The organism is Amycolatopsis sp. NPDC051128 (genome assembly GCF_040682715.1).
Lineage (GTDB): Bacteria > Actinomycetota > Actinomycetes > Mycobacteriales > Pseudonocardiaceae > Amycolatopsis.
This window is the reverse complement of record NZ_JBFBBN010000003.1, coordinates 310,437-368,107: the sequence shown is the minus strand read 5'-3', so window position 1 is coordinate 368,107 and position 57,671 is coordinate 310,437. Positions and strand designations below refer to the sequence as shown.

General features: G+C 73.0%; 49 protein-coding genes and 3 pseudogenes (1 of these 52 only partly in view). 32 read left to right on the top strand and 20 right to left on the bottom strand.

The annotated features are described in order from the left end of the window. On the top strand, positions 1-285 hold the final stretch of the coding sequence (gene glpK / locus AB0M82_RS05695; RefSeq protein WP_364718010.1) for a glycerol kinase GlpK. It extends 1,230 nt beyond the left edge of the window; only the last 285 of its 1,515 coding nucleotides appear in the window; its start codon lies off the left edge, out of view; the stop codon is at positions 283-285. A gap of 8 nt (positions 286-293) precedes the next feature. Beyond that, on the top strand, positions 294-2,009 hold the full coding sequence (gene glpD / locus AB0M82_RS05690; RefSeq protein ID WP_364718008.1) for a glycerol-3-phosphate dehydrogenase: 1,716 nt from the start codon (positions 294-296) through the stop codon (positions 2,007-2,009). A gap of 48 nt (positions 2,010-2,057) precedes the next feature. Here glpD and AB0M82_RS05685 read toward each other — a convergent pair whose 3' ends face one another. Continuing rightward, the gene (locus AB0M82_RS05685; RefSeq protein ID WP_364718006.1) at positions 2,058-2,945 is read right to left on the bottom strand and encodes an aminoglycoside phosphotransferase family protein; all 888 of its coding nucleotides are present in this window, start codon (positions 2,943-2,945) and stop codon (positions 2,058-2,060) included. A 91-nt stretch (positions 2,946-3,036) separates the two neighbouring features. Here AB0M82_RS05685 and argG point away from each other — a divergent pair, with 91 nt between their 5' ends. Then, the gene (gene argG, locus AB0M82_RS05680; RefSeq protein ID WP_364718003.1) at positions 3,037-4,482 is read left to right on the top strand and encodes an argininosuccinate synthase; all 1,446 of its coding nucleotides are present in this window, start codon (positions 3,037-3,039) and stop codon (positions 4,480-4,482) included. Positions 4,483-4,570: 88 nt separating this feature from the next. Further along, positions 4,571-5,815, top strand: a complete 1,245-nt coding sequence (locus tag AB0M82_RS05675; protein WP_364718001.1) for an FAD-binding protein — start codon at positions 4,571-4,573, stop codon at positions 5,813-5,815. On the opposite strand, the gene AB0M82_RS05670 is transcribed toward AB0M82_RS05675, so the two are convergent. Beyond that, positions 5,812-6,795 (bottom strand): LacI family DNA-binding transcriptional regulator, encoded by a 984-nt coding sequence (locus AB0M82_RS05670; RefSeq protein WP_364717999.1) that lies wholly within the window; start codon positions 6,793-6,795, stop codon positions 5,812-5,814. The genes AB0M82_RS05675 and AB0M82_RS05670 overlap by 4 nt on opposite strands. Positions 6,796-7,283: 488 nt before the next feature. Here AB0M82_RS05670 and AB0M82_RS05665 point away from each other — a divergent pair, with 488 nt between their 5' ends. From AB0M82_RS05665 to AB0M82_RS05595, 15 genes are all read left to right on the top strand, one after another. Next, a complete protein-coding gene (locus AB0M82_RS05665; protein WP_364717997.1) occupies positions 7,284-8,495 on the top strand; it encodes a Gfo/Idh/MocA family oxidoreductase in 1,212 nt (403 codons plus the stop codon). Between the two features lie 237 nt (positions 8,496-8,732). Beyond that, on the top strand, positions 8,733-10,055 hold the full coding sequence (locus tag AB0M82_RS05660; protein ID WP_364717995.1) for an extracellular solute-binding protein: 1,323 nt from the start codon (positions 8,733-8,735) through the stop codon (positions 10,053-10,055). 3 nt (positions 10,056-10,058) lie between these two features. Then, positions 10,059-11,042 carry a sugar ABC transporter permease gene (locus AB0M82_RS05655; protein ID WP_364717993.1) on the top strand — a complete coding sequence of 328 codons (984 nt, stop codon included), beginning with the start codon at positions 10,059-10,061 and terminating at the stop codon, positions 11,040-11,042. Next, positions 11,039-11,890 (top strand): carbohydrate ABC transporter permease, encoded by an 852-nt coding sequence (locus AB0M82_RS05650; protein ID WP_364717991.1) that lies wholly within the window; start codon positions 11,039-11,041, stop codon positions 11,888-11,890. Before AB0M82_RS05655 ends, AB0M82_RS05650 begins: the two co-directional genes overlap by 4 nt. Before the next feature lie 4 nt (positions 11,891-11,894). Next, the gene (locus AB0M82_RS05645; protein ID WP_364717989.1) at positions 11,895-12,473 is read left to right on the top strand and encodes a hypothetical protein; all 579 of its coding nucleotides are present in this window, start codon (positions 11,895-11,897) and stop codon (positions 12,471-12,473) included. Continuing rightward, positions 12,470-13,618 carry a Gfo/Idh/MocA family oxidoreductase gene (locus AB0M82_RS05640; RefSeq protein ID WP_364717987.1) on the top strand — a complete coding sequence of 383 codons (1,149 nt, stop codon included), beginning with the start codon at positions 12,470-12,472 and terminating at the stop codon, positions 13,616-13,618. The genes AB0M82_RS05645 and AB0M82_RS05640 overlap by 4 nt, the downstream gene beginning before the upstream one ends. Further along, complete coding sequence (locus AB0M82_RS05635; RefSeq protein ID WP_364717985.1) at positions 13,618-14,850, top strand: Gfo/Idh/MocA family oxidoreductase; 1,233 nt, start codon at positions 13,618-13,620, stop codon at positions 14,848-14,850. The genes AB0M82_RS05640 and AB0M82_RS05635 overlap by 1 nt, the downstream gene beginning before the upstream one ends. Further along, positions 14,847-15,788, top strand: a complete 942-nt coding sequence (locus AB0M82_RS05630) for a PmoA family protein (protein WP_364717983.1) — start codon at positions 14,847-14,849, stop codon at positions 15,786-15,788. The genes AB0M82_RS05635 and AB0M82_RS05630 overlap by 4 nt, the downstream gene beginning before the upstream one ends. Before the next feature lie 10 nt (positions 15,789-15,798). Beyond that, on the top strand, positions 15,799-17,097 hold the full coding sequence (locus AB0M82_RS05625) for a pectate lyase (RefSeq protein WP_364717981.1): 1,299 nt from the start codon (positions 15,799-15,801) through the stop codon (positions 17,095-17,097). A 213-nt stretch (positions 17,098-17,310) separates the two neighbouring features. After that, a complete protein-coding gene (locus AB0M82_RS05620) occupies positions 17,311-18,123 on the top strand; it encodes a pectate lyase (protein ID WP_364717979.1) in 813 nt (270 codons plus the stop codon). 57 nt (positions 18,124-18,180) lie between these two features. Next, complete coding sequence (locus tag AB0M82_RS05615; RefSeq protein ID WP_364717977.1) at positions 18,181-19,203, top strand: pectinesterase family protein; 1,023 nt, start codon at positions 18,181-18,183, stop codon at positions 19,201-19,203. A gap of 185 nt (positions 19,204-19,388) precedes the next feature. Further along, positions 19,389-20,375, top strand: a complete 987-nt coding sequence (locus AB0M82_RS05610; RefSeq protein WP_364717975.1) for an arabinan endo-1,5-alpha-L-arabinosidase — start codon at positions 19,389-19,391, stop codon at positions 20,373-20,375. 15 nt (positions 20,376-20,390) lie between these two features. After that, entirely contained in the window at positions 20,391-22,316 is a 1,926-nt protein-coding gene (locus AB0M82_RS05605; protein WP_364717973.1) for a GDSL-type esterase/lipase family protein, read from the top strand. Between the two features lie 107 nt (positions 22,317-22,423). Continuing rightward, positions 22,424-25,351, top strand: coding sequence for a beta-galactosidase (locus tag AB0M82_RS05600; protein WP_364717971.1), 2,928 nt, complete (start codon positions 22,424-22,426; stop codon positions 25,349-25,351). Positions 25,352-25,501: 150 nt separating this feature from the next. Continuing rightward, complete coding sequence (locus tag AB0M82_RS05595) at positions 25,502-25,870, top strand: STAS domain-containing protein (protein WP_364717969.1); 369 nt, start codon at positions 25,502-25,504, stop codon at positions 25,868-25,870. On the opposite strand, the gene AB0M82_RS05590 is transcribed toward AB0M82_RS05595, so the two are convergent. After that, positions 25,863-26,273: a hypothetical protein gene (locus AB0M82_RS05590; protein ID WP_364717967.1), complete on the bottom strand. Its 411-nt coding sequence runs from the start codon at positions 26,271-26,273 to the stop codon at positions 25,863-25,865. The genes AB0M82_RS05595 and AB0M82_RS05590 overlap by 8 nt on opposite strands. 98 nt (positions 26,274-26,371) lie before the next feature. Between AB0M82_RS05590 and AB0M82_RS05585 the strand changes: the two are divergent. After that, positions 26,372-26,467 (top strand): annotated as a pseudogene (locus tag AB0M82_RS05585) (LuxR C-terminal-related transcriptional regulator); the annotation flags it as partial. Here the strand turns inward: AB0M82_RS05585 and AB0M82_RS05580 are convergent. Continuing rightward, entirely contained in the window at positions 26,460-27,596 is a 1,137-nt protein-coding gene (locus tag AB0M82_RS05580; protein ID WP_364717965.1) for a helix-turn-helix domain-containing protein, read from the bottom strand. The pseudogene AB0M82_RS05585 and the gene AB0M82_RS05580 sit on opposite strands and share 8 nt — an antisense overlap. Before the next feature lie 104 nt (positions 27,597-27,700). Here AB0M82_RS05580 and AB0M82_RS05575 point away from each other — a divergent pair, with 104 nt between their 5' ends. Then, a complete protein-coding gene (locus AB0M82_RS05575) occupies positions 27,701-28,660 on the top strand; it encodes an alpha/beta hydrolase (RefSeq protein ID WP_364717963.1) in 960 nt (319 codons plus the stop codon). 1 nt (position 28,661) lies between these two features. On the opposite strand, the gene AB0M82_RS05570 is transcribed toward AB0M82_RS05575, so the two are convergent. The 4 genes from AB0M82_RS05570 to AB0M82_RS05555 form a co-directional block, all read right to left on the bottom strand. Beyond that, complete coding sequence (locus tag AB0M82_RS05570; RefSeq protein ID WP_364717961.1) at positions 28,662-30,455, bottom strand: serine/threonine-protein kinase; 1,794 nt, start codon at positions 30,453-30,455, stop codon at positions 28,662-28,664. Next, complete coding sequence (locus tag AB0M82_RS05565; RefSeq protein WP_364717959.1) at positions 30,452-32,326, bottom strand: serine/threonine-protein kinase; 1,875 nt, start codon at positions 32,324-32,326, stop codon at positions 30,452-30,454. The genes AB0M82_RS05570 and AB0M82_RS05565 overlap by 4 nt, the downstream gene beginning before the upstream one ends. A 107-nt stretch (positions 32,327-32,433) precedes the next feature. Further along, entirely contained in the window at positions 32,434-33,375 is a 942-nt protein-coding gene (locus AB0M82_RS05560) for a zinc-binding dehydrogenase (protein WP_364717957.1), read from the bottom strand. 41 nt (positions 33,376-33,416) lie between these two features. Further along, positions 33,417-33,899, bottom strand: coding sequence for a hypothetical protein (locus AB0M82_RS05555; RefSeq protein ID WP_364717955.1), 483 nt, complete (start codon positions 33,897-33,899; stop codon positions 33,417-33,419). Positions 33,900-34,015: 116 nt separating this feature from the next. Between AB0M82_RS05555 and AB0M82_RS05550 the strand changes: the two genes are divergently transcribed. Continuing rightward, entirely contained in the window at positions 34,016-36,766 is a 2,751-nt protein-coding gene (locus tag AB0M82_RS05550; protein WP_364717953.1) for a BTAD domain-containing putative transcriptional regulator, read from the top strand. Between the two features lie 14 nt (positions 36,767-36,780). On the opposite strand, the gene AB0M82_RS05545 is transcribed toward AB0M82_RS05550, so the two are convergent. After that, positions 36,781-37,818, bottom strand: a complete 1,038-nt coding sequence (locus tag AB0M82_RS05545; protein ID WP_364717951.1) for an NADPH:quinone reductase — start codon at positions 37,816-37,818, stop codon at positions 36,781-36,783. A gap of 189 nt (positions 37,819-38,007) precedes the next feature. Between AB0M82_RS05545 and AB0M82_RS05540 the strand changes: the two genes are divergently transcribed. After that, positions 38,008-38,163, top strand: coding sequence for a hypothetical protein (locus tag AB0M82_RS05540; RefSeq protein WP_364717949.1), 156 nt, complete (start codon positions 38,008-38,010; stop codon positions 38,161-38,163). Between the two features lie 110 nt (positions 38,164-38,273). After that, positions 38,274-38,405, top strand: a complete 132-nt coding sequence (locus AB0M82_RS05535) for a hypothetical protein (protein ID WP_364717947.1) — start codon at positions 38,274-38,276, stop codon at positions 38,403-38,405. An 11-nt stretch (positions 38,406-38,416) separates the two neighbouring features. Here the strand turns inward: AB0M82_RS05535 and glgC are convergent, their stop codons facing one another. Both glgC and glgA read right to left on the bottom strand, forming a co-directional pair. Next, a complete protein-coding gene (gene glgC / locus AB0M82_RS05530; protein WP_364717945.1) occupies positions 38,417-39,634 on the bottom strand; it encodes a glucose-1-phosphate adenylyltransferase in 1,218 nt (405 codons plus the stop codon). Further along, entirely contained in the window at positions 39,631-40,785 is a 1,155-nt protein-coding gene (gene glgA, locus AB0M82_RS05525) for a glycogen synthase (RefSeq protein ID WP_364717943.1), read from the bottom strand. Before glgA ends, glgC begins: the two co-directional genes overlap by 4 nt. Before the next feature lie 317 nt (positions 40,786-41,102). On the opposite strand from glgA, the gene AB0M82_RS05520 reads away from it, so the two are divergent. The 5 genes and pseudogenes from AB0M82_RS05520 to fusA all read left to right on the top strand — a co-directional run bounded on the left by AB0M82_RS05520 (position 41,103) and on the right by fusA (position 46,605). Then, positions 41,103-42,260: a histidine kinase gene (locus tag AB0M82_RS05520; protein WP_364717941.1), complete on the top strand. Its 1,158-nt coding sequence runs from the start codon at positions 41,103-41,105 to the stop codon at positions 42,258-42,260. Continuing rightward, positions 42,257-42,916: pseudogene (locus AB0M82_RS05515) on the top strand (response regulator transcription factor); the annotation flags it as partial. The gene AB0M82_RS05520 and the pseudogene AB0M82_RS05515, both read left to right, overlap by 4 nt. Before the next feature lie 45 nt (positions 42,917-42,961). Beyond that, positions 42,962-43,738, top strand: coding sequence for a BTAD domain-containing putative transcriptional regulator (locus AB0M82_RS05510; protein ID WP_364718034.1), 777 nt, complete (start codon positions 42,962-42,964; stop codon positions 43,736-43,738). 88 nt (positions 43,739-43,826) lie between these two features. Next, positions 43,827-44,258, top strand: a complete 432-nt coding sequence (locus AB0M82_RS05505) for a hypothetical protein (protein ID WP_364717939.1) — start codon at positions 43,827-43,829, stop codon at positions 44,256-44,258. Positions 44,259-44,612: 354 nt separating this feature from the next. Then, positions 44,613-46,605, top strand: a pseudogene (fusA, locus tag AB0M82_RS05500) (elongation factor G). Positions 46,606-46,790: 185 nt separating this feature from the next. On the opposite strand, the gene AB0M82_RS05495 reads toward fusA, so the two are convergent. Genes AB0M82_RS05495 through AB0M82_RS05485 form a run of 3 tightly spaced genes read right to left on the bottom strand, consistent with a single transcriptional unit; the run spans position 46,791 to position 49,453 of the window. Beyond that, a complete protein-coding gene (locus tag AB0M82_RS05495) occupies positions 46,791-47,996 on the bottom strand; it encodes a cysteine desulfurase-like protein (RefSeq protein WP_364717937.1) in 1,206 nt (401 codons plus the stop codon). A 41-nt stretch (positions 47,997-48,037) separates the two neighbouring features. Then, a complete protein-coding gene (locus AB0M82_RS05490) occupies positions 48,038-49,165 on the bottom strand; it encodes an acyltransferase (protein WP_364717935.1) in 1,128 nt (375 codons plus the stop codon). A gap of 60 nt (positions 49,166-49,225) precedes the next feature. Beyond that, positions 49,226-49,453 (bottom strand): hypothetical protein, encoded by a 228-nt coding sequence (locus tag AB0M82_RS05485; protein ID WP_364717933.1) that lies wholly within the window; start codon positions 49,451-49,453, stop codon positions 49,226-49,228. A 118-nt stretch (positions 49,454-49,571) separates the two neighbouring features. Between AB0M82_RS05485 and AB0M82_RS05480 the strand changes: the two genes are divergently transcribed. Next, a complete protein-coding gene (locus tag AB0M82_RS05480) occupies positions 49,572-50,798 on the top strand; it encodes a glycosyltransferase 87 family protein (RefSeq protein ID WP_364717931.1) in 1,227 nt (408 codons plus the stop codon). On the opposite strand, the gene AB0M82_RS05475 is transcribed toward AB0M82_RS05480, so the two are convergent. Then, complete coding sequence (locus AB0M82_RS05475) at positions 50,749-51,183, bottom strand: DUF4383 domain-containing protein (RefSeq protein ID WP_364717929.1); 435 nt, start codon at positions 51,181-51,183, stop codon at positions 50,749-50,751. The genes AB0M82_RS05480 and AB0M82_RS05475 overlap by 50 nt on opposite strands. 124 nt (positions 51,184-51,307) lie before the next feature. Further along, positions 51,308-52,315, bottom strand: a complete 1,008-nt coding sequence (locus AB0M82_RS05470) for a YdcF family protein (protein ID WP_364717927.1) — start codon at positions 52,313-52,315, stop codon at positions 51,308-51,310. A 70-nt stretch (positions 52,316-52,385) separates the two neighbouring features. Here AB0M82_RS05470 and AB0M82_RS05465 point away from each other — a divergent pair, with 70 nt between their 5' ends. After that, a complete protein-coding gene (locus AB0M82_RS05465; RefSeq protein ID WP_364717925.1) occupies positions 52,386-52,754 on the top strand; it encodes a DNA polymerase ligase N-terminal domain-containing protein in 369 nt (122 codons plus the stop codon). Here the strand turns inward: AB0M82_RS05465 and AB0M82_RS05460 are convergent. The 4 genes from AB0M82_RS05460 to AB0M82_RS05445 form a co-directional block, all read right to left on the bottom strand. Beyond that, positions 52,739-53,422, bottom strand: coding sequence for a DUF998 domain-containing protein (locus AB0M82_RS05460; RefSeq protein ID WP_364717923.1), 684 nt, complete (start codon positions 53,420-53,422; stop codon positions 52,739-52,741). The genes AB0M82_RS05465 and AB0M82_RS05460 overlap by 16 nt on opposite strands. A gap of 110 nt (positions 53,423-53,532) precedes the next feature. Beyond that, entirely contained in the window at positions 53,533-54,399 is an 867-nt protein-coding gene (locus tag AB0M82_RS05455; RefSeq protein ID WP_364717921.1) for an NAD(+)/NADH kinase, read from the bottom strand. A gap of 33 nt (positions 54,400-54,432) precedes the next feature. Continuing rightward, positions 54,433-55,908, bottom strand: coding sequence for an NAD(P)/FAD-dependent oxidoreductase (locus tag AB0M82_RS05450; protein ID WP_364717919.1), 1,476 nt, complete (start codon positions 55,906-55,908; stop codon positions 54,433-54,435). Between the two features lie 33 nt (positions 55,909-55,941). Continuing rightward, positions 55,942-56,832 carry an alpha/beta hydrolase gene (locus AB0M82_RS05445; RefSeq protein WP_364717917.1) on the bottom strand — a complete coding sequence of 297 codons (891 nt, stop codon included), beginning with the start codon at positions 56,830-56,832 and terminating at the stop codon, positions 55,942-55,944. Between the two features lie 121 nt (positions 56,833-56,953). Between AB0M82_RS05445 and AB0M82_RS05440 the strand changes: the two genes are divergently transcribed. Beyond that, positions 56,954-57,541 (top strand): TetR/AcrR family transcriptional regulator, encoded by a 588-nt coding sequence (locus tag AB0M82_RS05440; RefSeq protein WP_364717915.1) that lies wholly within the window; start codon positions 56,954-56,956, stop codon positions 57,539-57,541. Positions 57,542-57,671 lie beyond the last annotated feature (130 nt).

Sequence of the window (57,671 nt, the reverse complement as noted above, 5' to 3'; positions counted from 1 at the left end):
CGGGTCGACGGTGGCGTCACCGCCAACGAGCTGTGCATGCAGCTGCAGGCGGACATTCTCGGCGTGCCGGTGTCGAAGCCGGTCGTCGCCGAGACCACCGCGCTCGGCGCCGCCTACGCGGCCGGGCTGGCCGTCGGCTTCTGGAAGTCGACCGACGAGCTCGAACAGAACTGGAACGAAGACAAGCGCTGGACGCCGACGTGGACCGACGAGCAGCGCGCCGAGGGCTACGCGGGCTGGCAGAAGGCCGTCGGCCGCACGCTCGACTGGGTCGACGTGAACTGAGGCAGGCCATGACTGCGAGGAGGAACACCGTGACACCCGTCCCGCTTTCGCCGCTCTACCGCGCGGAGACGCTGCGCAAGCTCGTCCGTGAAGAGGTCGACGTGCTGGTCGTCGGCGGGGGAGTGACCGGCGCCGGCGTCGCGCTCGACGCCGCGTCGCGCGGGCTGTCCGTCGCGCTGGTCGAGGCCCGCGACTTCGCCGCCGGCACGTCCAGCCGGTCGTCCAAGCTGATCCACGGCGGGCTGCGCTACCTGGAGCAGCTGGACTTCAAGCTGGTGCGCGAAGCGCTCAAGGAGCGCGGGCTGCTGCTGCAGAAACTGGCCCCGCACCTGGTGCGGCCGGTGAAGTTCCTGGTGCCGCTGAAGCACCGGGTGTGGGAGCGCGGCTACATCGGCGCCGGCGTCACGCTGTACGACACGCTCGGCGGCGCCCGCGCGCTGCCGCGGCACCGGCACCTGTCCAAGCGCGGCGCCTTCAAGGCGGCGCCCGCCCTCGCGGACGACGCGCTGATCGGGGCGATCCAGTACTACGACGCCCAGGTCGACGACGCCCGGCACACGATGACGATCGCGCGGACCGCCGCGGAGCAGGGCGCTTCGGTGCTGACGCGGGCCCGCGTGACGTCGCTGCTTCGCGACGGCGAGCGCGTCGTCGGGGCGAAGGTCGTGGACCGCGAGAGCGGGGTCGAGTTCGAGGTGCGGGCGCGCACCGTCGTCGCGGCGACGGGCGTGTGGAGCGACGACATGGCGGCGGCGGCCGGGATTCCCGCGCCGTTCACCGTGCGCGCGTCGAAGGGCATCCACCTGGTGGTGCCGCGGGAGAAGATCGACCTCGACACCGGGCTGATCCTGCGCACCGAGAAGAGCGTGCTCTTCGTGATCCCGTGGGGCAGGCACTGGATCGTCGGCACCACCGACACCGAGTGGGACCTCGACCGCGAGCATCCGGCGGCGAGCCGCGCGGACGTCGACTACGTGCTGGAGCACCTCAACGCCGTCCTGCGCACCCCCGTGACGCACGACGACATCGAGGGCGTTTACGCGGGCCTCCGGCCGTTGCTGGCGGCGAAGGCGGCGGCGACCACGAAGCTGTCGCGGGAGCACGCGGTGGCGCACCCGGTGCCGGGCCTGGTGATCGTGGCCGGCGGCAAGTACACGACGTACCGGGTGATGGCTTCGGACACGGTCGACGTCGTCGTCGAGGAACTCGGCCGGCCCGCCCCGCCGTCGTGGACCGACCGGCTGCCGATCGTCGGCGCCGACGGCTACCACGAGCTGTGGGAGGACCGGGCCGGGGTCGCCGCGCGAGCGGGGCTCACGCTGCCACGCGTCGAGCACCTCCTGCAGCGGTACGGCACGCGGATCTGGAACCTCCTGGACCTGGTCAAGGACCAGCCCGAGCTGGGTTCCCCGATCACGGACACCTCCGAGTACCTGAAGGTCGAGGCCGTGTACGCGGTTTCGCACGAAGGCGCGCTGCACCTGGAGGACGTGCTCACCCGGCGGACGCGGATCTCCATCGAGGAACGTGACCGCGGCGTGGCGGCGGCCCCGGTGGTCGCCGGGCTCGTCGCCCCGCTGCTGGGCTGGGACGAGCACAAGCGGGAGCGCGAGGTGGCGAACTACCTCGCGCGGGTGGAGGCGGAGCGCTCGGCGCAGGAGGCCCCGGACGACGAGGCCGCCAACGCGACCCGCCTCGCGGCCCCGGCCCTCCTGCCGGGCTGAGGTCCGTGAATGTCGCATTGAGAGACGTAGAGTCCCTCAATGCGACATTCACGGCTTTGGGCGGCAGCCGAGCGCGGTGAGCACGTAGCGGGCGTTGGCTGAGATGACCGGGTTGGTCGTGCGGTAGTACGGCAGCTGGATCACCGCCATCGACAACGCCCACCCGCGGCCGCGTGCCCAGGTCGCGTCGTCGGCGCCGACGACGTCGCGGAAGACCTGGCGCGCGGGCGCGGGCAGCAGGTTCCACGCGGGGATCAGGTCGCACGCCGGGTCGCCCAGCCCGGCGGTGGCCCAGTCGAGCACCCCGGCCAGGCGGCCGTCGCGCAGGAGCAGGTTGCTCGGCATGAGGTCGGCGTGGACCCAGCACGGCGGCCCTGTCCACTGTGGAGCGTCGAGCGCTCCGGCCCAGACCGTGCGGGCCGCCGCCGCGTCGAAGGGCTCGTCGGTGTGGCTCAGCTCGTCGACGGCCCGGCGGGTGGCCTCGTCGACGGTGGCCAGGGGCTTCCCCCGGTAGGCCGGGGGGCCGTCCGCCCGGGTCGCGCGCAGCGCCGTCACGAACTCCGCCAGGTCACGGGCCAGCGAGTCCGGTGCAGGGCCGCCTTCGACCGCCGGTTCGCCGTCGAGCCAGCCGTGCACCGTCCACGGCCACGGGTAGCCCTCGGCGGGTTCGCCGACGGCGGCGACCACGGGTGTCGCGACCGGCAGTCCGTCGAGCGCCGCCAGTATCTGTCGTTCTTTCGCCACGTCCGCGGCGCCGCCGGCGGTGAGCGGGAGCCGGACGGTCAGGGTGTCGCCGAGCCGGTACACGGCGTTGACCGTGCCGCCGGATGCGAGCGGGACGAGTGAGAGGCCGGCCCAGTGGGGGAACTGACCCCGGAGCAGCCGCCGGACGAGCGCGGTGTCGATGGCGTGCTCGTCGGCGTGCATCCGGCCCATGTGCTCACCGAACCAGCCGCGTCAACGCCTTTATGGTGAGCCGGGGCACCCCCGATTGCACGACGATGCATAGCCGTGCATAATCATTCGCATGTCCAAGGTGCTCACTTCCCTGCCTGTCGGCGAGCGTGTCGGTATCGCCTTCTCCGGTGGCCTCGACACTTCCGTAGCGGTCGCGTGGATGCGCGACAAAGGCGCGGTCCCCTGCACCTACACCGCCGACATCGGGCAGTACGACGAGCCCGACATCGCGTCGGTGCCCGGGCGCGCCCACGCCTACGGCGCGGAGATCGCGCGGCTGGTCGACTGCCGGGAAGCGCTGGTCGAGGAGGGGCTCGCCGCGCTGACGTGCGGCGCCTTCCACATCCGCTCCGGCGGCCGCAGCTACTTCAACACCACCCCGCTCGGCCGGGCGGTCACCGGCACCCTGCTGGTGCGCGCCATGCTCGAGGACGACGTCCAGATCTGGGGCGACGGCTCCACCTTCAAGGGCAACGACATCGAGCGGTTCTACCGCTACGGCCTGCTGGCCAACCCCTCCCTGCGGATCTACAAGCCGTGGCTCGACGCCGCCTTCGTCACCGAGCTCGGCGGCCGCAAGGAGATGTCGGAGTGGCTGCAGGCGCACGACCTGCCCTACCGGGACAGCACCGAGAAGGCCTACTCCACCGACGCGAACATCTGGGGCGCGACCCACGAGGCCAAGTCGCTGGAGCACCTCGACACCGGCCTCGAGATCGTCAAGCCGATCATGGGCGTGCCCTTCTGGGACCCCGAGGTCGAGATCGCCCCGGAGGACGTCACGATCGGCTTCGAGCAGGGCCGGCCGGTGACGATCAACGGCAAGGAGTTCGCCACCGCCGTCGACCTGGTCCTGGAGGCCAACGCCGTCGGCGGCCGGCACGGCCTCGGCATGTCCGACCAGATCGAGAACCGCATCATCGAGGCCAAGAGCCGCGGCATCTACGAGGCGCCGGGCATGGCGCTGCTGCACGCCGCCTACGAGCGGCTGGTCAACGCGATCCACAACGAGGACACCCTCGCCAGCTACCACAACCACGGGCGGCAGCTCGGCAGGCTGATGTACGAAGGCCGCTGGCTGGACCCGCAGGCGATGATGCTGCGCGAGTCGCTGCAGCGCTGGGTCGGCACCGCCGTCACCGGCGAGGTCACCCTGCGGCTGCGCCGCGGCGAGGACTACTCCATCCTGGACACCACCGGCCCGGCGTTCAGCTACCACCCGGACAAGCTGTCGATGGAGCGGACCGAGGACTCGGCGTTCGGCCCGGTCGACCGGATCGGCCAGCTGACCATGCGCAACCTCGACATCGCGGACTCGCGCGCGAAGCTCGAGCAGTACGCGAGCCTAGGCATGGTGGGCGGCTCCCACCCGAAGCTGATCGGCGCCGCCCAAGCGGCGTCGACCGGCCTGATCGGCGCGATGGCCGAGGGCGGCGCCGAGGCGATCGCCTCGCGCGGCAAGGCGGGCAACGACGCGCTGCTCGACAGCGCCGCGATGGAGTTCGGCACCGACTGACCACCGCTTCACGGCCCTTCGCGGTTCGGGCGCACCGGCCGCGTAGGGTCGGTGGCGGGGGATCCGGCACGGTGGAAGGACATTGCGGGTGGGCGAGTCGAACTGGGCCGGGAACCACACCTACGGCGCGGACGCGGTGCTGACCCCGCGCACGACCGACGAGGTGCGGGAAGCCGTCGCTTCCGCGAACCACGTCAAGGCGCTGGGCAGCCGGCACTGCTTCAACGACATCGCGGACGCGCCCGGCGGAGTCCTGCTGGACCTGAGCGCGCTCGACATCCCGGTGGAGATCCACGACGGGACCGTCACCGTCGGCGGGTCCGCGCGGTACGGCGATTTCGCGGCCCGGCTGCACGCCGCCGGGTTCGCCCTGCCCAACCTGGCGTCCCTGCCGCACATCACGGTGGCCGGGAGCGTCGCGACCGGCACCCACGGCTCCGGGCGGCGGCAGCCCGGGCTCGCCTCCGCCGTCTCGGCGGTCGAGCTGGTGACGGCGGACGGCGAGTTGCGGACGTTCACCCGCGACGACGACAGCTTTCCCGGCCTGGTCGTCGGCCTCGGCGCGTTCGGCGTCGTCACCAGGCTGACCCTCGACCTGGTGCCCGCGTTCGACGTGCGTCAGGACGTGTTCGACGACCTGCCGTGGGAAGCCGCGTACCGGCACTTCGACGAAATCGAAGACGCCGGCTACAGCGTCAGCATGTTCACGAACTGGGCGAACGACGTCATCGACCAGGTGTGGGTCAAGAGCCGCGTCGACGACTTCACCGAGCGGGCCGGGCTGCACGGCGCGGTCCCGGCCGACGGGCCACGGCACCCGGCGCACGCCGCCGGGATCCCGGCGGGCAACTGCACGCCGCAGCAAGGCGTTCCGGGCCCGTGGCACGAGCGGCTCCCGCACTTCGCGCTGGCGTTCACCCCCAGCGTCGGTGACGAGCTGCAGTCGGAGTATTTCGTGCCCTACCCCGACGCGGTGGCCGCGATCCAGGCGGTCCGCGAGATCGGCGACCTCGTCGCGCCGCTGCTGCTGGTGTCCGAAATCCGCGCGGTCGCGGGTGACGACGGCTGGCTGAGCCCGTGCCACGGCGGCGACCGGGTCGCGCTGCACTTCACCTGGCAGCCGCGGCAACCGGAGGTCGAAGCGGTGCTGCCGGTGCTGGAAGAGCGCCTGGCGCCGTTCGGCGCGCGGCCGCACTGGGGCAAGCTCTTCCACGGCGGCGGTCTCGAGGCGCGCTACCCGCGGCTGGCCGAGTTCCGGGCACTGGCCGAGGAACTCGACCCGGCCGGGAAGTTCCGGAACCCGTTCCTGCGCCGGCACGTCTTCGGCGGCTAACCGCCCGGTGGGGCCGTCGTCGCGCGGACGATCAGGTAGGTGTCCAGCACCTGTGTCGTGTGCTCGTCCGCTTCGCCGTCCAGCAGGCCGAGCAGGATCGTGACGGCCGCGCGGCCCGCCGCCTCCGTCGGCATCGCGATCGTCGTCAGCGGGGGAGCCGAGATCGCCGCGAAGACGAGGTCGTCGAAGCCCACGAGGCTGATCTCGTCCGGCACCGGCACGCCGCGGGCGTTCAGCCGCGCCAGCGCGCCGAAGGCGACCAGGTCGTTGTAGGCGACGATCGCCGTCACGTCCGCCGCGAGCGCGAGGTCCGCGCCCTGCAGCCCACCCTCGAACACCGGCGGGAACGGGCCGAACTCGACGATGTCCGTGCCGTGCTGCCCGGCCGCCTCCGCGAGACCCTGCTTGCGGGCCCGGTTCGCCCACGACGTCCGCGGCCCGCCGAGGTAGGCGCAGCGGCGGTGCCCCAGCGCGGCCAGGTGCTGGATCACCTGCCGCATCCCGTCCGCGGCGTCCATCACGATCGACGGGATCCCGGGCACTTCGCGGTTCAGCAGCACCAGGGTGGTCTGCCCGGCCAGTGTCCGCAGCTGGTCGTCGGTCATGCTCGGGCTGCACAGCACGACGCCGTCGACCTGCTTGGCCATCCGGCGGACGAGGTTCTGCTCGGTCGCCGGGTCTTCGTCGCTGTTGGCGAACAGCACGGCGATGTCGTCCTGCCGGGCGCGCGCCTGGACGCCGTTGAGCACCCCGGTGAAGAACGGGTTGCCCAGGTCCGAGACCACGATGCCGATGTGCCCGGTGCGGGCCGCCGGCACCGGCTGGGGTGCGCCGGTGGCGTGGTAGCCGAGCTCGTTCGCCGCGGCCAGCACCCGGATCCGGGTCTGCTGCCGGACCAGGTCCGGCGACGTGAACGCCCGCGACACGGTCGAGATCGACACGTTGGCCCGGCGGGCGACGTCGTGAATGGTCACGCTCACGGCAACTCCTCGGCAGGCTCCTGCAACATCATGGAAACGCCCCGGTGGCGTTGTCAACAACGGCACTACGTTGGGGTGACCCGGATCCGGCCGCCTCGGGGCCCTGAGCAGGGCCGTTCGGCTGGGGTTCCGATGAAAACCCTGCAAATCGTTGACCGGATTTCCTGCAAATCGTACAACAGTGTCTTCGGAAGACCCCGCCGTGTCTCCCTGTCCAGGCGGGCGTGGGGCCCCCAGCCACGCCGTCGCCGCGAACCGGATCACCCGCGCCGGCAGCATGACCAAGGCGCCGGCCGGTTCGGGGAAGCGCTCTCTCGAACCGGCCGACGCCGTTCGGAGCAACGGGTTTCGCCGGGTTCGACCCCGTTGTCCCGCGTATTGACACCCTCGTCGGCCACGCCCTACGGTGACGACCGGAAGATTCTCCCGAACTGTCACCCATTCGTCAGTTCCGCGCGGCCCGGGCGGGTCGCGCCGATCGGAGACCCATGTCGGGGAGCAGGCGCCGCACTGTCGCGGACCCGCCGAAGCTGGCCGTCGTAGGCACGTCCGGCTACGCGTTCAGCTACCTGCACCGTGCGCGCATCCTGCACGACGAGGGCCTGGTCCGGTTCGCGGGCATGGCCGACGTCCGGCCGCCGTCGGCCGCCGCGACCGCGCTGCTGCCCGAGGGAGCCACGGCGCACGTCGGGGTGGACGACCTGCTCCGCCGGTGCCGTCCCGACATCACCGTGGTCGCGACCCCGCCGCACGCGCACGTCCAGGTCGGCGGCGCGGTGCTGCGGGCGGGCAGCGACCTGCTGCTGGAAACCCCGCCGGTGCTCGACCTCGAGGGGTTCACCACGCTCTCCCGGCTGGCGGCCGAGAGCGGGGCGGTCTGCCAGACCGGGTTCCAGAGCTTCGGTTCCCCGGCCCTGCCCGTCCTCCAGGCGGCGATCGCCACCGGCAAGCTCGGGGAAGTGGCCGGCGTCGGCGCGGCCGGGGCCTGGATCCGCACGGACGCCTACTACCGCCGCAACCCGTGGGCGGGGCGCCGGTGGCTCGACGGCGAGGCCGTCGTCGACGGCGCGCTGACCAACCCGTTCTCCCACGCGGTGGCCACCGCCCTGCTCGTCGGCGGGGTGGCCGGCCGTGACCCGGCGGAGATCGCCCTCGAGCTCTACGGCACGCGGGACATCGAAGCCGACGACACGGCCTGCCTGCGCATCCGGTTCGACGACGGGCCCGAGATCGTCGTCGCCGCGTCGCTGTGCGCCGAACAGGACCACGAGCCCTACGTCGTGGTGCACGGCGTGCGGGGGCGCGCGAAGTTCTGGTACAAGAGCCACCGCTTGGAAATCGACGACGAGCGGGTCCACCTCGGCGAGCCGGCCGACCTGCTGCGCAACCTGGTCGCCCACCACCTCGACCCGGCCGGGGTGGAGCTGCTCGCGCCGCTGTCGGACACCCGGGCGTTCGCCTCGGTGGTCGAGGCGGTGCGGGACGCGCCGTCCCCGGCGCGGATCCCGGCGGGCTGGATCCGCACGGTCGGCGAAGGGGCGAGCCGGCACCCGGTGGTGCGGGGGATCGGCGAAGAGGTCGCCGTCGCCGCGGACCGGCTGGCGTTGTTCTCCGAGATCGGCGTCCCGTGGGCGAGCGCCGAGCGGCGCCGGCGCGCCGGCGACCCACCCAAGGCGGGCACCGCCGGGCGCCCTGGCTGACGGGCGCCCACCCCTCGCGTTTGCAGCCCGTCATCCGGCGGGGATCCTGTAAGCGCTTTCTCAACCTGCCCGTTTGGCGCAGGAAATGTTGCTGCACAAGGGGCATTGCTCCGCTTCGACCGTTGACAGCGGTGCGGCGGACTGCTTACCGTGAGCGCGCTGACAGCGTTTTCAGAAAAGTGCTGACCGACCTGACGTGATCGTCGGCGGTGGCTGGGGCCGAGGACGGAGAGCTCGATGCGTCGCACAAGTGAGGGCCGGATCAGAGGAGAGGCCGCCGGGAGACCGGTCCGGCGCGGGTTCGTGGCGCTGGCCGCGGTGGTCCCGTTGCTGCTGACCGGGGTAGCCGCGTGCGGCTCGGACTCCGGGGACGGCGGTGACGTGACCATCAACTTCGTCTGGTGGGGCAACGACGGCCGGGCGAACCTGACCAAGAAGGCCGTCGAGCTGTTCCAGCAGAAGAATCCGAAGATCAAGGTGCAGACGTCGTTCTCGGCGTACCAGGCCTACTGGGAGAAGCTGGCGACGCAGACGGCCGGTGGCAAGCCGCCGGACGTGCTCAACGTCGACAGCCGCTACCTGGCCGAGTACGGCGGGCGGAACGTGCTGGCCGACCTCAACCAGGGGGCGGGCAAGGCGATCTCGCTGGCCGACATCAATCCCGAGCTGGCCGCCACCGGCGTGTACCAGGGCAAGCGGTACGCCGTGCCGTGGGCGCAGAACACCCCGGCGATGATCTACGACCCCGCCGCGTTCACCGCGGCCGGCGCGGACCCGGCGAAGGGTCTGACCTGGGACCAGTTCGCCGAGGCGACCCAGAAGGTCAGCGCCGCCAGTGGCTTCTCGGCGCGCGGGGCGACCGACTTCGGCATCTTCGACACCACCCTGGAGATCTGGCTGCGCCAGCAGGGCAAGCAGTTCTACACGCCGGAGGGCAAGCTCGGCTTCACCGCCGACGACCTGCGCCGCTACTGGCAGTTCGCGGGCAAGTTCCGCGACGCCAAGGGCGCGTCGCCCGCCGACGTCACGGCTTCCTACAACACCTCGCCGGAGCAGTCCCCGCTCGGCAAGAAGCTGACCAGCTCCGAGTTCGCGTACGACAATCTCCTGCCCGCCTACAAGAAGGCGAACGGCAAGAACCTGAACGTGGCGCCGTACCCGGCGGCCGCGAACGGGGAGACCGGGCAGTACCGGCGGCCGTCGATGTTCCTTTCGGTCTCGGCGCGCAGCCAGCAGCAGGAGGCGGCGGCCAAGCTCGTCGACTTCCTGATCAACGACCCCGAGGTCGGCAAGATCGTCGGCACCGACCGGGGCCTCGCCCCGAACCTCAAGGTCCGTGCGCAGCTCGCGTCCGCCGCGACCGGCAACGACAAGACGCTCTACGACTTCGAAGCCGCCCTCGAACCGAAGCTCGGGGCCGCGCCGCCGGTGCCGCCGAAGGGCGCCGGCGCGATCCAGAAGCTCCTCCAGCGCACCTACGAAGAGGTCGCGTTCGGGCGGATGAGCATCGACGACGCGGTGAGCCGGTTCATGTCCGAAGCCCAGAAGGGACTTTCGTAGCCGATGACGACGCTGCGCACCCCGGACCCGCCGGCCGCGCCACCGCGGCCGGCCGGGTCCGCCCGGCGGCGGGACCGGCCGGCCGGGCGCCGCCGCAAGAGCCAGCCGGAGGCCTTCGCGTTCCTCACCCCGTGGCTGCTCGGCGCGGTGGCGCTGACCGTCGGCCCGATGGTCGTCTCGCTCTACCTGTCCTTTACCGACTACGACATGTTCACGTCGCCGAAGTGGATCGGCTTCGGCAACTTCACGCACATGGTCACCGACGACGACCGCTACCTGCAGTCGGTGAAGGTGACGCTGATCTACGTCCTGATCTCGGTGCCGCTGAAGCTCACGGTGTCGCTGCTGGTGGCGATGCTGCTCAACACGCGACGCGGCGGAGGTGGCTTCTACCGGGCCGCGTTCTACGCGCCGTCGCTGCTCGGCGCGAGCGTCGCGGCGGCGCTGGTGTGGCGGGCGCTGTTCATGGGCGGCGGCCCGGTGAACGAGGTCCTCGCCTCCGTGGGCTGGCACACGCCGAGCTGGGTGGACGACCCGCAGTTCAGCCTCGCCTCGATCATCCTGCTCACGGTGTGGCAGTTCGGCGCGCCGATGGTGATCTTCCTGGCCGGGCTCAAGCAGATCCCGGCGGAGCTGCACGAGGCGGCCGCGATCGACGGCGCGGGCGCGTTCCGCCGGTTCCGGCACATCACGCTGCCCATGCTGTCGCCGGTGATCTTCTTCAACCTGGTGATGGAGGCGATCCACGCGTTCCAGTCGTTCACCCCGGCGTTCGTCATCGGCGGCGGCCGCGGTGGGCCGGCCGACGCGGACCTGTTCTACACGCTCTACCTGTTCGAGGTCGGCTTCCAGGACTTCCGCATGGGCTACGCGTCCGCGATGGCCTGGGTGCTGCTGGCGGTGATCGCGATCGTGACGGCGATCGTGTTCCGCACCGCGAAGCTGTGGGTGTTCTACGACGACGCCGACACCGGGGGGCGGAAATGACCGTGGTGCGCGTACCCCGTACCGCCCGCTCGGTCGGCTGGCACGTGCTGTGCCTGGCCATCGTCGCCGTGGTGCTGTACCCGTTGGTGTGGCTGGCCTTCGCGTCGGTCAAGCCACCGGACGAGATCCTCTCGCGGCTGGCGCTGCTGCCCACCCGGTTCGTCTTCGACGGCTACACGAAGGGCTGGGAAGGCGCCGCCGACGTCGGGTTCGGCCGGTTCTTCCTCAACTCGTTCCTGGTGGCCGGGCTGTCGGTGGCGGCCAACGTGCTGTCCTGCTCGCTGGCCGCGTTCGCCTTCGCCCGGCTGAAGTTCCGGTTCCGCGGCGCGATGTTCGCGTTCATGATCACGACGCTGATGCTGCCCTACCACGTCACGCTGATCCCGCAGTACGTGATCTTCCAGCAGGCCGGGCTGGTCAACACGTTCGTCCCGCTGATCCTGCCGAAGCTGCTGGCGACCGAGGCGTTCTTCGTGTTCCTCATCGTCCAGTTCATGCGCGGGATCCCGCGGGAGCTCGACGAAGCCGCGATCATCGACGGCTGCTCGGTCTACCGGACGTTCTGGCACGTCGTGCTGCCGCTGTCGAAACCGGCGCTGGTCACGACGTCGATCTTCACGTTCATCTGGACCTGGAACGACTTCTTCACGCAGATGGTGTACCTGAACGACACGGAGAAGTTCACCGTGCCGCTCGGCCTGCGGCTGTTCGTGGACACCAGCAGCCAGTCGAACTTCGGCGCGATGTTCGCGATGTCCGCGCTCGCGCTCGTCCCGATCGTGCTGTTCTTCCTCGCCTTCCAGCGCCTGCTGGTCGAAGGCGTCAGCACCAGCGGCCTGAAGGGGTGAGGCGATGCGCGGCGCGACCGTGAGACGGCGGACGGACTGGCGGGCCGGCTTGGGGGAGTTTTCGGACTGCCTGCTGGCCGGGCTGCTGGTCGCCCTCGCGTCGGTGCCCGTGGTGACCGCGGCGCCGGCGTTCGTGGCGGGCTGCCGGGCGCTGGACCGGGCGCGGCACGGCATCGTGCGTCCACTGTGGACGACGTTCTGGGCGGACTTCCGGCAGGCGGCCCGTGGCGGGGTGCCGTTCGGGCTCGGGTGCCTCGTGGCGGTGGTGCTGTTCGCGGTGGATTTGGAGGTCGTGGCCTCGATGCCCGGTGCCGGCGCCCTGCGGCCGGCACTGTGGCTGCTGGCCGTGGCCGGTGTGGTGATCGCCGTGCGGACCTGCGAGGTGGTGGCCACCGGCGATCCGGCCTGGCGCCGGGCGATCGTGGCCGCGGCGCGGGAATCCGCCGCGGTGCCGGGGAAAGGGCTGCTCCTGGCCGCCGCGATCGGGCTGGCGATCCTGCTCGTGTGGATGCTGCCGATCCTGGCGCTGGTCGTGGCCGGCCCGCTGGCACTGGCCGCGGTGGCGACCGGCGGCCGGCGATGATCCCTTCGGTGGTCGTCTTCGGCACGGCCGGCTACGCGGCCAACCACCTGCGCCGCGCTCGCGCGCTGCACGACCGGGGCGAGATCGTGCTCGCCGGCGCGTGCGACGTCCGGGAGCCGCCCGACGAAGCCCGGGCGCTCCTGCCGGCCGAGGCGGTCGTCACCCGGGACGCGGCGGAGCTGCTGGCCCGCACGACCCCGGAGATCGCCGTCGTGGCCACCCCGCCGCACACCCACCTGCCGCTGGGCAGGCTCGCCCTCGCGGCGGGCTGCCACCTGCTCGTCGAGAAACCGCCGGTGCTCGACCTGGCGGCGTTCGGCGAACTCGAACAGCTCGCGCGCGACCGCGGCAGGGTCTGCCAGACCGGGTTCCAGAGCTTCGGGTCGGCCGCGGTGCCCGTGGTCCGCGCGGCCCTCGCCCGCGGCGAAATCGGCACGGTCACCGGGATCTCCGCCGCCGGGGCGTGGATCCGCCGGGACCGGTACTTCGCCAGGGCCGAGTGGGCGGGCCGCCGCCGCGTCGGCGGGCAGCCGGTGGTGGACGGGTCGCTGACGAACCCGTTCGCCCACGCCGTGGCGACGGCGTTGCTGGTCAACGGCACCGCCGGGGACCTGCCGGAGCGGATCGACGTCGAGCTGTACCGGGCCCGTGACATCGAGTCGGACGACACGGCGTGCGCGCGTCTGTGCTTCGCGGGGGCGCCCGACGTCGTCGTCGCGGCCACGCTCGACGCCGAGGCCGACCACGAGCCGTACGTGCTGGTCCACGGCACGGAAGGCCGGATCCGCTGGCACTACAAGACCGACCTCGTCACGGTGGGCGACGAGCCGGTGGCGGTCGGCCCGCCGCGTGACCTCCTGGTCGACCTCGTCGAGCACCTCCGCGAAGGGGTCCCTCTGCTGGCCCCGCTGGCCGCGACCCGCGCCTTCACCGCGCTGGTGGAGGCGGTGCGCGACGCCCCGGAGCCGCGGCCGCTGCCGCCCGAGTGGGTCCGGACCGTCGGCACCGGACCGGAGCGCCGGTTCGTCGTGCCGGGCGTCGACCGCGACGTCGATATCGCGGCCGAGCGGCTCGCGCTGTTCTCGGAACTCGCCCTGCCCTGGAGTGGCGCCGGATTCCGCGCCTGCGGTGTGAAGGAGAAGTGATGGCGGTGCGTCGGCACGCGATCGTGGGCCTCGGCTCGCGGGCCCAGCTGTTCGCCCGGGCACTGGCCGGGTCGCCGCGGGCGGAGCTCGCGGCCTTCTGCGACCACAACGAGACCCGCATGCGGGTCCACAACGGCTGGCTGGGCACCGCCGTGCCGGGGTACCGGCCGGAGGACTTCGCCGCGATGCTGACGAAGGAGCGGATCGACGTCGTCGTCGTGTGCACGCCGGACCACACGCACGCGGACTACGTCGTCGCCGCGCTGGAGGCCGGCTGCGACGTCGTCACGGAAAAGCCGATGACGACCGACGTCGACGGCGCGCGGCGGATCCTCGCGGCCCGGCGCGAGACCGGCCGTTCGGTGCGGGTCGCCTTCAACTACCGGTACAACCCGGTGCACCGCCGGGTGCGGGAGCTGCTCGCCGCGGGCACGATCGGCGAGATCGGCTCGGTCGAGTTCAGCTGGCTGCTCGACACCGCCCACGGCGCCGACTACTTCCGGCGCTGGCACCGGGAGAAGGACCGGTCGGGCGGGTTGCTGGTGCACAAGTCCGGGCACCACTTCGACCTGGTCAACTGGTGGCTCGGCAGCGGTCCCGAGACGGTGTTCGCGCTGGGACGGCTGTTCTTCTACGGCGAAGAAAACGGCCGCCGGCACCGCAGTGCCGGCGACCGGTTCGCGCTGGACCTCGAAGCCTCACCCAAGCTGCGCGCGCTCTACCGCGACGCCGAGCGGGAAGACGGGTACGTCCGGAACCAGGACGTGTTCGCGCCCGGCGTCACCATCGAAGACGACCTGTCGGTGCTCGTGCGCCACCACAGCGGGGCGGTCCTGAACTACCACCTGCACGCGTATTCGCCGCGGGAGGGCTACCGCGTCGTGTTCTCCGGCAGCGAAGGCCGGCTGGAGCTGGACGTCCGGGAGAACGAGTACGCGTCCGGCGCCGAGCCGGTGCCGAAGCGGGCGCGGGCCAGGCTGACCGTGCAACGGCACTGGGAACCGCCGGAAGCCTTGTTCGACGGACTCCTCGGCGAGGGGCACGGCGGCGGGGACGAGCGGATGCTCGCCGAACTGCTCGGCGACGCCGGACCCGACCCGCTCGGCTGCGCGGCGGACCACGACGCCGGTCTGCAGGCCCTGCTCACCGGGCTGGCCGCCAACCGGTCCCTGGAAACCGGCCGGTCCGTCGACGTCGGCGAGCTGCTCGGCGAAATCGGGGAACCGGCGTGAGCCGGGCGGTGGTCGGGGACGGAACGCTGGAGCTGGCCGAGGAGGACGACGGCCGGGTGCGCGTCCGCCTCGGCGACGTCGTCCTGGCCGAGTACGTGGTCGAGCCGCCGACCCCGGCAGGGGACTCGCCGAAGCCGTACCTGCACCCAATGCGCACCACCGCGGGGGAGATCGTGACCGCGGTCCGGCCGCACGACCACACCTGGCACAACGGCCTGCAGTTCACCATGGCCCACCTGTCGGGGGAGAACTTCTGGGGCGGCCGGACCTACGTGCGCGGCCTCGGGTACACCCCGCTCGACAACAACGGCACCGTGGGCCACGTCCGCTGGGAAAGCATCGTCGGCGCGGCCGGGCACTGCGAGCTGCGGCACGAGCTCGCCTGGCGCACCGCGGCCGGCCGGCGGTGGCTCACCGAGCACCGGACACTCCGCTTCGGCGACGTCTCGGTCGCCGACGGGCGCTGGACGCTCACCTGGTCCAGCCGGCTGCGCAACACCAGCGGCCGCGAACTGCGGTGGGGGAGCCCGGTGACCGAAGGGCGCGACACCGCCGGGTACGGCGGGCTGTTCTGGCGCGGCCCGCGCTCGTTCGTCGGCGGCACGGTCCGGACGTCGGACGGCCGGTCCGCGGCCGAGGCGATGGGGCACCGCGCGCCGTGGCTCGCCTTCACCGGGCAGCACGACGTGAGCCTGCGGACCTCGACGCTGCTGTTCGCCGACAGCCCGGAGAACCCGGAGTACCCGACCGCCTGGTACGTCCGCGCCGAGCCGTTCCCGGTGGCCAGCTTCGCCGCCACCTACCACCGGCCGTGGCTGCTCGAACCGGGTGAGGAGCTGACGCTCACCCACCACGTCGTCGTCATCGACGGCGCCCCGGACGCCGCCCGGCTCGGCCGGTACGCGGCGCAGGTGCTGATGAGACAGGACACCGACTAGAGGAGCCGACATGCGCTGGAAGGCTTTCGCGGGGTGTCTCACCCTGCTCGGACTCACCCTGCTCGGATCCACACTGTCGGCCGCACCGGCGGCGGCGCACGGGCTCGATCCCGGCCGGGTCGTCCTCGGCGCGCACGACGGCTGGGCCGCGGCGACCACCGGGACGACCGGAGGCGCGGCCGCCGCACCCGGCGACGTCCACACGGTGACCAAGCGCTCCGAACTGGCCGCCGCGCTCGCCGCGAACCCGGGCGCGCCGAAGATCATCTACGTGCGCGGCACGATCGAGGGCAACGTCGACGCCCACGACCGGCCGATGAGCTGCGAAGACTTCGCCGACCCCGGCTACACCCTGCCTGCGTACCTGGCGGCCTACGATCCGGCGACGTGGGGCAAGGTGCCGCCGTCGGGTCCGCTGGAAGAGGCGCGGGAGCGGTCACAGGCCAACCAGGCCGCCCAGGTGACGCTCGACGTCGGCCCGGACACGACGATCGTCGGGCTCGGCGCCCGGGCGACGTTGCACGGCCTGACGCTGCGCGTCACCGGCAGCAACGTGATCCTGCGGAATTTGAACTTCTCCGACGCGCACGACTGCTTCCCGCAGTGGGACCCGCTCGACACCGCCGACGGCAACTGGAACTCCGAGTACGACAACCTCGACCTGGTCGGGGCGACGCACATCTGGGTCGACCACAACGAGTTCAGCGACGGCGGCAACGACGAACAGCCCTCGTACTACGGGCGGAAGTACGAGGTCCACGACGGGCTGCTCGACATCGTGAACGGCTCGGACCTGGTCACGGTGTCGTACAACCGGCTCCACGACCACGACAAGACCATGCTGATCGGCAACACCGACAAGCCGACCTACGACGTCGGCAAGCTGCGCGTCACCCTGCACCACAACCTGTTCTCCGAGATCGGGCAGCGCGCGCCGCGGGTGCGGTACGGCCAGGTGCACGTCTACGACAACCTGTACGTGGTGCGGGATCCGGCGGCCTACACGTATTCGCTCGGCGTCGGGGTGGAGTCCCGGATCTACGCGGAGAACAACTTCTTCCGGATCCCGGCGGGGCTGCCGTTGGGCGCGCTGGTCCACTACTGGAAGGGGAAGATGCTGCACGCGTCGGGAACGCTGGTCGCGACCGGCTGGTCGTGGCCCCGGCCGGTGGACCTGCTGGCCGAGTACAACGCGGCCAACGACCCGGACCTCGCGCCGGACGTCGGCTGGACGCCGGCCCTGGTGGACCGCCTCGACCCGGCGTGGCAGGTCCCGGCGCGGGTCCTCGCCGGCGCCGGCCCCCGCTGACGCTCCTCCCGCGGCCGGGCGGCGTTCGAAAGTTTCGTGGTTTTCTGAAAATCCGCGCCGATGGCGACCATCCGGGCGACATGGGTGGTGCTGCGGCGAACGACATTGACACGGAGTGCCCCGAACCCGAAACTCGCTATCGAGAAAGCGCTTTCACAACCCGGTCGGACATTTCCTTCAGCGCCGACGGAACAGGACCAGGGAGTGATGAAGATGGTTCCCCCAGCAAAGAATCGATGGTTTCGAGTGGTCGCGGTGGCCGCTTTCGCGGTCTCCGCGGCGATCGCCGCGGTGGCGCCGGCCACCGCCGGCGTGACCACGGCCGGCGCGGTCGCCGCCGCATGGCCGAACCCCAGTGTCAGCCAGCCGGTGGGCGCGACCATCAAGGTCACCAGCGGCACCTACGACGGTGGTCTCAAGCGGTTCTACGGCACCGGTGACCTGGGCAGCGGCGGCCAGCAAGAGGGGCAGAGCCCCCTGTTCCAGCTCGCCAACGGCACCACCCTCAAGAACGTCGTTCTCGGCAGCCCGGCCGCCGACGGCGTCCACTGCCTGGGCACCTGCACGCTGCTCAACGTGTGGTGGGAGGACGTCGGCGAGGACGCCGCGACCTTCAAGGGCACCTCCGCGTCGCAGAGCATGACCATCGACGGCGGCGGCGCGCGGAAGGCGTCGGACAAGGTCTTCCAGCACAACGGTCCCGGCACCATGTACATCCGGAACTTTCAGGTCAACGACTTCGGCAAGCTGTACCGCTCCTGCGGCAACTGCAAGACGCAGTACAAGCGCAACGTCGTCGTCGACAACGTCACCGCCACCGTGCCCGGCAAGGCCCTCGTGGGCATCAACACCAACTACGGCGACACCGCGAAGCTGACCAGGATCACGATCGTCGGCGACACCGGCCGCAAGATCGAGCCCTGCACTAAGTACAAGGGCGTCACCAGTGGCGAGCCGACGAAGATCGGCAGCGGCCCGGACGCCACGAACTGCCTCTACACCACCGCCAACATCACCTACAAATAAGGAACCCCGGGGGTGCCGGCCGCCGTCCGGTACCCCCGGCCTCCTCGTGGAGGTCTCATGCTCAAGACCCTGCTCCTCGCCTCCGTGTTCGCCGGTGCTTCGCTCGTGTGCCCGCCGGACGGGACCGCGGCGGTGAACGTCGTCGTGGCCAAGGACGGCTCGGGGACCCACACCACCGTCCAGGCCGGGATCGACGCCGTGTCCGCCGGTGGCACGATCTCGGTCAAGCCCGGCACCTACCACGAGGTGATCTCCGTGCCCGCGGGCAAGACCGGGGTCACCCTGCGCGGCACCACCGGCAAGGCGTCCGACGTCGTCGTCGACTACGACAACGCCAGTGGGACGAAGAAACCCGACGGCTCGACGTACGGCACGACGGGCAGCGCGACCGCGACGATCGCCGCGAACGGCTTCACCGCGACCGCGCTGACCTTCCGCAACTCCTTCGACCGCAACGCCCACCCGGAGATCACCGCCACCCAGGCGGTCGCGGTCAAGACCACCGGCGACCGGATGGTCTTCGACAACGTCACGTTCCTCGGGCACCAGGACACCCTGTACGCCGACACCGCGGCGGCCGGCACCGTCGGACGCCAGTACTACCGGAAGTGCTCGATCAGCGGCGACGTCGACTTCATGTTCGGCCGCGCCACCGCCGTGTTCGACCGGGCCACGATCACCGCGCTCGATCGCGGTTCCAGCTCGAACAACGGCTACCTGACCGCGGCCAGCACCCGGCGGACCAACCCGTACGGGTTCCTGATCGTCGGCAGCAAAGTCGTCAGCTCGGCGGCGAACGCGAGCTTCCACCTGGGCCGGCCGTGGCACCCCGGCGGTGACGTCGACGCCATCGCGCAGGTCGTCTTCCGCGAGACCGTCCTGCCGGCGGCGATCAAGCCGGCCCCGTGGACGGACATGTCGGGCTTCTCGTGGAAGGACGCCCGGTTCTTCGAGTACCACAACACCGGCCCCGGCGCGGGTACCGGCGCCGACCGGCCCCAGCTGACCGCCGCGCAGGCCGCGACACTCACCCCGCAGCGGTACCTCGCGGGCGGTGACGGGTGGAACCCTGTGTACTGATGACAGCGCCGGGCACGACCCAGGGAAAAACCTACCGACAGCCCTTGACGGAGAGCGGGGAACCGTCAACCATTTTCACCGTCACCTCACACGAACGCCGTGAGGTGACGGCCGTTCAGGGCTGTTAACGCTAACAGTACGCGTTGGGTGTCACCTCAGGATCAGCGTCGAACCGAGGACAATTGATGAAACTCCGCCGGCTCCCGGCCGTCATCGCCGTGGCCGCCGCCCTTCTGAGCGCCCCCGCCGCGCAGGCCGCGACCTACCCGAACCCCGGCTACGTCACCGGGGACATCGCAGCGGTGCACGACCCGTCGATGATCCGCACGGCGGACGGCAGCTACCTGCTGTACTCCACCGACCAGTACCTGCAGATCCGCCGGTCGACCGACCGGATCCACTTCACGAAGATCGGGTCCGTCTGGCCGAACGGCGCGCCGTGGACGGCGCCGTTCACCGACCCGGCCCACCCGGAGTACCTGTGGGCGCCGGACATCTCGTTCCACAACGGCAAGTACTACCTGTACTACGCCGCTTCGTCGCTGGGCTCGCGCAACTCGGCGATCTTCCTGGCCACCAGCACGACCGGGCTGCCGGGGAGCTGGACCAACCAGGGCATGGTCGTGCAGACGAGCACCAGCAACGACTACAACGCGATCGACCCGAACCTGTTCGTCGATTCCGCGGGCCGGTGGTGGCTGAGCTTCGGCTCCTGGTGGACCGGCATCAAGATGTACCGGCTCGACCCGGCCACCGGCAAGCGCAGCACCACCGACACCGCGCTGCGGAGCATCGCCCAGCGCACGGGCGGCACGTCGGCCGAGGAAGCGCCGTACATCGTCCAGCACGGCGGCTACTACTACCTGTTCGTCTCGTGGGACCTGTGCTGCCAGGGCACGAAGAGCACCTACCGCGTGATGGTCGGGCGCTCGACGTCGATCACCGGGCCCTACACGGACCGCAACGGCGTCCGGATGACCGCCGGCGGCGGCACGCAGATCCTGGCGAGCCACGGCGACGTCCACGGCCCCGGCCACGTGGCCGTGCTGCACGACACCGACGCCGACGTGCTCGTCTACCACTATTACTACTCCGACGCGGCGCCGCTGACGGGGAAGCTCGGCATCAACCTCATCGGCTACGACAGCGCCGGCTGGCCGTACGTCTACTGAACCCGGGAGTTCGTCATGTCCAGACTGCGTGCGCTCTTCGCGACGATCGGTGTCGCGCTCGCCGTGTCCGTGGCCGCCCCGCAAGCGGCGGCCGCGGCCACCGACGTGCCGGTCACCGACCCCAACCTCGGCTACGTCGGCCGGTGGACCACCGAGTCCGCCGGCGCGGTCCCGCACTGGGCCGGCGCCTACGTGACCACGAAGTTCACCGGGACCACGGTCAAGGTGAAGGCCAGGAACGCGGTGAACTTCTACGCGAGCATCGACAACGGCCCCGACGTGTTCTACGCCGGGGTGAAAGGCGTCGTTTCGCTGACACCGGCGGCGTTGCCGGCCGGGACCCACTCGCTGCGGCTGTCCTACCGCTCCGGTGACACCATCTTCCAGGGGCTCGTCCTCGACTCCGGAGCGAAGACGGCCGCGCCGGTCCTGCCGTCGAAACTCGTCGAATTCGTCGGCGATTCCATCACCTACGGTGCGCTGACGAGCAAGCTCGCGCTGTCCGCGTACGGCTGGCAGGTGGGCGAGAAGCTCGGCGTGCGGCACACGCAGATCGCCCGCTCCGGGTACTGCCTGGTGGCGGCCTCCGGGTGCGTCGGGCAGGCCACGCAGTTCTTCAGGACCGACAGCACCGGCGACGCGGCCTGGGACTTCTCGCGGTACCAGGCCAGTGCGGTGGTGATCAACCTCGGCACGAACGACGCGGGCCACGGCGTCAGCGGGCCCGCCTTCCAAGCCGCGTACACGAAGCTGCTGCGCGACGTGCGGGCCAAGTATCCGAACGCCACGCTGTTCGCCTTCGAAACGCTGAAGAAACGCTATGTCACCGAGACGAAGAACGCGGTCGCGGCGCTGGGCGACGCGAAGGTCCGCTTCATCAACACCGAGGGCTGGCTGACGACCGGCACCGACTACGCGGACGGCGACGGCCACCCGAACGACGCCGGGCACGCCAAGATCGCCACCCGGCTGGCGCCGATCCTCGCGCCCACCCTGCAGGCGACGGAGACCATGGCCGCCGCCGCGGGCAACGGCCTGCCGACCGACACCAACATCAAGTACTTCGGGCGGTGGAACACCGCTTCGGCGAGCGCGTACGTCTCCGAATGGGCCGGGGCGTACGTCGTCATCGGGTTCACCGGCACCACGGTGAAGCTGAAGCAGCGCGGCGCCATCGACCTGTTCGCGAGCATCGACGGCGGCGCGATCGCGGCGTACAAGAACGTGAGCGGCACGGTGAACCTGACGCCGCAGCCCCTCAGAGCGGGCAACCACGTCCTGCGCGTGTCGTACCGCCCGGTCGCGGGTTCGTACCACGGTGACGCGGTCTTCGGCGGCGTCACCCTGGATTCCGGTGCGACGACGTACGCCCCGGCGGTCCCGGCGAAGCTCATCGAGTTCGTCGGCGACTCGATCACCGTCGGCCAGCTCTCGTCCGCGCAGGCGCTGACCGCGTACGGCTGGCTCGTCGGCGAGCGGCTCGGCCAGGCCCACACCCAGATCGCGGTCGGCGGCGCCTGCCTGTACCCGTCGGCCGACGGCTGCATCGGGATGCGGGACCGGTTCCTCAAGACCGGTCTCGACGCGTCCGCTCCGGACTGGAACTTCGCGCGATACCAGGCCACCACCGTCGTGGTGAACCTCGGCACCAACGACGCCGGGCACCACGTCACCGGCGCGCAGTTCCAGGCCGCGTACACCACGCTGCTCCAGCGGATCCGGGCCAAGTACCCGAACGCCACGGTCCTCGCGCTGGAGACCTTCCGGAAGCGGTTCGTCACCGAGACGAAGAACGCGGTCGCCGCCATGGGCGACGCCAAGATCCGCTTCGTGAACACCGAGGGCTGGATCACCGAGGCGACCGACACCGTCGACAACGTGCACCCGAACGACGCCGGGCACCGCAAGATCGCCGACCGGCTCGCCCCGCTCATCGGCTGACCAGGAGGGCGCGACCTTCCTCGCCGCCGGCGCGCCCATCGAGCTGTATAACGACCTATACCTCGGGCGTCCCGGGTTCGCCTACGACCGCGTGGAGATGTACTGACGTGAGAAGGCTTTTCATGCGCCGGTTCCCGGCCTTCGTGCTCGCTCTGCTCGTCTCGGCGGGGCTGTGCGCCGCACCGGCGCCGGCGTCCGCCGGCCCGCCGGCGCCCGCGAAGCACCAGGTCACCTTCGACAAGTACTCGCTGATGCTGGACGGCCGCCGCCAGGTCGTCTGGTCCGGCGAGTTCCACCCGTTCCGGCTGCCCAGCCCGGACCTGTGGCGGGACGTGCTGCAGAAGATGAAGGCCACCGGCTACACGGCCGTCTCGATCTACTTCGACTGGAACTACCATTCGCCGGCGCCCGGGGTCTACGACTTCACCGGCGTCCGCGACATGGACCGCGTGCTCGACCTCGCGGCCGAGGCCGGGCTGTACGTCATCGCGAGGCCCGGCCCGTACATCAACGCCGAGGTCACCGGCGGCGGGTTCCCGGCGTGGCTGAGCACCCAGGCCGGCAAGGCCCGCAGCGACGCGCCGGACTACCTGGCGGCGTCCGACGAATGGCTGACGCGGATCGACCGGATCATCGGGCGGCACCAGTACACCGACGGCCGCGGTTCGGTGATCCTGTACCAGATCGAGAACGAGCTGGCCGCCACCGGGACCGCGCAGCGGAACTACGTCGCGCACCTCTACGACAAGGTGCGGGCCGACGGCATCGAGGTGCCGATCTTCCACAACGACAAGGGCCGCAACGGCATCTGGGTGCCGGCGGACTCCGGCGTGCCCGGCACCGTCCCGGGCAAGGTCGACCTGTACGCCTTCGACGGCTACCCGGGCGGCACCTGCCGGACCGACGCGACGCCCGGCAACCCGAACGTCGCGCCGGACTGGGGGACCTACGGGCCGGGCGGGGCGAAGGGCGGCGCGAGCGCGTCGCCGAACACACCCGGGTTCGTCGCCGAGTTCGGCGGCGGCTGGTTCGACTACTGGGGCAGCAACGGCACCTACCCGTGCACCGCCGTCCGGCAGGGGCCGGGCTACGAGCGCGTCTTCTACGGCACCAACCTGGCGAACGGCCTGACGCTCCAGAACTTCTACATGACCTACGGCGGCACGTCGTGGGGCTGGCTCCCGGCGCCGGTCGTCTATTCGTCCTACGACTACGGCGCGGCGATCGACGAAGGCCGTCAGCTGCGGCCCAAGGCGCTGACCATGAAGGAACTCGGGTACTTCCTCGCCACCGTCCCCGACGTGGCCAAGATGGACCACGGTGGCCCGGTGACGCCGTCGTCGGCCGCGGTGAAGGTCTACCACAACGTCAACCCGGACACCGGGGTGCACCTGTACCTGCCGACGCACTCGCCGTCCAACCTGACCACGAACGACGCCTTCACGTTCCCGCTGTCCACTTCGGACGGTTCGTACACGGTGCCGCAGGCCGGCGTGCTGCGGCTGAACGGCCAGGACGCGAAGCAGCTGGTCGCGAACTTCGACGTCGCGGGCCAGCACCTGGTGTACTCGACGTCCGAGCCGATGGCCCAGACCGCCGGGACGGTGCTGCTGCACGGCAGGCCGGGCGAGGACGGCGAGACGGTGCTGCGGTACGCGTCGCAGCCGCGCGTGGACGTCCTCTCCGGAGACGTCACGACGACCTGGAGCGGGAACGACCTGAGGCTGAACTACCGCCACGACGGGCTCGCGCGCGTCCGGATCAGCGGCGGCGGCCGCCCGGCCGTCACGCTGCTGCTGGCCGACGACACCACCGCCGACACGTTCTGGCTGATGTCGGGGTTGCTCGTGCGCGGTCCCGACCTGGTGCGGACGGCGCAGGTCGGGCCCGTCGTCTCGCTGACCGGGGACACGAAGGCGGCCAAGGATCTCGAGGTGTGGGGCGCGCGCAGCCCGGTGGTGCGGTGGAACGGCTCGTTCGTGCCGATGTGGCCGACCGCGTCGGGCAGCCTCGCCGCGGTCCGGCCGCTGCCGGGGCCCGCTGACCCGCGGCTGCCCGAGCTCACCGGCTGGCGGTCCGCGCCCGGCTCCCCGGAGTCGGAGCCGGGGTACGACGACTCGGCGTGGCCGGCCGCGGACCGGACCACGACGAACAGCACCACCCCGCCCCCGGCGGGACAGCCGGTGCTGACGGCCGACGACTACGGCTTCGGCGTCGGCGACGTCTGGTACCGCGGGCGGTTCACGGGAACGCCGGGGGAGCAGGTCAGCCTGCGCTACGGCGGGGGCGGCGCCGGGATGCTCCAGGCGTGGCTGGACGGGCAGTACCTCGGCGAGCATGTGCTGCCGTCGGCGCTGGCCTCGCCGCCGACGACCGGCACCGCGACGTTCGCGGTCCCCGAAGGCTTGCGTTCCGATGGCCCGCACGTGCTGTCGGTGATGGTGCGGAACAACGGCCACAACGAGGACGGCGGCGTCAACGACGCGCACAAGGAGGGGCGCGGGCTCATCTCGTCGTCGCTGACCGGGGTGGCGTGGAAGCTCCAGGGCGGCGCGGCGGATCCGGTGCGCGGCCCGCTCAACAGCGGCGGTCTCGCGGGCGAACGCGCGGGCTGGCACCTGCCCGGCTTCCCGGACCGCGCCTGGACCCCGGCGTCGGTTCCCGCGGCGACGGCCGCGGCGGGGACGACGTGGTACCGCACGACGTTCGGCCTGCGCGTGCCGTCCGGCCAGGACACGTCGATCGGGCTCACCATCGGCGACCCGGCCAAGCCGCGGTCCGGCGGCCGGTACCGGGTGCTGATCTTCCTCAACGGCTGGAACGTCGGGCAGTACGTCGCGGACGTGGGTCCGCAGCACACCTTCGCGCTGCCGACCGGAATCCTGGACCCGCACGGCCGCAACACGGTGGCGCTGGCGGTGACCAGCGACGGCGGTGAGGGCAACGGCTTGGAGCGCGTCGCGCTGACCGACCTGGGGTCGGCCCGCGGCGGTGTCCCGGTCCGGCAGGTGTACTCCCCGGGCTGGCGACCGTAAGCGAAGCCGTGAATGTCGCATTGAGGGACTTGAAGTCTCTCGATGCGACATTCACGGACTTGGCCGGAGCGAGGGAAAGGGGCGTTTGGGTCCGGCCGCGATCGGGTACGAAATGATCACTGCAGCTGTCCCCGCGGGAAGGAGACCCTGATGATCGTCCACGACCTGTCCGCCCTGTTGCTGACGGCGACGACCACGGAGCCCCAGCCCGGAACGGCGCGGGTCACGGTGGCGGGCGAGATAGACATGTCCACGTGCCCACGGCTCGAGGAAGAGTTCGTCCGCGCGGTCGAGGCCGCCCCGCACCGGCTGGTGGTCGACCTGATCGGGGTCGGTTTCTGCGGCGTGACGGGTGTGGCGGCCCTGGGCCGGCTACGGGCCCGCTGCGCCGACGCCGGGATCGACCTGGTCCTCAAGCCGTCTCGCGTCGTGCGTCGTGCGTTGGACCTCGCCGCGGTGGCGCCGCTGTTCCGGCTGGAGGGCCGTCAGGCCGAGGAGGGCCACCGCATCGCTACCTGAGCAGTACTGTCGCGACGCACGATGCTGTGCCGCTGTCGAACTTCGTCGATGCGATTGCGGTCGCGGTCACTGGCAGGTTGAGGCGCGAGGGCAGGGTCTGGCTGTGTTCGCCCGCGGTGGCGGAGCTGGTCTTGGAGTAGACCGTGTGGGTGCTCACCCCGTCGCGGTAGGAGATCCGCAGGGACTGGGTGCCCGAGTCGCCGATGTACGGGCCTGACGCGGTGATCGCGCCGAGCGGGTGGTGGAAGCCACCCCAGGTCTCGTAGCGCAGGGTGAGCCTGCCGGCGAAGCCGCCGTCCAGGCAGCTGCTCGTGACCTGCTTGACGGTCACCGCCTGCGCCGGGGAAGCGAGCACCGTCGCCAGGATCGCGGCCAGGATCGTGGCCGGTACCACAGTCTTCATTTTTCCTCCCGATGAGTCCCGGCCATCGTGCCTGGCCCGGCTTTCTTCCCGCTTCCCTCGTCAGGAAGCGGAGCGCACGAAGTACCGGCAGATCGCCGCGGCTGTTCCTGGCCGAGAAGACGGTCAAGAACTACGTGTCGGCGGTGCCGCACAAGCTGGGCGTGCAGCGCCGGACGTCGGCGGCGGTCAGCTGAGCTCCGTGTTGTCGCGCAGCCGCCGGAGCATGAGGGCGAGGTGCAGCCGGAACCGGCCGGCGGGGGAGTCGACGTCGAAGCCGAGGACGGCCTCGGCCCGGGCGAGCCGGGCCGGCATCGTGCTGTGGTGGCGGTGCAGCACCGCCGCGGCCTTGCGGGCCGAGCCGGTCGCGCAGAGGGCGTCGAGCGCCGCGAGGGTGTCTTCGCCGTGGGGCTCGGCCGCCAGCCGGTCGAGCGCGCGGACGTCGGCGAGCTCGGCGAGGTCCGCGGGGCCGAGCTTGCCGTCGAGCGCGGCCAGGCTGCCGAGCCGCTCCCACCACACCACCGGCTCGGCGGCGGAGGTGAACCGCAGCGCGGTCCGGGCGGCCGCCCACGAGCGGGCCACGTCGATGGCCGGCAGCTCCGGGCCGAGGCCCGCTCGGCCGCCTGCCGGCAAGTCCAGGCCGCGACCCGCTCGGCCGTCGGGCGGTAGTTCCGGGCCGCGACCCGCCCGGCCCCCTGCCGGCAGCTCCAAGCCGCGACCCGCCCGGCCCCCTGCCGGCAGCTCCAAGCCGGCCCCTTCGCCCGTGACCAGCACCGCCCGCACGCTGCCCAGCCGCGCCGACCGCCCGCCGAGCGCGTCGACGCCGGTGCCCGCCAGCACCCGCAGCCGGGTCGTCGGACCGAACCCGAGCAGGTGCAGGGCCCGTGACCGCTCCGCCGTCCCGATGTCGGCGGACAACACCAGCTCGACCAGGGCGGGGTCCCCGAGTTCGGGCCGCGGCACGCCGGAGTTCCCCAGCAGGATCGCGGCGGTGATCGCGAACCGTTCCAGCAGCATGTCGTCGAGCGGAATGGGCGCGCCCGCGCGGGCCACCCACACCACCACCCCGCCTTCCAGCAGGCGGGTGGCCGATCCCCCGGGCGCCGGCCCGGGGGTGGTGACGTCCGCGCCGGGTTCCGCGCGCAGCGACAGCCCCTGGCCCGGGGCGTGCACGCCGACCGGGCAGCCGGCCAGCTCGGCCGTGCTGCGCACCAGGGCGTCCGGACCGGCGCGCCCGGTGATCAGGCGGTCGAAGAACCCGATCACCCGCACGGCGTTCTCGGCGTCGGCGTCGAGCCCGGACAGCCTCAGCAGCAGGCCTTTCATGCCGTCACGATAGGCGTGCCCGCCGCCGGATGGCGAGGATCGCCCCGGCAACGCCCGCCGCGTGGCGGTGGCCGGGATCACCATCCGCGGCCCATCATCAGTTCATGACCTACGCGATCGACCCCGAGCTGGCGCCCTGGCTGGACATGCTGCCGGAGGTGCCCCTGACCGACCACGAATCCCTGCTGACCGCGCGTGCCTCGATGGCACAGCTGGGCGAAGTCCTGCCGGGCTACGAGCCGGTGAACCCCGTCGACGTCCGGGACACGGCCGTACCCGGCCCGTCCGACGCGCCCGACGTGCCGGTGCGCGTCTACTCGCCGGGCAACCGCACTGGTGCCGTGCCCGGCCTGCTGTACATCCACGGCGGCGGGTTCGTCATGGGTGACCTGGACATGTTCAACGCACAGCTGCTCCGGCTGGTCGACGAGCTGGGGATCGTCATCGTCTCGGTGGACTACCGCCTGGCGCCCGAGCACCCGTTCCCGGCGCCGGTCGAGGATTGCTACGCGGCACTGGCCTGGGTCGAGGCCAAGGCCGCCGAGCTGGGCATCGACCCGGCCCGTATCGGCGTGGCCGGCGAGAGCGCCGGCGGCGGCCTGTCGGCCGCGGTGGCGCTGCTGGCCCGCGACCGCGGCGGCCCGGCGCTCCGCTTCCAGTACCTCGGCATCCCGGAGCTGGACGACCGGCTGGACACCCCGTCGATGGAGGCGTACACCGACACCCCGATCTGGAACCGGCCCAACGCGGTCTTCAGCTGGACCAGCTACCTCGGCGCGGAGCCGGGTGGCGCCGACGTCTCGCCCTACGCCGCCCCGGCCCGCGCCACCGATCTGGCCGGGCTGCCGCCCGCGTTCGTGACAACTTGCCAGTTCGACCCGCTTCGCGACGAAGGAATCCAGTACGCGCAACGCCTCGCGCACGCGGGCGTGCAGGCCGAGTTCCGCCACTACCCGGGCACGTTCCACGGATCGGGGATGGTGGAGACCGCGCAGATCTCCCGCCGGATGTTCGCCGACGTGGTCGACGCCCTGCGCCGCGGGCTCGGGGTGACCACCGGCTGAGTCAGGGCTTCGGCAGTTTCCCGGCCAGGGCCCTGCCGAACGCCACCGCCGCGTCGCAGGCGCCGCCGCCGGTCTTCGTCGCGAGGATCCGGACGTGCTCCGCCTGCTTCGCGTCGAACTGGCGGTGGTTCCACGTCAGCGCGCAGCTTTCGCCGGTTTCGCGGCGGGTCCCGGTGACGCCGCCGAGGTCGACCGCGGTGCCGGTCTCCGGGACCACCGACAGCTTCTCGAAGGTCAGCCGCAGTGACGTCGTGGCCGTCCACGCGCACTCGCGCAGCCGGGTCAGCTTGACCTCGCGGACCGGTCCGAGCGCCTGCGTCACCGCGGTCTTGTCCAGCACCGCGCAGGGGTCCAGCGGAAGCAGGGTGCCCGCCGGCAGCTCGAACCCGGCGCCGGCGCGGAGGCGCTCGAGCAGCTTGCCGAGCGTCGTCTTCGCCAGGCCGCACGTCTCGGCGAGCGCCGTCACGCCCAGTTCCGGCTGCGCGGGGAGCTGGACGCTCGCGTCGCAGGTGCTGCCGCTGATCTCGCTGAACAGCACCGGCCTGCCGTCGAGGTCCTCGGCCGGCCGCCCGCCTTCGACGTAGATCGGGTCGCCCAGCTTGACGGCGATCTTCGCGCCCGACCGCGTCCGGTAGTCACAGCGGTCGAAGTACAGGGAGCCCGGGTCGGCGCGGAGCTTTCCCGCGTCCGGGACCGAAACGTCGTTCAGCACCCGGCAGGGGTCCGTGCGCCGCAGGGTCTCCAGGCTCGTCGGGTCGAGATTCGCGCCCGGGGACGCAGGCTCGGCGCCGAACACCTTCACCGCCACCAGGCTGCCCGCGGCGAGCGCGGCGACGGCGGCCAGCCCGGCGACGACCGGGACCCAGCGGCGGCGGCGCGGCGGGGCGGGCAGCGGCTCGGGCGCAGGCCACGACAGCGCGGTGCGGACCGCGGTCTCCTGCGCCTCGATCAGCCGGTGCACCGCGTCCGGCCACGGCTGGGTCCCCGGCGCCACCGGGCCGAGGAAGTCGAGGATCCGCTGCGGCGGCCATGGTCGTGCAGCCGGGTCCTTGGCGAGGCACGGCTCGACCAGGGCGCGGATCTCGGGCGGCACCCCGGTCAGGTCGGGGACGGCGTGCACGACGTTGTAGAGCAGCTGCGCCGTCGTCGTGCCGGTGAACGGGCCGCGCCCGGTCGCCGCCATCACCAGCAGCCCGCCGAGGGAGAAGACGTCGCTCGCCGGGGTCAGCGCGCGGCTTTCGGCCTGCTCGGGGGACATGAACGCGGGCGAGCCGACGATGCCGCCGGTGCCGGTGAGCTCCGCGCCGCCCTCGGTGGCGCGGGCGATGCCGAAGTCGATCACCCGCGGGCCGTCCCCGGTCAGCAGCACGTTGCCGGGCTTGAGGTCGCGGTGGATCAGGCCGGCCCGGTGGATCTCGGTCAGCGCGGCCGCCAGCCCGACGGCGAGCCGGCGCACCGCCTCGACCGGCAACGGCCCGGTGGCTTCGACGGCTTCCTTCAGCGACGGTCCCGTGACGAACACCGAAGCGAGCCAAGGGGTTTCGGCGTCGGGATCGGCGTCCATGACCGCCGCGGTGAAGGCCCCGGAGACCCGTTGCGATGCCTGGACCTCGTGGCGGAACCGGGCGCGGAAGTGGGCGTCGCGCGCGAACTCGGCGTGCACCTGCTTGAGCGCGACCAGCCGTCCGTCCGGGGCCACGCCGAGCAGGACCCGGCCCATGCCGCCTTCGCCGAGTTCGGCGACCAGGCGGTACTTCCCGGCCTGCCGGGCGTCGCCCGCTTCGAGGGGCTTCACGGCGTCGGCAGCCCGGACCGGGCCGCCTTGGCGAAGTCCTGGGCCTGGCGGCAGGTCTCCTCGGCGGTGAGCGTGCTGGCGGACGTGCTGTAGTCGACGATGACGTTCTCCGAGGCTTTTTCGTCGATCGGCCGGTGTGACCAGGTGAGGCCGCAGCTCACTTTGGCGGGGTTGAAGCGTTTCGTGGTGAAGTACGCGGTGACTCCGCCGAGGTCGACGGTGCCGGCCGAGTCGTAGTACGGGTCCTTGGACACGAACGGCCGGCTGCCGCGTTCGAGCGTCACGCCGACGTCGCCGCCGGCCCGCCAGTGGCATTCGTGCAGCCCGCGGGGCTCGACCTTGGTGACCGGGCCGGCGATCCGCTGCGCGGTCGCGGTGGCGACCAGCCCGCACGGATCGACCGCCGCGAGACTTCCCTTCGGCGCGGGCGAATCCACGCTTCCGGCGCGGAGCCGTTCCACCGCTTCGCCGAGCGCGGACTTCGCCGCGTCGCACGGCTTGGCGAACTTCGCCGCGGCGTCACTCGCCTCGACCCCGATCGTGGCGGCCGGCCGGTCCACGACGGGCACCGCGGCCGTGCAGCGGCTCGTCTCGTCCTCGACGCTGAGCGGCAGGCCGCCGAGTTCGCCCGACGGCGCGCCCTTGGCGCTCACCGGGCCGCCGATGGTCAGCTCCAGCCACTGGCCCTGCGGGGTTTCGTAGGTGCAGGCGAAGAAGTGCACGCCGATCTCCGGGGTGAGCTTGCCGGTTCCGGGCACCGACGGCAGCACCCGGCACACGTCGACGCCGCGCAGCTTGTCCGGGCCGAGCGGGTCCGGGTTCGGCGCGGACGTCGTCGGCGTCGGGGCGGGGGTGCTTGCCGGGGCCGCGGTCGCGCCGTCGTCGCCGTCGAGGAGGGTGACCGCGGTGATCGTGCCGGCCACGACGACCGCGGCCGCCGTCGCGGCGAGCGCGACGCGGAGGCCCCGCCGCCGCGGCTTCGGCGGCTTGGCCACGACGGCCGCCACCTCGGCCTGCCGCCGGGCGATCAGCGCGTGCACACCGGGCGGCCACGGGCGCGGGACCGGCGGCAGCGGCCCGAGGAGTTCCAGGAGCCGCGCCGGCGTCGGCCGGCGGGCCGGATCCTTGGCGAGGCACGCTTCGGCGAGGGCGCGGAGGTCGGGCGGGAGGGCACGCAGGTCCGGGTGCGTGTGGACGACGTTGTACAGCGACTGCGGGGCCGACACCCCGGCGAAGGGGCTGCGCCCGGTGGCCGCGAGGACGAGCAGCGCGCCCAGGGAGAAGACGTCGCTCGCCGGGGTCAGCGGCCGCCCGTCCGCCTGCTCCGGCGACATGAACGCCGGCGAGCCGAGGATGGCGCCGGTGTGGGTCAGGTCGGTGCCGCCTTCCGCGGCGCGGGCGATGCCGAAGTCGATGACGCGGGGACCGTCGTCGGCGAGCAGGACGTTGCCCGGCTTGAGGTCCCGGTGCACCAGCCCGGCCCGGTGGACGCCGGTCAGCGCCGACGCGAGCCCGGCGGCCAGGCGCCGCACCGCGGCCGGCGGCAGCGGCCCGGTCGCGTCGACGGCTTCCTGCAGGGAAGGCCCGGCGACGAAGACCGAGGCGAGCCACGGCGTCGGCGCGTGCGGGTCGGCGTCCATCACCGCGGCGGTGTAGGCGCCCGAGACCAGCCGCGAGACGTCGACCTCGCGGCGGAACCGTTCGCGGAAGCCGGGATCGTGCGCGAACCGGCGGTGCACCTGCTTGACGGCGGCCAGCCTGCCGTCGGGGGCGACCCCGAGCAGCACGCGGCCCATCCCGCCCTCGCCGACCGCGGCGAGCAGCCGGTACCGCCCGATCTGCGCCGGCTCACCCGGACCCAACGGCTCCACGCCCCACCTCCGCGGGCGATCGTAGATCGTGGGGTCTCGGCGCCCGCGGGAATGTCCTGAGCCGCGGTGGTCCGGTGATCTGCTACCGGACCACCGCGGCCGCGGCGTCAGGGGCGGAGCAGGATCTTGCCGGTCACGCGGCGCTGTTCGATGTCCTGGTGCGCCGCCGCGGCCTCCCGCAGCGGGTAGATCCGGCCGACGACCGGCCGCAGCCGGCCCGCGGCGGTCTCCGCCAGCGCGTGCCGGATCCGCCGCGGGGTGTCCGGCCAGAACTCGGGCAGCTGGGACATGTCCGCCACCGTCAGCCGGCGGCGGTCCGCGTCCGTGAGCGCGGTCGGCGCGCCGCTGCTCATGCCGTAGCCGGAGAAGCGGCCCCCGTCGCGCAGCAGCGCCAGCGCCGCGGACCCGAGCGGGCCGCCGACCCCGTCGAACACCACGTCCAGTCCGGGCACCCGCCCGGCCCAGTCCGGGTTCGCGTAGTCGACGGCCCGCACCCCCAGGTCCCGCGCGAGCGCGAGCTTCTCCGGCCCGCGGACCGCGGCGATCACCGCCGCCCCCGCGTCGCGGGCCAGCTGCACCAGCAGGCTGCCGAGCCCGCCGACGCCCGGCACGACCAGGACGTCGTCACCGGGGGAGACCGGGGTCTTTTCGAGCAGCGCCACCGCGGTGCTGCCGTCGTCGAGGACAGCGAGTGCCTCCGGCAGCCCCAGCCCGTCCGGCACCCGGAAGGTGGACCCGGCCTCGGCGAGCACGGTGTCCGCGTAGCCGCCCCCGGGCGCGCGGGTGACGACCCGCGCGCCGAGCCAGTCCGCCGCCACCCCGGGGCCGGTGGCGGTCACCGTGCCCGCCACCGCCCCACCCGGCACGTACGGCGGCCGCACGGGGAACGCGTCGGGCCCCTCGCCGCGCCGGATGAGCGTGTCCAGCCAGAGGGCGCCGGCGTACTCGACAGCGAGCCGGAGCTGACCGGCTTCCGGTTCGGGAGTGGGCAGGGTGACCGGTTCCAGTACCTCGGGACCGCCGAAGCGGGTGACCATGATCGCGTCCATGCCCAGAGTCTCGAACTTCGACCAAGCTTGAAGTCAAGCGATCAGGGCACCACGTCGGTGACCGTGTCCTTCACCACCTGCCAGCGGCCGTGGTCGCGGACCAGCGTCAAGCTGATCGTGAAGTGGCGGTCGATGCCGTGCGACGGCTCCAGGTAGTGCGCGTCGAGGATCGCGAAACCCATCTGGCAGTTCTCGACCACGGTGTGCACTACCGTCCACGGCATCGCGTACTCGTAAGGCACCTTGAACTGCTGCTCCACCACCGGGATCACGTTCGCGTCGTAGCCGATGAGGACGTTGCCCCGCCGGCCCACCGTGACCATGTCGCGGTGGATGACCGCGCGGTAGCGGGCGGCGTCGCGCTTGTTGAAGCTGTCCATGTCCTCCCACACGGCGTGGTCGAACGCCCGCCGGCACTCCTGCTGCCCGCCGCCGGTCTGCTCGCCGGCCGCCGCGGCGACCGGGGCGCCGATCACCGCCGCCGCCAGCGCGGTACCCAAGGCCGTGTAACCCCACTTGCGCATCTGGTTTCCCTTCTCCGTGGACCGGACCGGAGACTGCCGGGGCCGTGCATCACAGCTGCATCACTTCCGCACCGGCGCCGGTCGCGGGCCGGTTAGCCTCGCCGGCGGGGTGAGTCATGGAGTTCCGCGTCCTGGGTCCGGTGCGAGTGCTCGGCGACGGGCGGCCGATCGGGCCGTCCGGGCCACGGCAGGAGCGCATCCTGGCGGCGCTGCTGCTCGGCGCCGGCCGGGTGGTGCCGGTCGCCCGGCTCGTCGACGTCGTGTGGGACGGCGAGCCCCCGGCGACGGCGGTGCGGCAGGTCCGCAACCTCACCACCGCCCTGCGGCGCACGCTCGTCGCGGCCGGGGCGGGCGAGGACGTCCTGACCGCCGAAGGACCCGGGTTCACGCTGCGGCCGGGCGCGTTCGACGTCGACGCGTTCGAGGAGCACGCCGGCCGCGGCGAGTTCCGCGAGGCGCTGGCCTGCTGGCGTGGCCCCGCGCTCGCCGGGGTGGCTAGCGCCGCGCTGCGCCCGGACGCCGAACGCCTGGAGGAGCGGCGGCTGGCCGTGCTGGAGCAGTGCCTGGCCGCCGAGGTCGATGGCGGGCACGGTGACGTCGTCGCCGAGCTGACCGCGCTGGTCGCCGAGCACCCGCTGCGGGAAGGGCTGGTCGGGCTGCTCATGCGCGCCCTGCACCGCGCGGGGCGGCAGGCCGACGCGCTCAACGCCTACCAGCGTGCGAAGCGGCGGCTGGCCGGCGAACTGGGGATCGCCCCCGGCGCGCCGCTGCGCGCGCTCTACGAGGAGCTCCTGCACGAGGAGCCCGTGCCCGGCCGCTGTTTCCTGCCCTACGACGTGCCGGACTTCACCGGTCGCGCGGCCGAGGTCGCCCGCGCGCTCTTGGCGTTGCGCGCCGGGCAGCCGGTGGTGGTCGACGGGATGGCGGGGGTCGGGAAGACGGCGTTCGCGGTCCGCGTCGCGCACCGGGCGGTGCCGGAGTTCCCGGCCGGGCAGCTGTTCGTGGACCTGCACGGCCACACCCCGGGCCGGGATCCGCTGCCGGCCGAAGCCGCGCTGGCGGCCCTGCTGCTGCAGACCGGTGTGCCGGCGAGCCGCCAGCCGGACGGGCTCGACGAGCGGGCCGCGCTGTGGCGCTCCCGGGTCGCCGGGCGCCGCGTGCTCGTCGTGCTCGACAACGCCGCGGGCCCCGGGCAGGTGGTACCGCTGTTGCCCGGCGACCGCGGCGTCGGGGTGCTGGTGACCGGCCGCCGCCGGCTCGCCGCGGTGGACGGCGCGCTCGCGCTCGGCCTGGACGTCCTGCCGCCGGCCGACGCCGAGGCCCTGTTCACCGCCGCGGCCGGGGGCCGGTCCGGCGCGGGCGTCGCGCGGCTGTGCGGGTACCTGCCGCTGGCCGTGCGGATCGCCGCGGCCCGGCTCCAGGCGCGTCCACTGTGGACGCCGGCCGACCTGGTAGCGCGGCTCGGTTCCGAGCGGCGCCGGCTGGGGGAGCTGCGCGCGGGCGGCCGGGACGTCGCGGCGACGTTCGCGCTGTCCTACCGGGACCTCACGGCCTCGCAGCGGCGGATGTTCCGGGTGCTGGGGTGCCACCCGGGCGGTGACTTCGGGCTCCCCGCGGCGAGTGCCCTGTACGGCGCGGGCGTCGCCGAGGCCGAGCGGCTCCTGGAGGACCTGCTCGACGCGCACCTGCTCCGGCAGCCCGCCCCGGACCGCTACGGCTTCCACGACCTGATCGCCGAACACGCGCGGGAGGTGGCGGACCCGGCCGAGGCCGCCGCGGCCCGGGACCGGCTCCTGGACCACTACCGCGACGGCGAGTTCTCGTTCGTCGTCGAGCGTGCCAACCTGGTCGCCGTCACCGCGCTGGACGGCGGACGCGACGAGCACGTGTGGCGCATCGCCGACCGTGCCGTGGCCGCGTTGCGCGAGCAGGGGCACCGCGACGAGCTGACGGCGCTGGCCCGCGCGGGCGTCCGGGCCGCGGACCGGCTGGGCGACCCGCACGCCCGGCAGTTGAGCCTGGCGAACCTCGCGATCGCGCACTGGGAGTCCGGGCGGCTCGCCGAGGCTGTCGAAGCGACGGAGGAGCGGTTGCGCCTGGCCCTCGCGACCGGCGACCGCGCGGCCGAAGCGGCAGCCCTCGCCCGGAGGGGGGCGCTGCACGGCATGCTTGGCCGCTACCCCGACGCGGTCCGGGTTTATCGGCGGGCACTGGTGCTGGCCGGCGAAACGGGCAGCCACGCCATCGCCGCCCTGGCCTGGGGCAACCTGAGCCACGCCCAGGAGGTGCTCGGCGACCTCGAGGACGCGCTGACGTCGGCGTCGCGCGCCCGCGCGATCCGCGAGGAACTCGGCGACGGCCACGGCGCGATCCTGGCGTCGGCGCAGCTGGGGCTGGTGCTGGCCCGGCTCGGCCGGCTCACCGAAGCCCGGGAAGTGGTGGAGAAGGCGGTGCGCGCGGCGGTCGAGGCGGGATACGCGTTCGGCGAGGCGTGGAGCCGCATCGACGCCGCGGAGGTGCTGCTGGCGGCCGGGCGGCCGGCGGAGGCACACGACCACGCCGAGCGCGCGTGCGCGATCCTCGCCCGGCTCAACCACCCGCTGCTGCTGACCATGGCGGCCAACAGCCTCGGCACCGCCGGCCGGGCCCTCGGTGACCCGTCGGCGGCGTCGGCGGCGCACCGGCTCGCGCTGACCACGGCGCGCCGGATCGGGTACCGCGCCCAGGAGGCCCGTGCCCTGATCGGCCTCGGCTCGGCGTGCGCGGCGCTGGGGCAGGACGCGGAGGCGGAGCGGCACCTGCGGGCGGGACGCGCGCTGCTCGAGGAGATCGGCCTGCCGGGGGAGCGGGTCCACGAGCCCGGGTGAGCGGTCACATGCGGTCAGCCGGCCGGGGTGACGTCGATCAGCACCTTGCCGGTGACGCCTTCCTCCGACGCGGTGTGGGCCTTCGCGGTGTCCGCCAAGGCGAACCGGTGGACGGGCACGCCGCGGTCCTCGCCGAGCCGCAGGGCGCCGTCGGCCAGCGCCGCGGTGACGTCTTCGGCGGCGGCGCGCAGCTTGTCCGCGCCGACCGTGTAGAGCACCAGGAACTGGTACCGCGTGTTGGCCCACAGGTTCGCCCCGAAGTCGAGGCTGACCGTCCCGGTGCCGCGGTCGTCGCCGTAGATCGCGACCGTGCCGCGGGGGCGCAGGACCTCGGTGTGCAGTCCCGCGTTGACCCCGGCCGCGACCTCGACGATCAGGTCGACGCCGTCGGGGGCGGCTTCGCGGACGCGGACGGCGAGCTCCGGGTCCGGGTAGCGCAGCACGTGCTGGGCGCCGGCCGCGCGAGCGAGGGCGGCCTTCTCGTCGCTGCTCACCGTGGCGATCACCGTCGCCCCGGCCCAGCGGCCGAGCTGGATCGCGGCGTTGCCGACCGCCCCGGCGCCGCCGCTGACCAGCACGGTCCGGCCGTCGAGGGCGCCGGGGGCGAGCCGGGCGGGCCCGTCTTCGGCGACGGTGAGCGCCCGGTGCGCGGTCATCGCCGGGATCCCGAAGCCGGCCCCTTCGTCGAAGCCGACGGCGTCGGGCAGCCGGACGAGCTTCGCGGCGGGCAGCACCGTGTACTCCTGCGCGGTGCCGGCCGCCGGCCCGTGGGTGCCCGCGAGGATCACCCACACCCGGTCGCCCGGCGCGAAGCCGGTGACGTCCGGGCCGACCGCGTCGACGACGCCGGCCCCGTCCTGGTTGGGCACCGTTTCGGGCACCTCGGCCCCGGGCTCGGCGCGGAGGCCGCTCCGGGCCTTCCAGTCCGTGGGGTTGACCGCGGACACGACGATCCGGACGCGGACCTCGCCGGGTCCCGGGTCCGCGGTGGCCCGCTCCGCCAGTGCCAGCACCTCGGGTCCGCCGTGGCGGCGGTAGACGACTGCTTTCATGCCGGGTGCAATCCCGGTGGAACCCGGGTTATTCCCGGCGCCCGCGAAAATGGGACACCGGAAAATCGGCACGGATTTCCGTCGCCGCCGACGGAAAAAGTGGAAATCGAGCCGTGCGGGTGATCCCCCGGCCGGGCGATTTTAGGGGTTGCCCGAGCGGAACCGGCCGCCGTCGCAGAAACTGGGCGCGTGGGAGAGGACAAGCGCAGCCAGGGGGACCAGCGGCCGAAGCGCGACGACGGTGAGCCGACGCCGATCTTCGACGCCGTGTTCAGCGCGACGCGCGCACAGGCGACCGCGAATGCGCGGAATCCGTCCGATGAACCGGGCGGAAAGGGGCCGTGAGCGGGACCGAATCGGTGGGCCGCGGCTGACGTATAGCACTTCGTTCGACGTTCGCAAACAACATGTAGAGCTTCCCGGGTGGGCGTGCGTCCGGGCGTGAGGAGTGAAGCGTGGCAGGGGTCGTGAACAGCCTGATCGCCGCCGAGCACGCGGCCGGAGCGTCGATCTCGGAGCTGGCCGAACGCTGGGGGATCGACCCTCGCCAGGTGGTCGAGCGGATTTCGGCGGCTTCCCGCTCCTGACCCCGCCGCGGTCAGAGCGCGCGTTCCCCCTTGCCCAGCACGACGATCCCGCCCTCGCTGACGTGGTAGTGCCCGCGGTCGCGGGCCAGGTCGACCCCGATGTGCGCCCCGGGGGGGACCACCACGTTCTTGTCGAGGATCGCCCGCCGCACGACCGCGCCCCGGCCGACGCGGACGCCGTCCAGCAGCACCGATCCCTGCACCACCGCGCCCTGCTCCACGAGCACGTCCGGCGAGAGCACCGAGTCGACCACCTGCGCGCCCGAGATGATGCAGCCATTGCTGACGATCGACTGGTTCGCCGAGCCGCCCTCGACGAACTTCGCCGCCGCCCGCTGCCCGGGGTGGGCGAGGATCGGCCACTTCCGGTTGTAGAGGTTGAAGATGGGGTGCGTCGAGATCAGGTCGGTGTGCGCGTCGTAGTAGCTGTCGATCGTCCCGACGTCGCGCCAGTACCCGTGGTCGCGTTCGGTCTCGCCGGGCACGACGTTGGTGGTGAAGTCGTAGACCGCGGCCTCGCCCGACCTCACCAGCGCCGGGATGATGTCGCGGCCCATGTCGTGGTGCGACGCGGCGTTCTCGGAGTCGGCGTACAGGGCCTCCAGCATCACCTTCGTGGTGAAGATGTAGTTCCCCATCGACACGTACGCCTCGTCGGGCGAGCTCGGCAGGCCCGGCGGGTCCGCGGGCTTCTCCATGAACGCGTCGATCATCAGCCCGTCGGTGGTCCGGATGACCCCGAACGAGCTCGCCTCCGCCCGCGGGACGCGGATGCCGGCGACCGTGACGCCCGCGCCGGACGCGATGTGGGCGTCCAGCATCTGCCGCGGGTCCATCCGGTAGATGTTGTCCGCGCCGAACACCGCGATGTACTCGGGGCTCTCGTCGTGGACCAGGTTGAGGCTCTGGTGGATGGCGTCGGCGCTGCCCTGGTACCACCGCGGGCCCAGCCGCTGCTGCGCCGGCACCGGCGTGACGTACTCGCCGGTCAGCGCCGAGAGGCGCCACGTGGTGCTGATGTGCCGGTCGAGCGAGTGCGACTTGTACTGCGTCAGCACGCACAGCCGCCGGATCCCGCCGTGCACCAGGTTCGAGAGCACGAAGTCGATCAGCCGGTGCGTGCCGCCGAACGGGACGGCCGGTTTCGCCCGGTCCGCCGTCAGCGGCATCAGCCGCTTGCCCTCCCCGCCCGCGAGCACGATCCCCAGCACATGGCATTCGCCGTTCACGACGACCTCCCGCACGCCTCGTAAAGGGCGACCGTCCGCTCGGCGATCGCCTTCCAGCCGAACTCGCCGACCGCGCGCTCGCGGCCGGCGGTGCCCATCGTGGCGGCCCGGTCCGGGGAGCCCGCCACTTCGTTCAGCGCGGCGGCCAGGCCCGCCTCGAACCCTCTCGCGTCGGCTTCGTCGTAGTGCACGAGCAGGCCGGTCCGGCCGTCGTCGACGACCTCCGGGATCCCGCCGACGTCGCTGGCCACCACGGGGGTGCCGCACGCCATCGCCTCCAGGTTGACGATGCCGAGCGGTTCGTAGACCGACGGGCAGGCGAACACCGCGGCGTGGGTGAGCAGCTGCACGACCTCGGCGCGCGGCAGCATCTCCGGGATCCAGTGAACGCCGGTGCGCGTCTTCTCCAGGTCGGCGACCAGGCCGCGGAACTCCGCGTCGAGCTCGGGGGTGTCCGCGCCGCCCGCGCACAGCACCAGCTGGGTGCCCGGGTCGAGCTGCGCCGCGGCGCGGACGAGGTGCGGCACGCCCTTCTGCCGGGTGATCCGGCCGACGAACAGCACGTACGGCCGGTCCGGGTCGATGCCGTGCTTCGCCAGCACGTCGGTGCCGGGGTCGGGGCGGTAGAGCGTCGTGTCGATGCCGTTGTGGATCACGTGCACCCGCTCGGGCGGCACCGCCGGGTAGGCGGCCAGGACGTCCCGGCGCATGCCGCCGCTGACCGCGACGATCGCGTCCGCGGCTTCGTAGGCCTCGCGCTCGATCCACGACGAGACGCGGTAGCCGCCGCCGAGCTGTTCGGCCTTCCACGGCCGCAGCGGTTCCAGCGAGTGCGCGGTGACCACGTGCGGGATGCCGTGCGTCAGCTTCGCCAGGTGCCCGGCCAGGTTCGCGTACCAGGTGTGGCTGTGCGCGAGGTCGTGCCCTTCGAGGGCGTTCGCCATGGACACGGCGATGTCCATGGTCGTGAAGGCGGGCTGGCGGTAGCCGTGCGGGTCGGTATGCCCGGTGGCGCCGTCGCGGTCGGCGCCCCAGCAGTGCACGTCGAGATCGACCAGCGGCCGCAACTCCCGGGCGAGGAACTCCACATGGACCCCGGCGCCGCCGTAGACCTCCGGCGGGTATTCCCGGGTGAGCAGGCCGACCTTCATGATGCGAACCCTAGGGCCTTCGTGGGCCGTGGCGCAGTCTGGCGTCCAGGGGAATCTCGCGAGTTTTCCGTCACTGCTCAGATGAGCGCGGAGGGCTCGCCGTGCCGAACGGCTGCCCGGCGGCGGCGGATCGCGTCGATCAGCCTGCCGGACCCGATGATCGTCACCGCCGGGCCGTGGCCGTTCCCGGCCTGCTGTGCGCGGTGGTCCGGACGGGCGCCACAGTGGACGGACCTGGGCCGATGAAATCCCGGTGAACCGCCGTGTCCTCCCCGGGCGGGATGCGCCCGCCCGGGGAGGTTCCTAGGCTGACCGGTGTGGGGGCGAGGGTGGTGAGCGGGCTGCGGGCCCGCCTGGAGACGAGCCTCGGCCGGGCCGGTATCGGGCTGCCCTGGTGGGTCCCGGTGGCGGCGACGGTCGTCTGCGCGGTGCTCGCCGTGGCCGCGGTGGCCCAGCGGGGGGCACTGGTGCCGTCGGCGCTGGCCGGGCTGCTGGCGATGGTGACCGCGCTCGGCTGGGCGGTGACCGGCGTGATCGCGCCGGCGTGGCTGAAGGTGCTCACCGTCCTCGCGGCCGTCGGGATCCTCCTGGCCGATCCGGTCGTCCCGGACTTCTCCCCGGTCCTGCTGGTGGTGCTGGCCGCCGAAACGGCGTTGATCACCCGGCCGGCCTTCGCCTTCGCCGTGGCCGGCTCGAGTGTGGCGATGCTCGGCGTGGCGGCGGCCCGGGTCGGGCTGGTCGGTTTCCCGGTCTACGTCGCCGCGGTGCTGCTGGGCCTGTCGGGCGGGCTCATGGGCCGCTGGTACGGGCGGGCGCTGGACGCCGAGCGCGCGGCGCGGGACGCCGTCCGCGACCAGGCCGTCCTCGCCGAGCGGCAGCGGATCGCCCGCGAGGTGCACGACGTCGTCGCCCACTCGCTGAGCATCACGCTGCTGCACCTGACCGGCGCCCGGCGCGCCCTGCGGCAGGACCGGGACGTCGACGAAGCCGTCGAGGGGCTCGAGGAGGCCGAACGCGTCGGACGGGCGGCGATGGCCGACATCCGCCGGACCGTCGGCCTGCTCGCCGAGGCGCCCGCCGGCACGCACTCGCTGCCGGGCGCCGGCGACATCCCGGCGCTGGTCGAGCGCACCCGCGCGGCCGGGCTCGAGGTCCGCTACGAGCAGCGCGGCGACCTGGCGGCGCTGCCGGACCTGGCCGGCCTCGGCCTCTACCGGATCGCGCAGGAGTCGCTGGCCAACGTCGCCAAGCACGGCGGGGGCGCGCCGGCGCGGATGCGGCTGGACGTCGGCGCCGCCGGGGCCCGGCTCACCGTCCGCAACCGGCTCTCGGCTCCGGCGGCCGCGGGCGCGGGCGGGTCGGGCCTGACCGGGATGTCCGCGCGGGCGGGCCAGCTGGGCGCCGAGCTGAGCGCGGGACCGGAGGGGCCGGACTGGGTGGTCGCGGTCAGCGTGCCCGTGGGTGCCGCTCCGTGACGGCCGTCGACGGGGAAGCCGTCCGGGTGCTGCTGGTCGACGACCAGGAGCTCGTGCGCTCCGGGCTGCGGCGGATCCTGCGCCGCCGCGACGGGTTCGTCATCGCGGGCGAGTGCGGCGACGGCGAGGACGTGCCCGCCGCCGTGGCCGCCGCGGAAGTGGACGTCGTCGTGATGGACCTGCGGATGAAACGCGTCGACGGGATCGAGGCGACCCGGCGGCTGCGGCGGGCCGGCGGCCGCCCGCCGGTACTGGCCCTGACCACCTTCGACGACGACGAGCTGCTCGCGGGCGCCCTGCGCGCGGGCGCGGTCGGCTACATCCTCAAGGACTCGCCCGCCGAGGACCTCATCCGCGCCGTGCGCGCGGTCGCGGCGGGCGACGCCTGGCTCGACGCGGCGGTGACCGCGCGCGTGCTCACGACGTACCGGCGCGCGGCCGCCGACGGGCCCGCGGCCCCGCCGCCGGGGACGCTGACGCCGCGCGAGCTGGACGTGCTGCGCGCGGCCGGCCGTGGCCTGAGCAACGCCGAGATCGCCGCCGCGCTGGTCGTCTCGGAGCTGACGGTGAAGAGCCACCTGAGCCGGATCTTCACCAAGCTGGGGTTGCGCGATCGCGCCGCGGCCGTCGTGTACGCGTTCGACCACGGCATCGTCAGCCCGCGGACGGCGCCGTCCGGGTCCATTGTGGACGACGCGCCGATGTCGCCGGTTCCGGAGCCGGACCCGGTGCCCGGACTGCGGTTCTCGGTGCTGGGGCCGCTGCGCGCGTGGCGCGGCGGCGCCCCGCTGGACCTGGGCCCGGTGCGCCAGCAGGCGCTGCTGGCCGCGCTGCTGCTCCGCCCGGGTGTCATGGTCAGCCAGTCGGAACTGCTCGACGGCGTGTGGGGGCTGGAGCCGCCGGGCACCGGGGGCCGGGTGGTGCCGGTGTACGTGCACCGGCTGCGCAAGTGCCTGCGCGGGCCGGGGGAGCGGACGCCGGACTCGGTGATCGGCCGCACCCGCGGCGGCTACCGGTTCGCCGCCGACGGCGTGCGGATCGACATGGCCCGCCTGGCGCAGCTCGAATCGGACGCCGGCGTCGCCGAGGAGGCGGGCGACCTGGCGGCCGCCGTCGCGTCCTGCGCCGCGGCGCTCGGGCTGTTCCACGGCGAGCCCCTCGCCGGGTTGCCGGGGCCGTTCGCGGAGGGCCAGCGGCTGCGGCTGACCGAGCGCCGGAGCACGCTGTGGACCCGCAAGGCGCGGCTGCAGCTGAGGCTGGGCCGGGCGGCGGAAACGGCCGACGAGCTGTCCGCCGTGCTGGCGCTCGAGCCGCACCGCGAGCCGCTGGCCGTGCTGCTGATGCGGGCACTGCGGGCGACGGGCCGCCGCGCGGAGGCGATCGCGGTGTACGGCCGCATCCGCGACCGGCTCGCGGCGGACCTCGGGGTGGAGCCCGGCGAGGAACTGCGGCGCACCCACCGGGAGCTGCTGGGCTAGGTGGTTTCATCCGGATTTCATCGGTGGTGGCTAGGTTCGGGGCGTGGCAGCCCGGATTCCCCCGGTGCGGCCGGATCAGGAGGAGCCCGTGCGACCCACCCCGTCGAACATCGTCGTCCCGCGGACCGCCGAGCCGAGCCCGGGGGAGCGACCCGGGCAGACCGGGCCGGGCTGGAGCTGGACGGCGTTCTTCCGACCGTGGCGGCTCGGGCAGCCGACCCCGAAGCCCCGGTGGGCGACGTTCGGCACGGCCGGCGAGGCCATCGACGACCTCGTGCGGTGCTTGAAGGACGGCAACGCCGGCGAGGGCGGGGCCCGGTGCGCCGCGGAACTGCAGGCCCGGCGGCCCCGAGGTGAGCTGGTGCTGTGCGACGGCGGGGAATGGGCGTACGTCGTCTCCAAGCTGGGGCCCGGAGTGCACCTGAGCGACGCGGCCGAGGCCCGCTTCTCGGCGTGGTACGCGCAGATGGCTCCGCGCCGGGCGGAAATCATCACCGCCGGGCGACCGGTGCTGTACTGACCAGGTCCCGCGTCCACTGTGGACTGAGCTGGGACAGGCGCCCGCCGTGCGGGAAAGGGCATCACGTGTGACCCGAGGGGTATCACCCGTGATTCCGGTTCGGCGCGTCGAAATCCGGTTGGCAGCCCGGTCGGCCGCCGCTATGCTGCCCCGGAATCCAGATCGCGTCGAACGAGGGGAGCCGGCCGTGTGCGTCGCCGTTGCTCCCCGGTCGCGGTCCGAGGTGATCCTGGTGTCTCCGCGTCCCCGGTGCCTGCCGCGCGGCTCGCACCGGAATCCGTGACGCGTACCTGAACCCCGCCGTCACGGGGAATCGCGCCGTCCTGATCCGGATCGTCCACGAAGGACCGTGCCGTGCGCGCCACCACCCGAGACCTGACCATCGTCCGCAACCTGGGCATCCTCGCCCACGTCGACGCGGGCAAGACCACCGTCACCGAACGGATCCTCCACCGCACCGGAGCCACCCACAAACCGGGCGAGGTCCACGACGGCACCACCGTCACCGACTTCGACCCGCAGGAACGCGACCGCGGCATCACCATCTTCGCCGCGGCCGTCAGCTGCACGTGGGACGGCCACCGGCTCACCCTCATCGACACCCCCGGCCACGTCGACTTCACCGACGAGGTCGAGCGGTCGCTGCGGGTCCTCGACGGCGCGATCGCGGTGTTCGACGCCGTGGCGGGCGTCGAACCGCAGAGCGAAACCGTGTGGCGGCAGGCCGACCGGCACGGCGTCCCGCGGATCGCCTTCGTCAACAAGCTCGACCGCGCGGGCGCCGACCTCGACGCGGCCGTCGGCTCGATCCGGCGGCGGCTGCACCCGGTGCCGCTGGTCGTGCAGCTGCCGATCGGGCGCGAGGACGGCTTCACCGGCGTCGTCGACCTGCTGCGCCTGCGGGCGCTGCGGTGGCCCGGTGGTGCGGACGAGCCGGTGCCGGACGACCTGCGCGACGAGGCGAACCGGCGCCGCCGGGTGCTGGTGGAAGCCGTCGCCGAGCGGCATCCCCTGGCGCTGGACGAGTTCTGCGCCACGGGAACGGTCACGGCGGAGACGCTGGAGAAGGCGCTGCGCGACCTGACCCGCACCGGCGACGGTCTCGTGGTGCTGTGCGGCTCCGCCTACCGCGACCGCGGGATCGAGCCGCTGCTGGACGCCGTCGTGGCCTACCTGCCGTCGCCGGCGGAGGTGCCGCCGGTGCGCGTCGACCGGCCCGCCGACCCGGCGGCGCCGCTGGCCGCGCTGGTGTTCAAGGTCGTCTCGACGGCCACGGGACGGCTGACGTACCTCCGGATCTATTCGGGCACGCTGCGAAAGGGGGACCAGGTGCGGGACGCGGGCGCCGGCCGGACCGAACGGATCGCCAGGGTCCTGCGCGTGCAGGCCGACCGGCATTCCGAAGTGGACAGTGCGGTGGCGGGTGACATCGTCGCGGTGGCCGGGCCCAAGGCGGCGCGCGTCGGTGCGACGCTCTGCGCGCCCGGCGACCCGGTGCTGCTGGAGCCGCCGGTGACGGCGGACCCGGTGGTCTCGGTGGCCGTCGAAGCCCGCCGCGCGGGCGACGGCGAACGGCTGACGTCGGCGTTGGCGCGGCTGGCCGAGGAGGACCCGTCGCTGGTCGTGCGGGCCGATCCGGAGACCGGGCAGACGGTGCTGTCCGGGCTGGGCGAGCTGCACTTGGAGGTGGCGGTGGAGAAGCTGCGGCGCGACCGCGGGCTCGAAGTCGCGGTGGGGCGGCCGGAGGTCGCGCACCGGGAGACCGTGGTCCGCGGCGTGTCGGGGTTGCTGTACCGGCACGTCAAGCAGGACGGCGGGGCGGGCCAGTTCGCCCACGTGGTCCTGGACGTCGAGCCTGCCGAGGACGGTTTCGCGTTCGCCTCGGCGATCGTCGGCGGCCGGGTGCCGCGCGAGTACGTCCGCGCGGTCGAAGCCGGCTGCCGGGACGCGCTCGCCGAGGGCCCGCTGGGCGGGCACCCGGTGACCGGCCTGCGCGTCACCCTGACCGACGGGGCGACCCACCCGAAGGACTCGTCGGACCTGGCGTTCCGGACGGCGGGCCGGCTCGGCCTGCGGGAAGCCTTGCGCGGCAGTGTGCTGCGGCTGCTCGAACCGGTCGCCGAGGTCGTGGTGACCGTGCCCGCCGACGCCGTCGGCGGCGTCCTCGGCGACCTCGCCGCCCGGCGGGGCCGGGTGGCCGGTTCGGTCGTGCGGGCGGGCACGGCGGTGGTGACCGCGACCGGTGCCGGTCGCGGAGCTGTTCGGCTACGCGAACCGGCTCCGCGGCCGGACGCGGGGCCGGGGCACGTTCACCGCGCGCCCGGCCGGGTTCGCCCCGGTGCCGTAGCCGGCCGGCAATCCGGCTCAAGCGCCCCAATGTGGCGTTGGGTGCGTCCAGCGCACCGAACGCCACATTGGGTGCGTTGGATGCCCCGAATGCCCAAGGCCGGGCAGCTTGACAGCTCGCTGCCGCAGCCAACTGCCCGGCCTTGCCCGAATGCCACATTGGGGCGCTTCAAGCCGGTCGCGCACTCATGACCGGGGGAGGGACTTCAGGCCGGCCAGCAGCCGGTCGACGTCGGTGTCCGTTGTGTACGGCGCGATTCCGGCCCGGACCGCGCCGGCGTCGCCGAGCCCGAGGTGCCGGGCGCATTCGATCGCGTAGAAACTGCCCGCCGGGGCGTTCACCCCTTGGGCCCCAAGGTGTTCGTACACCGCCCGGGGCGCTACGCCCTCGACGGAGAACAGTGCCGTCGGCGTGCGGGGCCGCTCCGGTGCGCCGTGCCGGGTGACTCCCGGCAGCGCGGCCAGCCCCGCGTCGAGGCGGGCGAGCAACGCGTTCTCGTGCTCCTCCAACGCCGCGAACGAGGCCAGCAGCCGAGCGCGGCGCGTGCCGGTGCCGGGGACGAGCCCGGCGAGAAAGTCGATGGCCGCCGTCGTGCCCGCCAGCAGCTCGTACGAGAGCGTGCCCAGTTCGAAGCGCTCCGGGACGGCGTCGGTCGAGGGCAGCAGCTTGTCCGGGTGGAGCGTTTCCAGCAGGGCCGGTGCCGCCGCGACCAGTCCGAGGTGCGGGCCGAGGAACTTGTACGGCGAGCAGGCGTAGAAGTCCGCTCCGAGCGCCGTGACGTCGACCGCCGCGTGCGGAGTGAGGTGCACGCCGTCGACGTACAGCAACGCGCCGGCGTCGTGCGCCGCGGCCGCGATCGCCGGGATGTCCGGCCGGGTGCCGAGCAGGTTCGACGCCGCGGTGACCGCGACCAGCCGGGTCCGCTCCGACAGCAGCCCGGCGACGGCGCCGGTGGCGAGCTCCCCGGTGCCGGGGTCGAAGTCCGCCCAGCGCACGGTGGCGCCGGCGGCCGCCGCGGCCTGCACCCACGGCCGGATGTTCGCGTCGTGGTCGAGCCGGGTGACGACGATTTCGTCGCCGGGGCCCCAGTTCTTGGCGAGGGTGCGGGAGAAGTCGTAGGTCAGCTGGGTCATGCTGCGGCCGAAGACGACCCCGGCCGGGTCGGCGGCGAGCAGGTCGGCGACGGCCAGCCGGGCTTCGGTGACGACCGCGCTCGCCCGCCGTTCGGCGGCGGTGACGACGCCGCGGTTGGCGATCGCGGCGCAGAGCGTCCCGGCGACCGCTTCCCCGACGACGTCGGGGACCTGCGAGCCGCCAGGGCCGTCGAAGTGGGCGGCGCCGGCGGTGAGCGCGGGGAAGTGCTTGCGGATCGTCCGCACGTCGTAGGTCACCGCGCCAGCATGCCGCAGCGAAGACGACGCGACCAGGAAGCTCAGGCTCTCCGGGTGGGCGCGCCCGCGGCGAGGGGCAGCCGGGGCGGCACGGGCCGCCGGACCGGCGGCGGCGGCGTCAGGTGCCGGCGCAGCCGCTGCGTCGGCTTTTCGACGTAGTGCCAGGACAACTGGCCGACGACGTAGGAGACCGGCACGGCCAGCAGGATCAGCAGCCACACCTGCCGCACCCCGGCGAGGATGAGCAGCTGCTGGATCGGGAAGCCCCAGATGTAGGTGCCGTAGCTGCCGTAGACGTGGGGCGCGGCGGCCTCGAGCTTCCGGGGCCAGTGCATGGCCAGCGTGATCGACCCGTAGGCCGCGCTCAGCGCCAGCGCGTACCGGCTCGCCGGCGTCTGGCTCAGCGCCAGGTAAGCGGCGAACAGCGCCATCGCGACCCAGGGCCGCAACGGGATCCGGTCCCGGTAGGCGTGCAGCACCATCCCGATCACGAACGGGACCAGGAACGACACCGTCGACCCGATCGGGACGACCAGCAGCGAGCCGCCCGCCCCGTGGTACTCGAACGTCGCCCGCAGGACGCTGTCGGTGTAGACCATGCCGCCGAGGACGAGGAACAGGAACCACCGCGGCACACCGATGAGCATGACGAGACCGACGACGAGGACCAGCGCGTACCCGAGCAGCTCCATCGGCAGCGTCCAGATCGCGCCGTTCACGGAAAACGGGTACGGATTGCCGGTGAACACGCCGGGCAGCTGGTGCTGCAGGTAGAACAGCACGGTCGTGCCGACGAGGTAGCGCCACGTCTGGACGTGGGTCCAGTAGTCGTGCGCGGGCCAGGTCGTGACGAGCGGGCCGATCACGAACACGGTCACCAGCAGCACCACGACCAGCGGCGGCATGATCCGCAGCAGTCGCCGCGCGGCGAACCGCCACCATGACGCGTCGCGAGCCCAGCTGTCCTGGATCTGGTAGCCGCTCATCGCGAAGAAGCCCATCAGCGCGAGGTAGCCCGGCGACATGTGCCAGGACGCGGGAAAGATCGTCAGCCGCTGCGGGTGCAGCAGCGGCATGCTGTGGTCGACGATGACCGTGACCGCGCCGATCATCCTCAACCACGCGAAGCCGGTATTGGGATTGGCGTGAATTTCTGACGAACTCGGCACGGGGGCCGATGTTAGCCCATCGGAAGCAGGCGGTTGCCCCGAACAGCCGAGAAACTCCGGTCAGCGACCCCGGTTGCGCGGGTGCTCACGGGCCCGCCGTTCGTTGCCGTGCTTGTAGTTGCCCGTCACGCGGGCCATCAGCAGCTGGGGGTCGTCGCCCCGGGCCGCCGCGGCCAGGAAACGCGCGGCCGCTTCCCCGCGCAGCGTTCCCGCCGGGCGGCCGTGGTGGGTGATCGTCACCGTGCCGTGCTCGTCGGTGCGGTAAGTGAAGCCGTCCGGGGTCCCCATGCGTCCAGGGTGGCACGGCGGGCAACCGGTTTTCCCGGGGGCGGTCCGGGGGTTTCCCGGATGGCGGCCGCGGGCGGACCCGACAGAATGCGAGAGAACGACCGGAGGGGGATGAGAGGTGCGGGCCAGGCTGGGGAACGCGTATGTGCTGCTGGGCGCGCAACTGCTCGTCCTGGTGGCGCTGCTCGTGTCGTACAACGACGGCCGGTGGCGGTTCCCGGCGTACCGCGTCGACCTGGACGTCTACCGCCTGGGCTCGGCGGCGCTGCTGCGCGGAGAAGCGCTTTACGGCGTGCTGCCGCCCACCGGGGATGGCCAGCTCCTGCTGTTCACCTACCCGCCGTTCGCGGCGATCGTGCTGGCGCCACTGACGTTGCTGCCGTACTGGGCCGCCTGCCTCGCCCTCACCCTGCTCACCCTCGGTGTCCTGGCCCTGGTGCTGGCGACGGTGCTCCGGGCCCTCGGCGCGCGGTGCGACTGGCGCCGGATCGCGGTGCTGCTGCCGGCCGCCGAGGTGCTGGAACCGGTGCTGCGCACGGTTTACGCCGGCCAGCTCGATCTCCTGCTGCTGGCCCTCGTCGTGCTGGACGTCCTCGTGGACACCCCGCGGTGGCCGCGTGGCCTGCTGATCGGCCTCGCCGCCGCGGTGAAGCTGACCCCGGCGGTGTTCCTGCTGTACTTCCTGCTCCGCCGGGACAACCGGGCGGCGATCACCGCCGTGGTGACCTTCCTGGCCGCGACGGCGTTCGGGTTCCTGGTCGCCGGCGCGGACTCGGTCCGCTACTGGACCGGCGCGCTGTGGGACACCGGCCGCGTCGGCGAACCGACCTACGCCGGCGACCAGTCGCTGCTGGGGCTGCTGGCCAGAGCCGGCGTGCCGGCGGAGGCCCGCACCGCGTGGTGGCTGCCGCTGGTGGCGCTGGTGCTCGTGCTCACCGCGCTGGGGGTGCGGCGCGCGCTCGCGGCGGGGGAGACCACCGTCGCGCTCGGCCTGAACGCGGTCGGCGGGCTGCTGGTCTCGCCGATCTCCTGGACACACCACTGGGTCTGGGCCCTGGTGGTCCTGCTCGGCTGGGCCCACCTGGCCCGCCGCACCCGGCGGCGCGGATTCGCCGTCCTGGCCGGGGTGGGCGCGGTCCTGTTCGTCGCCGGCCCGCAGTGGTGGTGGCCGCGCGGCGCGGAGGTGGAGAGCCGGTGGACCCTGGTCCAGCAGCTCACCGGGAACGGCTACGTCTTCTTCGGGCTGGCAGTGCTCGCCACCGCCGTCGTGGCGCGGTTTCCGCGACCGGACGCCGTCAGCGGCGCCGTACCGGCCGGCGCCGGCGCCAGCCCGCGCCGAGGATGAGCATCGCCGTGCCGAAGCCGAGGGCGAGGCAGATTCCGGCGGTGTTCATCGGGAACACCTCGTCGAACGCGCGCGGCAGCGGCAGGAGCCCGGCGATCCCGAGCAGCGCGTAGCAGGCCCCGCCGACGAGCAGGAACCGGCTGGACAGCTTCGCGGACCGGGTGCAGAACACGGCGGCGACGCCGGTGACCAGGTGCGCGAGCGTCCACGCCCCGGACACGGCGAACACACCGAACAGCCGGCCCGGCCCGTCGCCCACGGTGACCCCCGGCATCAGCTCGAACGCGCCGAGCACGAGGAACAGCAGGCCGATGAGCATCCCCATGCCCTGAACGGGAGCCGGGCCGGGCTTCGGTACCCCGGCCGCGGATTCGGTGCGCGCCATGTGTTCCGGGTTCCCCGTGGCGAGATCGCTTATGCGCGCCCGGGCCAAGTACCGGTGCGGGTTTCGCGCGCGACGCCGACGACGAGCCGCACTAGATGTGTATAACGACCTATACGTCCGGCCGTCAACCGGCAACGGTCAGCGCGAACCCGGCCGCGACGATCAGGACGCACGCCCCGATCGTCGTCCGCCGGTAGTGCAGGATCAGCGCCGCGAACTCCCGCAGGAACGCGCTCGGCAGGAAGTACCGCGCCGTCGGGGAACCCGTCGCGGGGAACGGGAGGCCGAGGCGCCGGCACTCCACCGCCGTCCGGAAGACGTGGTAGTCGCTGGTCACCGCCACCACCCGGCGGGCGTCGCCGGGGAGCAGACCGGCCGAGAACCGCAGATTCTCCTCGGTCGACCGGGCCCGGTCCTCGCGGAGGATCCGGTCTTCCGGCACGCCGCGTTCCCGGAGATAGGCGTGCATCGCTTCGGCCTCGGCGACCGTCTCGCCCGGGCCGCGTCCGCCGGAAACCACCAGCAGCGGGGGCGTGGTCTCCTGGGAGTAGAGCCGCAGCGCGCGGTCGAGCCGGGCCGCGAGCAGCGGCGACACCCGGTCGCCGTCGAGCCCGCAGCCGAGCACGATGACGGCGTCGAGCCCGCCACGCCGGCGGATGCGGCCGTACGCCACGGAGTACACCAGCAGCGACAGGAACAGGAACCCGAAGTAGCAGGCCAGCACCGCGGCGATGGTCACGACCGCCGAGCCCCACCGGCCGAGCGGGACGAAGAACAGCGCCTCCAGGACGAGCAGTCCGGCGCCGAGGCCGAGGGACAGCAGGTTCCCGCCGCCGCGCCCCTCCCGCCGCCACATCCGCAGCCCGTTGACGAGCAGCGCGGCCGGCAGCACCAGCGCGACGAGCACCCCCGCGACGGCGAGCAGCGCCAGCAGCGCCGGCGTCAGCCACTCCAGGTGCAATGCCTGGCGCAGCAGCCACAGTGCGGTCAGCAGGAGCGCCAGGCCGAGCCAGACGGCGTTGCCGAGCCGCCGCGGTTCGCGCGCCAGCCGCACGGCGAACACCACGAGGGCCACCGCGGCCGCGGCCGGCAGCACGCCACCGGCCAGGTTCGCCCCCGCCGCGACACTCACCCCGGGCCTCCCCGTTCTCCGCGAGGAAGCAAACCTAGCCGGGCGCGGGACTTCTGGCATCGTGAACGGCGTGAGCGATCGGCGACCGGCGTTCGTGCTGCACGAGCACTGGCATCCGCGGCACCACTTCGACCTGCGCCTCGAGGAGGACGGCGTGCTGCGGTCCTGGGCCGTGCCGCGCGGCCTCCCGCCGGACGCGGCGGGCGACCGGCTCGCGGTCGCCGTGCCCGACCACGCGCTCGACCACCTCGCGTACGAGGACGAGACCAAGAAGATCGCCGACACCGGCTGGTGGGAGGAGCACGACCGGACGGCCAAGCGGATCCTGTTCACGCTGCACGGCCGGACGGGCGCGGTGCGGTACGCGCTGATCCGCACGGCCCGCGACTGGCTGCTGCACCGCACCCGCGACCAGCCGGAGGACTACGCCGCCACCTGAACCCCGGCCGGGCGCATCGCGCGGTGCGCCCAGTGGCCGAGAACCGCGAGCAGGGCGATCTCCAGGATCATCATCAGGCGCTCCACCAAGCCGGTCGCGACGGTCGGGAGGTGGCCGCCGAGGACGACGTTGACCGCGAACGGGACGATGAACGGCAGGTAGAACGGGATCGCGGCCAGCGCGAGGCGTCGTGACCAGGTGGCGAACCGCCGCCAGCGCGGGTCGTCGCGGTGCCGCCTGCCGAGGGCCCAGCCGACGACCGGGAGGCTGAGGCAGGTCACCGCCGAGGCGTAGAGGTGGATCTTGCCGGTGGCGGTGATCGCGCCGCCCTGCGGGTCCTTCGCGAAGATCGCGACCGCCAGCAGGCTGACGCACCACAGCGCTTTCGCCACCACCAGCGCCGGATTCGCCAGCAGCCCACGGCGGTAGAGCGCGACCAGCAGCAGCGCCGAGCCGGTGCTGGTGAGGATGAGGGCGCCGTCCCACAGTCGCCGGCCCGGGCTCAGCGCGTAGTCGCTGAGCATCGTGCTGACCGGGTCGAGCGGAGCGAGCCGCCGGTCGAGGTGCAGCACGGCGAGGAGGACGACGGCGCCGGCGAAGGCCGCCAGCGCGCCGGGCACGAGCAGGCGCGACCGGAGTGACGGGTGGACGGGTGCGGGACACAGCATGCGGTAAGACACTCCGGGGCGGCTCGGCTGGTTCAGGCGGAGCCGCGGACGCTACCCGTGACCTTTCCGTGACCATTGCCGACGCGGTCGCGTTGTGACGCAGCCCACGCTCAGTGCTCGCCGTCCTGGGGGATCTCGGCGGAGTCGGTGAGCCGCAGCTTGCGCCGGGCCCGCTGGTAGAACGTCGTCATCCCCAGCCGCACCACCCGCGCCGCGCTGGGGCGGGCCCGCAGGTCCAGGCGGTCACCGGGGGAGACGTATCCCTCGACCTGGCCGTCGATCTCCACCGCCAGCCGTCCGCTGGTCGGGAGGATGTCCAGGGTGACCTCGTCGTGCACCGAGAGCACCACGCCCCGGCTGTACGCGGAGTGCGGCGCCGCCGGCGTCACCAGCAGTGCCTCCACCGCCGGGCTGGTGATCGGGCCGCCGGCGGAGAAGCTGTACGCCGTCGAGCCGGTGGGGGTGGCGACGATCACCGCGTCGGCCGAGTAGCTCACGAACGGCTGGCCGCCGACGCGCACCGCGACCACCGCGCTGCCGTTGCCCGGCACGCGCACCACCGCGATGTCGTTGAACGCCGTGATCCGCCGTCCGTTCAGCACCGCGTCGACGGCCAGCCGCGGCTCCACCGTGAACTGGTGGTCGTCGATCGCCGACAGCGCGCCGGGCAGGTCGGGGACGTCGACCTCGGCCAGGAAGCCGAGCTTGCCGAGGTTGACCCCGAGCACCGGCGCGCGCTGCCCGTCGGCCAGCCGCATGGCCCGCAGCATCGTGCCGTCGCCGCCGAGACTGACCACCAGGTCGGACCGGCGGCCGAGCTCCTCGGCCGTCACCCCGACCGCCGCGCAGTTCAGGCGGACGATCTCGTCGGCGATGCCGAGGATCTCGATGCCCCGGTTGCCGGCCCAGTCGAGCACGGCCTCGACGGCGGCCGCCGAGTCGCGGCGCGGGTGCAGCACGAGGCCGGCGGAGTGCATGTCAGCGGCCCCGGCGGGGCGAGTCACGGAGCGTCATGCGCCCAGTCTGCCCGCTCCCGCCGGTCGCCGCGAGAACCGGAGCGCGCCGTCGTCGATCCGGCCGTGCCGCAGCTTGACGACGTCGTGCGCGTAGCTCATGCCCAGCTGCCACGGCGCCCGCGAGCCGGCCTTCGGGAACTCGTCGACCGACCGCACGACGTACCCGGCGTCGAAGTCCAGCAGCGGCCGCTCGGTGACCGCCGGGTCGTCGTTGACCGGGACGCACTGGTCGTGCCCGTGCCGGTCGAGGTGGCGCAGCAGCCGGACGACGTACTCGCCGACGAGGTCGGCCTTGAGCGTCCACGACGCGTTCGTGTACCCGATGGTGAACACGAAGTTCGGCACGCCGCTGAGCATCATTCCCTTGTACGCCATGGTTTCCGGCAGTTTCACGGGGTCGCCGTCCACGACGAGTTCGATGCCGCCAAAGGCCAGCAGCCGCAGCCCGGTGGCGGTGACGACGACGTCCGCCTCGAGTTCCCCGCCGGACTCGAGCCGCAGCCCGTTCTGGGTGAAGGCCGCGATCCGATCGGTGACGATCGAGGCGTCGCCGCGGCGGATCGAGCGGAACAGGTCGCCGTCCGGCACCAGGCAGAGCCGCTGGTCCCAGGGCTGGTACCGCGGCTTGAAGTGGGTGTCGACGGCGTACCCGGGCGGCAGCTGCTTCATCGCCGCCTTGCGGATCAGGGCCTTGACCACGCCCGGCCGGCGCCGGCTGAGCTGGTAGATCAGCGTGCTCACCGCGACGTTCTTCCAGCGCGCGATCGGGTAGGCCAGCCGCGGGCCGAGCAGCCCGCGCAGCCGGTTGGCCAGCGCGTCCTCCGCGGGCAGCGAAAGGATGTAGGTGGGGGAGCGCTGCAGCATCGTCACGTGCGCGGCGCGGTCGGTCATCGCGGGGACGAGCGTCACGGCGGTCGCGCCGCTGCCGATCACGACGACCTTCTTGCCGGTGTAGTCGAGGTCCTCGGGCCAGTGCTGCGGGTGCACGACGGTGCCGCCGAAGTTCTCGAGGCCCGGGAACTCCGGTGTGTGGCCGGACTCGTAGTCGTAGTAGCCGCTGCACAGGTAGAGGAACTTCGCGGTGACCCGCACCGGCTTCCCGTCGTGCACCGCTTCGACCGTCCACAGTGCGTCCTCCGTGGACCATCCGGCGCGGACGACCCGGTGGCCGAACCGGATGAACCGGTCGATCCCGGCGTCGGCCGCGGTGTCGCGGACGTAGCGGAGGATCGAGGGGCCGTCCGCGATGGCCTTCGCGTCGGTCCACGGGCGGAACCGGTAGCCGAGGGTCTGCATGTCCGAATCGGACCGCACGCCCGGGTAGCGGAACAGGTCCCACGTGCCGCCGATGGCGTCGCGGGCTTCGAGGATCGTGAACGTCTTGCGCGGGAACGCCGTGCGGAGGTGGTGGGCCGCGCCGACGCCGGACAACCCGGCGCCGACGATCAGCACGTCGACGTGGCCGGTCATCGGACGGCCTCCGTCCGCCGCGGGCCGGTGCGGCTACGGGGTCGTGACATCGCTGCTCCTCGCGTGCTTGTCGATGAGGTCGAGCACGGTGGGCCACGCGCCTTCGGGCAGGTCGTGTCCCATGCCGGCGACCGTTTCGAGGCGGGCGCCGGGAATCGCGCGGGCGGTGGCGGCGCCGCCGGTCGGGTGGACCATCCGGTCGCGGTCGCCGTGGACCACCAGCGTCGGCGCGGTGATCTTCCGGAGCCACGCCGTCCGGTTGCCGGACTTGAGGATCGCGCCGAGCTGGCGGCCCACGCCGCCCGCCGTCGGGTCGCGGTCCCAGCCCGTCCCGGCCGTTTCGCGCACCCAGGCCTCGTCGAAGGGGAAGCCGTGCGAGCCGATGTGCCGGAACATCTTCACGGCGCTTTCGACGGCCTCTTCGCGGGACTTCGGCGGCTTCGCGCCCATCATCCGCACCGTCGAGAGCGCCGGGCGGCCGAGGAGGCGGGACCCGGTCGTCGACATGATCGACGTCAGGGTCCGGACGCGCGCCGGGTGCAGCGCCGCCACCGTCTGGGAGATCATGCCGCCCATCGACACGCCCGCGATGTGCGCGCGGTCCAGGCCCAGCGCGTCGAGCAGCCCCACGGTGTCGGCGGCCATGTCCTTCAGGTCGTACTGCTCCGGCGGGAAGCGCCCGGCGAACATCGCGGGCAGGCTCGACGGCCGGAAGCGCGGGTGCGTCGAGCGCCCGGCGTCCCGGTTGTCGAACCGGACGACCTCGTACCCGCGCTCGGCGAGCCGCGCGCAGAAGGCGTCGGGCCAGCTGTGCAGCTGCTGGCCCAGCCCGGCGACCAGGACGACGGGCTCGGCGCCGGCGTCCCCGATCCGTTCGTAGGCCAGGGAAATCCCCCGGCCGGCGTCGGCGATCCGCTCGGTCAAGAAGCACCTCCGGTGGTGGTTCGGCGGAGCACGACCGCGCGGCCGCCCCGCCTGGTACGCCTGCGTACCGCCGTCACGGTACGCCGGTGTACCATCCGGTTTCAAGAGTGAGGGGTATAGCGTGACTTCCGTGGACGTGGACACCCGCCGGTTCCGGCAGCGGCTGCTGGACGGGCTCGCCGCGTCGATCACCGATGGCGGGTTCCGCGACACGACGGTGGCCGACATCGTCCGCCGCGCCCGCACCTCCCGCCGGACGTTCTACGAACACTTCTCCGGCAAGGAAGAGTGCTTCATCGCGCTGCTCGCCGACGCGAACCGTTCGATGATCCAGCAGATCTCCGACGCGGTGGACCCGGGCGCGCCGTGGAAAGACCAGGTGCGCCAGGCGATCGAGACGTGGATCGCGTGCGCGGAGTCCGAACCGGCGATCACGCTGAGCTGGATCCGCGACGTGCCCGCGCTGGGCGCCCCGGCGCGCGAGCTGCAGCGCGACGCGATGGAGGGGTTCATCGCGATGACGCAGCGGCTGACGGACACGGCGGAAATGCGCGCGGCCGGCATCAGCCCGCCGTCCCGCCAGCTGGCGATCCTGCTCCTGGGCGGCCTGCGCGAGCTGATCGCCACGACGGTGGAGGACGGTGGCCGGGCGGGCGACGTCACCGAACTCGCGGTCCGCGCTTCGATCGCCCTGCTCGGCCCGTCCTGACCCAAGCGCCCCAATGTGGCGGGGGGGGGGGGGGGGGGGGGCGCGGGGGGCCCGGCCGGGGGGGGGGGGGGGCGCCCCCCAACCGAGGGGGGGTGTGACGGGACGCGGGGGGGACGCGGGAACAGAAAGA

Coding starts and splice junctions, on each gene's coding strand:
- glpD (WP_364718008.1), top strand. CDS start 294: ATGACTGCGAGGAGGAACACCGTGACACCCGTCCCGCTTTCGCCGCTC.
- AB0M82_RS05685 (WP_364718006.1), bottom strand. CDS start 2,945: ATGGGCCGGATGCACGCCGACGAGCACGCCATCGACACCGCGCTCGTC.
- argG (WP_364718003.1), top strand. CDS start 3,037: ATGTCCAAGGTGCTCACTTCCCTGCCTGTCGGCGAGCGTGTCGGTATC.
- AB0M82_RS05665 (WP_364717997.1), top strand. CDS start 7,284: ATGTCGGGGAGCAGGCGCCGCACTGTCGCGGACCCGCCGAAGCTGGCC.
- AB0M82_RS05660 (WP_364717995.1), top strand. CDS start 8,733: ATGCGTCGCACAAGTGAGGGCCGGATCAGAGGAGAGGCCGCCGGGAGA.
- AB0M82_RS05655 (WP_364717993.1), top strand. CDS start 10,059: ATGACGACGCTGCGCACCCCGGACCCGCCGGCCGCGCCACCGCGGCCG.
- AB0M82_RS05650 (WP_364717991.1), top strand. CDS start 11,039: ATGACCGTGGTGCGCGTACCCCGTACCGCCCGCTCGGTCGGCTGGCAC.
- AB0M82_RS05645 (WP_364717989.1), top strand. CDS start 11,895: ATGCGCGGCGCGACCGTGAGACGGCGGACGGACTGGCGGGCCGGCTTG.
- AB0M82_RS05640 (WP_364717987.1), top strand. CDS start 12,470: ATGATCCCTTCGGTGGTCGTCTTCGGCACGGCCGGCTACGCGGCCAAC.
- AB0M82_RS05635 (WP_364717985.1), top strand. CDS start 13,618: ATGGCGGTGCGTCGGCACGCGATCGTGGGCCTCGGCTCGCGGGCCCAG.
- AB0M82_RS05625 (WP_364717981.1), top strand. CDS start 15,799: ATGCGCTGGAAGGCTTTCGCGGGGTGTCTCACCCTGCTCGGACTCACC.
- AB0M82_RS05620 (WP_364717979.1), top strand. CDS start 17,311: ATGGTTCCCCCAGCAAAGAATCGATGGTTTCGAGTGGTCGCGGTGGCC.
- AB0M82_RS05615 (WP_364717977.1), top strand. CDS start 18,181: ATGCTCAAGACCCTGCTCCTCGCCTCCGTGTTCGCCGGTGCTTCGCTC.
- AB0M82_RS05610 (WP_364717975.1), top strand. CDS start 19,389: ATGAAACTCCGCCGGCTCCCGGCCGTCATCGCCGTGGCCGCCGCCCTT.
- AB0M82_RS05605 (WP_364717973.1), top strand. CDS start 20,391: ATGTCCAGACTGCGTGCGCTCTTCGCGACGATCGGTGTCGCGCTCGCC.
- AB0M82_RS05595 (WP_364717969.1), top strand. CDS start 25,502: ATGATCGTCCACGACCTGTCCGCCCTGTTGCTGACGGCGACGACCACG.
- AB0M82_RS05590 (WP_364717967.1), bottom strand. CDS start 26,273: ATGAAGACTGTGGTACCGGCCACGATCCTGGCCGCGATCCTGGCGACG.
- AB0M82_RS05580 (WP_364717965.1), bottom strand. CDS start 27,596: ATGAAAGGCCTGCTGCTGAGGCTGTCCGGGCTCGACGCCGACGCCGAG.
- AB0M82_RS05575 (WP_364717963.1), top strand. CDS start 27,701: ATGACCTACGCGATCGACCCCGAGCTGGCGCCCTGGCTGGACATGCTG.
- AB0M82_RS05560 (WP_364717957.1), bottom strand. CDS start 33,375: ATGGACGCGATCATGGTCACCCGCTTCGGCGGTCCCGAGGTACTGGAA.
- AB0M82_RS05555 (WP_364717955.1), bottom strand. CDS start 33,899: ATGCGCAAGTGGGGTTACACGGCCTTGGGTACCGCGCTGGCGGCGGCG.
- AB0M82_RS05550 (WP_364717953.1), top strand. CDS start 34,016: ATGGAGTTCCGCGTCCTGGGTCCGGTGCGAGTGCTCGGCGACGGGCGG.
- AB0M82_RS05545 (WP_364717951.1), bottom strand. CDS start 37,818: ATGAAAGCAGTCGTCTACCGCCGCCACGGCGGACCCGAGGTGCTGGCA.
- glgA (WP_364717943.1), bottom strand. CDS start 40,785: ATGAAGGTCGGCCTGCTCACCCGGGAATACCCGCCGGAGGTCTACGGC.
- AB0M82_RS05510 (WP_364718034.1), top strand. CDS start 42,962: ATGTCGCCGGTTCCGGAGCCGGACCCGGTGCCCGGACTGCGGTTCTCG.
- AB0M82_RS05485 (WP_364717933.1), bottom strand. CDS start 49,453: ATGGGGACCCCGGACGGCTTCACTTACCGCACCGACGAGCACGGCACG.
- AB0M82_RS05475 (WP_364717929.1), bottom strand. CDS start 51,183: ATGGCGCGCACCGAATCCGCGGCCGGGGTACCGAAGCCCGGCCCGGCT.
- AB0M82_RS05460 (WP_364717923.1), bottom strand. CDS start 53,422: ATGCTGTGTCCCGCACCCGTCCACCCGTCACTCCGGTCGCGCCTGCTC.
- AB0M82_RS05455 (WP_364717921.1), bottom strand. CDS start 54,399: ATGCACTCCGCCGGCCTCGTGCTGCACCCGCGCCGCGACTCGGCGGCC.
- AB0M82_RS05450 (WP_364717919.1), bottom strand. CDS start 55,908: ATGACCGGCCACGTCGACGTGCTGATCGTCGGCGCCGGGTTGTCCGGC.